Origin of the sequence: Bradyrhizobium septentrionale, assembly GCF_011516645.4 — a bacterium.
GTDB classification, from domain to species: domain Bacteria; phylum Pseudomonadota; class Alphaproteobacteria; order Rhizobiales; family Xanthobacteraceae; genus Bradyrhizobium; species Bradyrhizobium septentrionale.
This window is the reverse complement of sequence record NZ_CP088285.1, coordinates 6,774,863-6,831,758: the sequence shown is the minus strand read 5'-3', so window position 1 is coordinate 6,831,758 and position 56,896 is coordinate 6,774,863. Positions and strand designations below refer to the sequence as shown.

Genomic DNA, 56,896 nt, shown 5'->3' with positions numbered 1-56,896 from the left:
TAGCTGATCGTCATCAGCACCGGAGAGGCGATCAGCCACACCACCCAGTTCGACGGCGCGACCGGCGCCGAGCCCGTGCCGTTCAGCGCATCGATCGCCCATTTGAAGGTGAACGGCACCGACAGCGTCGCGAGCTTGGCGAACAGCAGCAGCACCACCGACCAGATCACGCGCGTCTTCAGATCGGCGCGATCGCCCGGCCAGATATAGGGCCAGAGATGAACGAGCGTGCCGAGCAGCGTCCCCTTCTCGACGGCCGGCGCCGCGGCCGCGGGCGGCGCAGCAGCGGTCACATTGGGTTGCGGCGGCACCATCAGGAGCCCGCCCGCGCCAGGAGGGTGATGAAGAGCACTGCCATGCCGGCGCGGCGGTCCGCTGCCACAGCTTTTCCACGATTTGCCATTGTGCCCGTCATATAGATCGTTTGAATGCGGCGTACAGGCTTATGACGAAAATTGTTCGCGATTCGCGGGAATTTACGGGATTTTTTGACCCTTAATCCCCATATGCGAGTCTTGACCCTGTTTACGCTGCAATGCCACAAGGAACGTATGAACCAAATCAAGACTGTCTGTGTCTATTGCGGCTCCGGCCCCGGTAACAATCCCCGCTTCATCGAAGCTGCCGTCGCGCTCGGCAAGAGCTTTGCCGACAACAACGTGCGCCTGGTCTATGGCGGCGGCTCGATCGGCCTGATGGGCGCGGTCGCAAAATCCACCCTCGATCATGGCGGCTCCGTCACCGGCATCATTCCCGAATTCCTGCGCGCGCGCGAGAACGCGCTGACCTCGGTTCAGGAGATGATCGTCACGCCCGACATGCATGAGCGCAAGCGCCTGATGTTCGAACGTTCGGATGCGTTCGTGGCGCTGCCCGGCGGCATCGGCACGCTGGAGGAGCTGGTCGAGCAATTGACCTGGCAGCAACTGGGCCGTCACCACAAACCGATCCTGCTCGCCAATATTGATGGCTTCTGGGAACCCCTGCTCTCGCTGCTGAGCCACATGCGCACGACCGAATTCATCCGCGCGACGCTGCCGATCAACGTCCTGATGGCCGACCGCGTCGACGACATCCTGCCGCGGCTGCGCTCGGCGGTGGCGCGCACGCCGGAAGCCGCGAAGGAACTCGCGCCGGAAGTGGCGCGGCGGCTGTAGGCGAGAACACTCCAGCGACCTCTTCGGCTCGCATCAGCCTCCTTCCCGTCATCCTGAGGAGCGCGCAGCGCGTCTCGAAGGATGCACGGCCCGGCTGGTGGCCGATTCATCCTTCGAGGCTCGCTCCGCTCGCACCTCAGGATGACGGGTTTGGAATCTTCGCCGCGTATCGAAGCCCTACTCGCTCGGAAACGTCACGGCCTCGATGCGATTGCCGTCGGGGTCGAGGACGAAGGCGGCGTAGTAGCGCACGCGGTCGTGCGGGCGCAGGCCGGGGGCACCATCGGATAAGCCGCCGGAGGCCAGCGCGGCGGCATGGAAGGCATCGACCTCCGCGGTGGTCTTGGCGCGCAGGCAGATATGGCTGCCGCTCTCATGCGCGACCTGCGCCATCGTGGCGCGCAGATTGATCCAGAATTCGGGATAGGCCTTGCCGAAGCCGATCGTTGCCGGCCGCGTGACCAGACGGGTCAAGCTGAGCGCGGCCAGCGTCGGTTCATAGAACTGCGCGGCGCGTTCGAGATCGCGGACGCCGACGGAGACGTGGTCGATCATGTGCCCTCCCTTCCAACCGTCATTGCGAGCGAAGCGAAGCAATCCATCGGGCCGCACGCTGAGAAATGGATTGCTTCGTCGCTATCGCTCCTCGCAATGACGATGCGATACACTTGCACGCCGGCCTACACCGGCGCGCCCGACTTCACCAGCTTGTAGACCAATGAATCCATCAGCGCCTGGAACGAGGCATCGATGATGTTGGGCGACACGCCGACCGTGATCCAGCTGTCGCCGGTCTCGTCCTCGCTCTCGATCAGCACGCGCGTGACCGCCTCGGAGCCGCCATTGAGGATTCGCACGCGGTAATCGATCAGCTTCAGCCCGTCGATATATTTCTGGTACTTGCCGAGATCCTTGCGCAGCGCGACGTCGAGCGCGTTGACCGGACCGTTGCCTTCGGCGGCCGAGATCAGCCGCTCACCGTCGACGTCGACCTTCACCACCGCGAGCGCCACCGTGACGCGCTGGCCGTTGGCGTTGTAGCGCTGCTCGACATTGACGTCGAACTGCTCGACCTTGAAATATTCCGGCACCTTGCCGAGCGTGCGCCGCGCCAACAGCTCGAACGAGGCGTTGGCGGATTCATAGGCGAACCCCGTAGCCTCGCGCTCCTTCAGCTCCTCGACCAGACGGGTCAGCCGCGGATCGCCCTTGTCATAGACGATGCCGGCGCGGTCGAGCTCGGCCATCACGTTGGAGCGGCCGGCCTGGTCTGACACCAGCACCTTGCGGTGATTGCCGACCAAATCCGGCAGCACGTGCTCGTAGGTCTGCGGATCCTTCATCACCGCGGAGGCATGGATGCCGGTCTTGGTGACGAAGGCGCTCTCGCCGACATAGGCCGCATGGCGATTGGGGGCGCGGTTCAGCATGTCGTCGAGCGTGCGCGACACCTTCATCAGCGTCGCCATTTTTTCCGTGGTGACGCCGATCTCGAACTTGTCGGCAAACTCCTGCTTCAGCTTCAAGGTCGGGATCAGCGAGCAGAGGTTGGCGTTGCCGCAGCGCTCGCCGAGGCCGTTGAGCGTGCCCTGGATCTGCCGCGCGCCGGCGCGCACAGCGGCGAGCGAATTGGCCACCGCCTGCTCGGTATCATTATGCGCATGGATGCCAAGGTTGGCGCCCGGCACATGCTTGATCACGTCGCCGACGATGGTCTCGACCTCATGCGGCATGGTGCCGCCATTGGTGTCGCACAGCACCACCCAGCGCGCGCCGGCCTCATAGGCCGCCTTGGCGCAGGCAAGCGCGTAGTCGCGGTTCTCCTTGTAGCCGTCGAAGAAATGCTCGCAGTCGACCATCACTTCGCGGCCGAGCGCCTTTGCGGCGGCGACGCTGTCTCGGATCGAAGCGAGATTCTCCTCGTTGGTGGTCTCGAGCGCGACGCGGACCTGGTAGGCGGAGGATTTTGCGACGAAGCAGATCGCATCCGCCCTGGCCTCGAGAATGGCGGCGAGCCCCGGATCGTTCGAGGCCGAGCGGCCCGGCCGCCGCGTCATGCCGAAGGCAGTGAAGCGCGCATGGTCGAAGGCGGGCTTCTTGCTGAAGAACTCGCTGTCGGTCGGATTGGCGCCGGGATAGCCGCCTTCGACATAGTCGATGCCGAGCTGGTCGAGCATCGCCGCGATCACCTGCTTGTCCTGCAGCGTGAAATCGACGCCATTGGTCTGCGCGCCGTCGCGCAGCGTGGTGTCGAACAGATAGAGGCGTTCGCGGCTCATGCGTGGCCTCCCGGGGTCGCGACACCGTCGAGCGTCTTCTGCATCGTGGTGTTGGCGAGCCATTCGTCGTTGACGGTGACTGTATTGCGCTGCTGCGCGACGTAGCCGCGCTTGCGGAAGAACTCCAGCGCGGTATCGCTGGCGTCGACCTTCAGGGCCTTGGTGCCGCGGGCGCTGGCGATCTTCTCCAGCGCGTCGCACAGCGCGCTGCCCGCACCCTGCCCCACCGCGCTCGGATGCACATAGAGCATGTCGATCGTGTCGGTCCCCTTCAGCGAGGCGAAGCCGACCGGCGCGCCCTGCAAGGTCGCGATCAGCGTCAGCTGCCCGGCGAGCTTTTTGCCGAAGGCCTCCTCGTCGTCGGCGGCCCCCGCCCAGGCTTCCTGCTGCGCCTCGCTGTAATCGTCGCCGGTCAGGTCCATGATCGAGGCCGCGAAGATCGCCGCCAGAAGCGGCGCGTCGTCAGGCAGATACGGGCGCAATGCGGGTGCGGAACGGCTCATCGCGCAACCTCCCAGGTGGTGCCGTCCTTGGAATCCTTGATCACCACGCCCATCGCGGCGAGCTGATCGCGGATCCGGTCGGACTCCTTGAAGTCCTTGCGCGCACGCGCCGCGGTGCGCTCGGCGATCAGCGCCTCGACGGCGGCAGCATCGACGCCACTTGCCTGCTGCTTGCGTCCCTCCCACGCGGCCGCGCTCTCCGACAGGAAGCCGAGCAGCCGGAGCGAACCGGCAAACTCCCTGCGGCTCTGCTCGCTGGCCGATGCGGCATTGCGGAGGCCGTGCAGCACGGCGATCGCCTGCGCCGTGTTGAGGTCGTCGTAAAGCGCCTCGACCATCGCCGGCGACGGCGCGCCGGGCTCGGCGTCGGCCGCGACCGCATACCAGTCGTCGAGCGTTCTCGCGGCCTCTTCCGCGCTTTTCAGCGTCCAGTCGAGCGGCGAACGGTAATGCGTCCGCAGCATGCTGAGCCGCAGCACTTCGCCCGGCCAATCGGCCAGGAGATCGCGGATCGTGAAGAAGTTGCCGAGCGACTTCGACATCTTCTCGCTTTCGATCTGCAGGAAGCCGTTGTGCATCCAGACATTGGCCATGCGGTCGGAGTTGAACGCGCAGCAGGTTTGCGCGAGCTCGTTCTCATGGTGCGGGAACACCAGGTCGATGCCGCCGCCATGGATGTCGAACTTCTCGCCGAGATGCTTCCAGGCCATCGCCGAGCACTCGATGTGCCAACCGGGCCGGCCCTCGACGGCGATGCCTGATGGCGACGGCCATGACGGCTCGCCCGGCTTCGACGGCTTCCACAGCACGAAGTCGGTGTTGTCGCGCTTGTAGGGCGCAACGTCGACGCGGGCGCCGGCGATCATCTCGTCGAGCGAGCGCTTCGACAGCGCGCCGTAGCGCGGCAGCTCCGAATTGGCCGCATTCATCGCCTGCGGCGAGAACAGCACGTGGTCCTCGGCGACATAGGCAAAGCCGCCGGCGACCAGCTTCTCGATGATCGCGCGCATCTCCGGGATGTGCTCGGTGGCGCGCGGCTGCACCGTGGGCGGCAAGCAGCCGAGCGCCGTGACGTCGTCCTGGTATTGCTGATAGGTCTGCTCGGTGACCTTGCGGATCGCCTCGTTCAGCGGCACGCCGGGATAATCCCGCGCGGCGCGGACGTTGATCTTGTCGTCGACGTCGGTGATGTTCCGGACATAGGTCACGTGGCCGGCGCCATAGCGATGGCGCAGCATGCGGAACAGCGCGTCGAAAACGACAGCGGCGCGGCCGTTGCCGATATGGGCGAAGTCATAGACCGTCGGTCCGCAGGCATACATGCGGACGTTATTGGCATCGAGCGGCACGAATGGCCGCTTCTCCCGGGTCAACGTATCGTAAAGGCGCAATTCCATGGATCACCTGTCCTCGCGGCCGGGCGTCCGATCATCTCAGGGTGATTGAGAAAAGACGGCCTCAGCCAGCGAATCGCTAGCTAATAATCTCGCGGCAAATGCTGCAGATGGCGAGGTGGCCGTTCATGGTTCCATCCTGTCTCATGCCCCTGCATGGCGTCAAGGGGCTGTTTTCGGGCGATTTGCAGCGCCCGGGGCGGGCCAAAATCACGCCAACGCCCTCATGGTTAATCATTATTAAGCATTTGGGCGTATCGGAAGGGCCAGCGGATTCCCCGCCATTTTCATTGGTGCGCCATGCGGCCCATTTCAGCATTGATTGCCTGCACGTTCGTCCTTGTCTCCTCGGCCGCATTGGCCGACAGCCGCGTCTTCATCATCGCCAACCAGGCCGACGGCTACGGCATCGACCAATGCCTGGCGCACGGCGACCGCTGCGGCGCATCTGCCGCCCGCGCCTACTGCCGGTCACGCGATTTTGCGCAGGCCACCAATTTCCGCCGCGTCGATCCGGACGAGATCACCGGCGCGGTTCCGCACGCCGCGAACGAGAAATGCTCGGGCAATGTCTGCGGCGAATACGTCGCCATCACCTGTCAGCGCTGAGGCCGCGGCAAGCCGCTGGTCAAGCGGGGTTATTGCCACACCGGCGCCCCGGAAACGACGTGACGCTGCCCCGAGAAACGGCTATTGCAGGCGACCTTCGCAGGTGACCTTGGCCGCGCGCTTTGGCGTTGATCGCCGCGCGGCGTCGTTTTAATGGCCGGATATGCCCAATAGCCCCTGTTCTCGCTTCTCCCGCTGGCTTCTGACCGGCGCCGTGCTGGCCGGCATCGCCCTATCAGCCACGGGCGCATTCGCGCAGGTGCCCCCGGGCCCGCCCGGCCCGGTGCCGCAGGGTGCACAGGCCAATCCGCAAGCCAATCCGATGTGCGGACGGCTCGAAGGCCAGCTGGCGGCGATCGATCGTGGCGGCGGCACCGGTGACCCGGCCAAGGACGAGCAGATCCGCCGCTATCAGGATGCGGCCACAAGGCAGCAGGGCGAGCTCGATCGGGTGACGGCGCAGGCCCGGCGCATGGGCTGCGACAGTTCCGGGTTCTTTTCGCTTTTCAATAACAACTCGGCGCAGTGCGGTCCGGTCAACACCCAGATCCAGCAGATGCGCGCCAATCTCGACCAGATCACCTCGAATCTGGAGCGGCTGCGCTCCGGCGGACTCGGCGGCGCCGACCGCGAGAACCAGCGCCGCTCGGTCTTGACCGCGCTCGCGCAGAACAATTGCGGCCCGCAATATGCCGCGGCGGCGCGCGGCCCCGGCAATTTCATCGAGAACCTGTTCGGCGGCGGCCAAAACAATCCCAATCCGCTGCCCCCGCCCGACGCGCAATATGGCGCGCAGTCCGGCACCTTCCGCACCGTCTGCGTCCGCACCTGCGACGGCGCCTATTTCCCGATCTCGTTCGCAACCTCGCAGGCCCGCTTCGCCGCCGACGAGCAAATCTGCAAGGCGCAGTGCCCGGCCGCAGAGGCCAGCCTGTTCACCTACCGGAATCCCGGCGAGGACATCAACCAGGCGGTCTCGATCAACGGCCAGTCCTACTCGGCGTTGCCGAACGCCTTCAAGTACCGCACGGAGTTCAACCCGTCCTGCTCCTGCAAGCCGGCCGGCCAGAGCTGGGCGGAGGCGCTGAAGGCCGTCGACGACAAGGCGTCCGCCGAGCAGCAGGGCGACATCATCGTCACCGAGGAGAGCGCGCGGAAGATGCAGCAGCGGGCTCAGACCAAGGCCGCCGCCGGCAAGAAGGGTACGCCGGCAGCGGCAGCGCCGCAGCAACCCGCCGCCGCTGAAGCCACGGCGCCGGCCGCGCCCGCGAGCGACGGCCAGATCCGCACCGTCGGACCGACCTTCATTCCGCAGAAGAAGCAGTAACGCTCACCCCTCGAACGCTTCGGCCGACGCGCGCGAGGTGCGGGTCACCAGCTTGTCGTCGGGCTGCGGCAAGGACTGGCCGAAATCGCGGAAGCGGTTGGTGATGGGATAGCGGCGGTCGCGGCCGAAATTCTTGCGCGTCACCTTCACGCCCGGTGCTGCCTGCCGCCGCTTGTATTCGGCGATGTTGAGCAGGCGATCGATGCGGGTCACCACGTCGCGGTCGAAGCCGGCGGCGATGATGGTCGCGAGCGGCTCCTCGCGCTCCACCAGCCGCTCGAGGATCGCATCCAGCACGTCGTAGGGCGGCAGCGAGTCCTGGTCGGTCTGGTTCTCGCGCAATTCCGCGGTCGGCGGCCGGATGATGATGTTGACCGGAATCACCTCGCCCGACGGTCCCAGTGCGCCGTCCGGCTTCCAGGCATTGCGCAGGCTCGACAGGCGGAACACCTCGGTCTTGTAGATGTCTTTGATCGGGTTGAAGCCGCCGTTCATGTCGCCGTAGAGCGTGGCGTAGCCGACCGACATTTCCGACTTGTTGCCTGTCGTCACCACCATGGCGCCGGTCTTGTTGGAGATCGCCATCAACAGCGTGCCGCGGGCGCGCGCCTGCAGATTCTCCTCGGTGATGTCGCGCTCCAGCCCCTTGAACACCGGCGCGAGAATCGCCTCGAACCCGTTCACGGCGTCGGCGATCGGCAGCACCTCGTAGCGGATTCCGAGCGCGGTCGCGAGCTTGGCGGCATCGTCGAGCGACACCTGCGCGGTGTAGCGGAACGGCAGCATCACGCCGCGCACCTTGTCGGCGCCGAGCGCATCGACCGCGATCGCCGCGCACAGCGCCGAATCGATGCCGCCGGAGACGCCGAGCAGCACGCCGGGGAAGCCGTTCTTGCGGACATAGTCGCGCAGCCCGAGCACACAGGCCGCATAATCCGCCTTGTCGCCCTCGGGCTGCGGCGTAATCGGCCCGTTGCAGCGCCAGCCGTCCGCTGTCTTGCGCCAGACGAGCGTCGTGATGTTCTCCTCGAACGCCGGCAGCTGTGCCGCCACGGAGAGATCGGCATTCAGCGCGAACGAGGCGCCGTCGAAGATCAATTCGTCCTGGCCGCCCATCTCGTTGAGATAGATCAGCGGCAGCCCGCTCTCGGTGACGCGCGCCACCACGATCGAGAGCCGCAGATCAGTCTTGTCGCGCGCATAGGGCGAGCCGTTCGGCACGATCAGGATCTCGGCGCCGGTTTCGGCGAGGCACTCGACGACGTTCTCGTATTCCTCCGACTCCTCGAGCCAGATGTCCTCACAGATCGGCACGCCGATGCGCACGCCGCGCACCGTCACCGGGCCCGATGCCGGGCCGCGCGCGAACAGCCGCTTCTCGTCGAACACGCCATAGTTAGGCAGATTGGCCTTGTAGCGCAGCGCGGCGATGCGGCCCTCGTCGAGCAGCGCGCAGGCATTGTAGAGCTTGCCGTCCTCGACCCAGGGCGTGCCGATCAGCATGGCCGGGCCGCCATCTTTGGTCTCGCGCGCCAGTTCCTCGATCGCGGCGCGGCAGGCCGACTGGAACGCCGGCTTGAGCACCAGATCCTCCGGCGGATAGCCGGCGACGAACAGCTCCGACAGCACCACAAGGTCGGCGCCGTCGGCTTTCGCCTTCTCGCGCGCGGCGCGCGCCTTCGTGGCGTTGCCGGTGACGTCACCGACCGTCGGATTGAGTTGCGCCAGGGTGATCTTGATCTGTTGTTCGCTCATAGTCTTATGTTGTCCCGCACAAGGGCAAACTTCAATGGTCGTCCGGTCATGGTGCGATTGCAGAAATCGCACCATGTCGGGGGCCAATCAGGGCGCAAGCTCGGCTCTGACCTCGCCGAGCAGCGCCATGCCGCCCAACCGGCCCAATTCGTCCGAACATTTCGCGCTCTTGCCGTAGCAGCAGAATGCGACCGTCACCCGTTCCGAAAGTGGTCCGATGCAGGGCAGGCCCGTGTCGCCAAACGTGGTCATGCAGGGCACGACGCGGCGCTCCTCGAATCTGAGGTCGCGGATGCGGTCGAGGATCTGCCCTTCCAGGTGATCAGCAACGGCAACCGATCCGCCCGATCGGAACCAGTCCTTGATGTCGGCCTCGCTTTGAAGCGGAAGATCGACCGGATCACCGCCGAGCTTCAGCCAGGTCTGGCCGTCCGGATAGAGGATGGGCGGCAGGATATAGGGATTGTCGCCCTTGGGCCCCAGACAGCGCATCGACGGCATTTTGGCGAGGCGCTCAACCTCCGCCGCGCCGAGCCGAAACAGCGCCGCGGTGCGCGCATAGACGGTGAAGCCCAGGGAGCGGCCGAGCAGCGACTGGGTATGCCCGCCTGCCGCGACGAGAACGCGCTCGGCTTCCACACTGCCCGATCGCGTCCGGATCGTCACGCCGGAGCCGTTCTCCGAAATCCCCAGCACAGCTTCGTCGATGATCCGTGCGCCTGCACGCTCCGCCGCGATCGTCTGTGCGCGGACCAGGCGGCGCGGCGAGATGTAGCCGGCGTTGCGCGGCTCGAAATAGCCCTGCATGCCCGCGGTTGATCTCAGGAACGGAAATCGCTCGGCGAGCGCCGCATCACGATATTCTTCGTAAAGAATCCCGTCCTCGGCGCAGACCGTGCCGACCGATGCGACATCGGTGGTTTCGCTGTTGCCGACGTGAAGCGCACCGGCTTCGCGGTAGAATTCAACGCCGCTTTCCGCCGAGATCTCGCCGTAGCGCGAAATCGCGGCGCGGTTCGCCTGCCGCCAGAACGCGCCGGGATCGTAGGTCCGCGTGATGCGGCCCTCGTCATAGTGGCTGCCGAACACGCCGCTGTGCTGCGAAAAATTCGCCGGCTCATTGGGCCCGATCAGTGCAACGTCGTGGCCCATCTTGGCCAGATGCCGCGCGGCCGCCGATCCGATCAGACCGCGTCCGATCACCGCAAGCTTGATCGCCTTGTTGGCGCTCACGATGACCTCCTACGCCTTGCTATTCCGGATCATGGTCAGGCTCAGAACGCCCCCATGCGCTCGGCGAGCGCGAACAGCCAGAACACCCCGGCCATCACGAGCGCAACGCCGACCGCAGCCGAGCCCATGTCCTTGACCCGACCGATCTGCGGATCGTGATCCATGGTCAGGCGGTCGGAGAGCTTCTCGATCGCGGTGTTGAGCAGCTCGATCACGAGCACCAGCACCACGGTCGCGACCAGTTCGACCCGGCGCATCACGGTGGCGCCGACCAGCCAGGCCAGCGGCAGCGACAGCACGAGCGCCACCACCTCCTCGCGAATCGCCTGCTCCGAGCGAATGGCGAATGCCAGCCCGTTGCGCGAGTTGATGGTGGCCCGCCAGAACCTCAGCAAGTCACTGTCCCCAAGTCACCTGCCCCAAATCACAACCCCGCAGCGGCCGGCATCGGTTTGACCTTGCCGGCGCGCTCCTGCTTCAGCAGTTCGGCGATCAGGAAGGCCATGTCGATCGACTGTTCGGCGTTGAGACGGGGATCGCAGACCGTGTGGTAGCGGTCGTTGAGATCCTCATCGGTGATGGCGCGCGCGCCGCCGATGCATTCGGTGACGTCCTGCCCGGTCATCTCCAGATGCACGCCGCCGGCATGGGTGCCTTCAGCGGCATGGGCCTGGAAGAACGACTTCACCTCCGACAGCACGCGGTCGAACGGCCGGGTCTTGTAGCCCGAGGTCGAGGTGATGGTGTTGCCGTGCATCGGATCGCACGACCAGACCACGACGCGCCCTTCCCGCTGCACGGCGCGGATCAGGCCGGGCAGATGTTCGCCGACCTTGTCGGCGCCGAAGCGGTTGATCAGCGTCAGCCGTCCCGGCTCGTTGTCGGGGTTGAGGATGTCGATCAGCTTCAACAGCTCGTCCGGCTTCAGCGACGGGCCGCATTTCAGGCCGATCGGGTTCCTGATGCCGCGGAAATATTCGACATGGCCGTGATCGAGCTGCCGGGTGCGGTCGCCGATCCAGATCATGTGGCCGGAGGTCGCGTACCAGTCGCCGGTGGTGGAATCGACCCGCGTCATCGCCTGCTCGTAACCGAGCAGCAGCGCCTCGTGGCTGGTGTAGAAATCGGTGGCGCGCAGCTCGGGATGGCTCTCGAGATCGAGGCCGCAGGCGCGCATGAAGTTCAGCGCATCCGAGATGCGATCGGCCAGCTCCTTGTAGCGGCGGGACTGCGGCGAATCCTTCAGGAAGCCGAGCATCCATTGATGCACGCTGCCGAGATTGGCGAAGCCGCCGGTCGCGAAGGCGCGCAGCAGGTTCAGCGTCGCGGCCGACTGCCGGTAGGCCATCAGCTGGCGCTGCGGATCGGGGATGCGCGCTTCCGGCGTGAAGGCGATGTCGTTGACGATGTCGCCGCGATAGCTCGGCAGCTCGACGTCGCCCTGCTTCTCGGTCGGCGACGAGCGCGGTTTTGCAAACTGACCGGCGATGCGGCCGACCTTCACCACCGGCAGCGCGCCGGCATAGGTCAGCACGACCGCCATCTGCAGCAGGACGCGGAAGAAGTCGCGGATGTTGTTGGCGCCGTGTTCGGCAAAACTCTCGGCGCAGTCGCCGCCCTGCAACAGAAAGGCCTCGCCGGCAGCGACCCGCCCCAGCGCCTTCTTCAGGCTGCGCGCCTCGCCGGCGAACACCAGCGGCGGAAAGGTCGCAAGCTGGGCCTCGACATCGGCCAATGCCTTGGCATCGGGATAATCGGGCACCTGCAGCACCTTCTTGGCGCGCCAGCTATCGGGTGTCCACCGCTCGGACATGAGGTCAACTCCTGAGCAAAAACCGCGACTTAATCGACGGGAAAGCCCGGCTTATACACAGCCGCCCGCCTCCCCGCTAGAAGGATTCCTGCAATCCCGTCAAACTCTTGCAGGAAAATGCGGATTCGCCTTTGCTGGACCATACCATGAATGTCAGGGAAATCGCCGTGGCCTCCGCCACGCTGGACGACGTTTTTAGCGACGACATCGTCGTGCCGGCCGCGGACGGCTATCCGCTCGCCGCGACGCTGTTCCTGCCGCGCGGCGCCAAGCGCCATGCCGTGCTGATCAATTCGGCGACCGCCGTGTCCAGAAAAATCTATCGCGGCTTTGCCGGCTATCTCGCCCGCCGCGGCGCGGCGGTGCTGACCTACGACTACCGCGGCACCGGCGATAGCAGGCCGATGGCGGCGACCGGCGCCAACAAGCCGAAGTCGCTCGCCGGCTTCAAGGCCACGATGGCGGACTGGGCCGCGCTCGATGCCACCGCCGCCGTGAGCTGGATGCGCGAGCGCTACCGCGGCCTGCCCTTCGCCTATGTCGGCCATTCCTTCGGCGGCCAGGCGCTCGGCCTCTTGCCGAACAATGCCGAAATCCCGCGCGCGCTGCTGGTCGCCTCGCAAGCCGCCACCTGGAAGCTGATGGCCTCCCCCGAGCGCTATCGCGTCATAGCCTTCATGAACGGCATCGGCCTGCCGCTGACGCGCACGCTCGGCTACCTGCCCGCCTGGGCCGGCCTTGGCATGGACCTGCCGCGGGGCGTGTTCGAGCAATGGACGCGCTGGGTGATGCGCGAGCGCTATCTGCTCGACGACACGACGTTGGCCGCGCGCGAGAATTTTCCAAACTTCAAGGGCAAGCTCCGCGCCATCAGCATGACCGACGACACCTGGGCAACACGTCCGGCGGTCGAGTTGCTGTGCTCCGCCTTCACCTCGACCACGCCGGAGATCATCTCGATCGGCCCTGCGGATGCCGGCGCGGAGACGATCGGCCATTTCGGCTTCTTCCGCAGCGAACACCGCGACGCACTGTGGCGCGGCGCCGCGGAATGGCTCGAGGCGGAGGGGTGAACGCAAATTTTCACCGCCGTCGTCCTGGCGAAAGCGAGGAGCCATAACCACCGCTTCGGATTGTGAACGGGCTCGCGGCCCCAGCGTCGCGCAGCAACGAACATTTGGGGTAATGGGTCCTGGCTTTCGCCAGGACGACGATGAGGATGGTGCTCGCGCGGTCGTCCGCAACGTCATTGCTTCGCTCGCATGACGGCTTGGCACCACTATCGATCCCGTCATCCTGAGGTGCGAGCTCTTGCGAGCCTCGAAGGATGCACGGCCCCGGCCGGCGGCCGTCGATCCTTCGAGGCTCGCCGAAGAGGCTCGCACCTCAGGATGACGGGGATAGATTTGCGCGCGCATCCGCATTCTCGCGACATGAATCGTCCGAGCTTTGCTCTTCGGTCCGCCCTCTCTCGATCAGAGGGCGCAGGGAAAGCCGGGTGCCGATTGCACCCATGGGTCCCGTGCAACAAAAAGCACGGGAGGTAGGGCCACAGGTGTAACCGAAACCTCCGGCTTTCCCTGCGCGATGGGTTACGGCTTATACGTGCTCTCCCCGGTGAGACTGGGCTTGCTTGTCACCGCCTTCACAAAGCGCTTTCGCGCTTTTGCGAGAGGACACCTGCCGCTAGGGCGTCAGGACCACACGATTTCGCCGTCCGCCTGACATGCATTTCGTCTCTCGCATGCTCGGCGTCCACCGCATCCCACCGCAACACTCGTGACGACCGCGACGCGCCCCTCAATCGGGTGAGACGGGTGGATTGAACATCTGAGTTGGGTCAAACGACAAGCGGAATATTTTCCGCTGACCGACTGGACACGGGTGATCGCTTTGATTGGACTTATGAATTTCGCGCTTTGGCGCAGAGCGACGCCCGAACAAGTTCTCTCAACGCTGAAACCCGCACTCACCTCGCTACGTAGCTGTCGTCACTCGGCGGATCGAACATGGGCGCTTACTTGGCGGCTCCAGCGCTGTCCGTCCCGGTCAAGTGCTGGAGCCCTTTTTTCGTCGCGGTGAACTGAAGGCCTCACACCACCTTCCGCGGCGCAGCCGTCTCGGCGTTGCCGGTGTTCGGCGTCCCCGTCGGCTCGATCAGCAGCAGATGCACCTCCTCCCGTGCGACGGGCCGATGCTCGACGCCCTTCGGCACGATGTACATCTGGCCCTCTCTCAGCGTCACGGTGCGGTCGCGCAGCTCGATGTCGAGGATGCCTTTCAGCACGAGGAAGAAGTCGTCGGTGTCGTCGTGCTTGTGCCAGACGAACTCGCCCTCGACCTTCACCACCATCACGTCGCAGGCGTTGAATTGCGCGACGGTGCGCGGCGACCAGTGGTCGGAGAAGGTCGACAGCTTCTCGGCAAGATCGATCGCGTTGCTCATGGATGCCTCCGGGCCTCGGATAAGACTGAGGGCGACACATGGCAGCCTGAAGGCGACAAATGAAAGAGGCCGCTTACTCCTGCGGCCTCCTTGATTACTTGTCTGTTGCGCTCGGCGGTTTCTGTGGCTGCCCTTGTCCCGTCGTCGAGGCTGAGCCCTGGGCGCTGCCGGAACCGCTCGAACTCTTGCTCGAACTCGCACTGCCGCTGGAGCTTGCGCTGCCGCTGGAGCTCGAGCTTGCTTGCGCGAAGGCAAGGGACGTCGAGGCGATGAGAACTGAAAGAGCAACGGCAATCGGTCGGATCATGGGCTTCCTCCGTCGTTTGGGACACCGATGTCAATGTCCGCGGCAGAGAGACGTTCCTACCGAAGTGCGTTGCCTCGCCGGCTTCGAGGTGATCTCGAACCGTATCGCCGGGAAGCGAGATGCGATCGCCGCGCCCAGTGGACGCGGCGATCGCATGCCGTTGATTGCATCAAGTTCGACCCGGCTCTCTACTGGACTGACGTTGGCTTGTGATGCCCGTTCATTCCACAGGGCGTCTCGCCGTTGGCGACCTTGCGCGCGAGCAATTCCTTTTCCGCCTTGTACCAGAGCTGATCCATGTTGCCGTGCGGTTCGCCGGCGTCCTTCCACAACTCGTAGGCTCGGGTCCTGATCTCCTGCTCGGTGGGACCTGTCATGAGCGGCTCCCTTGATCGCGAATATCAAATCGTTTGAAAGGGGAACTTCCAGTCCGGCGCAATGTTCCAAAACGCACGCGATATGGTGCGCCGCCATAGTCTGCGACGCGGCGCGGCCGGGAGCAATCAGATTGTGAGGTGCCGCCCGGCGGGTCGCGCGATTACCCACCACGCGCCGGCGGCGTGCGGGTAGCCACCTACTCCGCCGCCTGCCGCACGTGGCGCGCGGTTGGCGTCCGCATCGTCACCAGCTCTTCGGAGGCGGTCGGATGCAGCGCGACGGTGGCGTCGAAATCGGCCTTGGTCGCCTTCATCTTTACGGCGATCGCGACCGCCTGGGTGATCTCGGCGGCGCAGTCGCCGACGATGTGGCAGCCGAGCACGCGGTCGCTCACACCGTCGACCACGAGCTTCATCAGCACGCGGGTGTCGCGGCCGGACATCGTCGCCTTGATCGGGCGGAAATCGGTCTTGTAGATGTCGACGTGGGAAAACTGCGCCCGCGCCTCTTCTTCGGTGAGGCCGACGGTGCCGACCTCGGGCTGCGAGAACACCGCGGTCGGGATCGTGGCGTGGTCGACCGCGACCTGCCGCTTGCCGAACACGGTGTCGGCGAAGGCATGGCCCTCGCGGATCGCGACCGGGGTCAGATTGGTGCGGTGGGTGACGTCGCCGACCGCGTAGATGTTGTCGACCGAGGTCTTCGACCAGGCATCGACCTGGATGCCGCCATTGGCGGGATTGATGGCGACGCCGGCGGCTTCAAGCCCGAGACCGCTGACATTGGGATGGCGGCCGATCGCGAACATCACCTGGTCGGAGCCGATGCTCGATCCACCAGACAAATGCGTGGTGAAATCACGGCCGTGCTTGTCGACCTTGGTCACCGTGCAGCCGGTGATGATGGTGATGCCCTTCTTCTCCATCTCGGCGCGGACATGCTTGCGCACGTCCTCGTCGAAGCCGCGCAGGATATTGTCGCCGCGGTAGATCACGGTCACATCGGAGCCGTAGCCGTTGAAGATGCCGGCGAACTCCAGCGCGATGTAGCCGCCGCCCTGGATCACGATCCGCTTCGGCAGCTCCTTGAGGTGAAACGCCTCGTTCGAGGAGATCACGTGCTCGATGCCGGGTACGGCCGGCCCGTGATTGGGCGCGCCGCCGCTCGCGATCAGGATGTATTTCGCGGTCACCTTCTCGCCGGTGGCGAGGCGTAGCGTGTGGGCATCCTCCAGCACCGCACGGGTCTTGACGATCTTGGCGCCTGATTTCTCGACATTGGTGGTGTAGGCGGCCTCGAGGCGGGCGATCTCCTTGTCCTTGTTGGCGACGAGCGTGGCCCAGTCGAACGACACCTGGCCGATGCGCCAGCCGAAGCCGGCCGCGTCCTCGATCTCGTCGTGGACGTGGCTGCCGATCACGAACAGCTTCTTGGGCACGCAGCCGCGGATCACGCAGGTGCCGCCCATCCGGTACTCTTCGGCGACCATGACCCTGGCGCCATAATTGGCGGCAATGCGCGCGGCGCGAACCCCGCCCGAACCGCCACCGATGACAAACAGGTCGACGTCAAACTCGGCCATGGCAACCCTCTTAAGTTCTCCCTCGCCCCGCCCTTCGCGGGGAGAGGGTCGGGGTGAGGGGCTGTTTCCACGATTCCAACTCGCGGAGAGTCCCCCTCACCCCGGCGCTTCGCGCCGACCTCTCCCCGCAAGCGGGGCGAGGTAAGAAGCGCCTAGATATCCTTGCCGCGCTTCTTCATCTCGGCCTTGAACTGGGCGTTGACCTGCACGCCGAACTGCTGCGCCCACTGCTGCATATATTGCAGGGAGTCGTTGATCGCCTTGGGCTCCGAGGTCAAAAGTTTCTGACCGAGCGGCGTCTTGTAGAACGTCACGAGGTCCTTCAGCTCCTGCTCGGTGAACTCGGCGGCGTAGATCTGCGCCATGCCGTCGCCGATCTCCTTCTCGCGGCCGGCGTAGGCCTTGGCGACGATCACCGCGACCTCGTCGAGATCCTTCTGGTAGTTGAGGTACTGCTGCAGCAGACCGGTCTTGGTCTTCTCGATGATGCCGGGAACGGCGCCGGCATACATCACCTGCACGTTCTTCATCGTCAGGATTTCCTTGGCGTACCCAATCGCCGCAGGGGTCGACTGCTTGACGCTGGGCGGAGCGGGCGGCTGCTGCGCCATCGCCGGCGCGGCCGCGAACGCGAGGCCGGCCGACAGGGCCACAGCCGACAAAAGTCCCGAAAAACGCTTCATTCCAAGTCTCCTTGCTTGCGGCGTCATCGCCGTTCAACAACCCGAATTCCCTGTGCGCCGGCCAGAACGGCGACGCTGCCAAGCCCGATGAACAGGCCATGTTCAACCACGCCCGGAATCACGCTGAGCAAACCGGCCAGACGCGGCGGGTCGCCGATCCGGCCGAGATGGGCATCGATGATCCAGTGGCCGCCATCGGTGACAAAAGCGTGACCGTCCTTGCCCTTGCGGATGACCATTTGGCCGGACACGCCGGCATCAGTGAACGCCCGCGCCATCGCGGCCTGCGTCGCGGCGAGGCCAAACGGGATCACCTCGACCGGCAGCGGAAAGCGGCCGAGCACGTCGACCCATTTGCTGTCGTCGGCGATCACGATCATGCGATCACTGGCGGCCGCCACGATCTTCTCGCGCAACAGCGCGCCGCCGCCGCCCTTGATCAGATTGAGCGCGGGGTCGATCTCGTCGGCGCCGTCAATGGTGAGGTCGAGATGGTCGATCTCGTCCAGCGTGGTCAGCGGCACGCCGCAACGGATCGCGTCCGCGCGGGTCGCTTCCGACGTCGGCACGCCGATCACCTTCATGCCGGCGCGGACCTTGTCGCCGAGCAGCTCGACGAAGTGCTTGGCGGTCGACCCGGTGCCGAGTCCGAGCTTCATGCCGTCGCGCACCTCTTCGAGCGCGCGCGCCGCCGCCTGGCGTTTCAGTGCGTCCATGTCCACGTTGCCGCTAGCCCCCCGGTTTCCGCCGTCCCGGACGCGCCAATGGGCGGCCCGGCGGGCGCATATCTAGCCTCGATTCACGGGCAGGAATAGCGGCATCCGGGACCGTCTTCAGGCCGAAACGGCATCCATCGCGGCCAAAATCGCCGAAAAGCGCTCTTCGACCTCGGCCCGCATCCCGGGGTGTGTGAAAACATAGAACCGGTCGTCGTGAATCGCGCTCACGACGCGGTCCGCAACCGATGCCGGATCGAGACCGGCTTCCAGGCGGCGTACGATCTCGGCGATGATCGCCGCCGCGGGGCTGTCCGGAGCGAACTGGCGGGACGGGCCGTACTGCTCGGGGCGGTTGCGCCCGCTTTCGCCGATCCGGGTCCGCACATAGCTCGGACACAGCACGCTGACGCCGATTCCGAGCGGCCTGAGTTGCGCCGCGAGCCCCTCCGACATGCTGACGACGGCGAACTTGGTGGCCGAATAGGGGCTGAGACCGAGCCCGGCATTCATCCCGGCCATCGATGCCGTGTTGATGATATGGCCGCCCTCGCCGTGGCCACGGATATGCGGCAGGAAGCTCCTCAAGCCATGCACGACGCCCATCAGATTGACGTCGATCACCCAGCGCCAATCGTCGAGCGAGATCGGGTCGATGCCGCCGCCGCCCGCGACGCCGGCATTGTTGCAGAGGACGTGAATGTTGCCGAAGGCGAGGAATGAAGCCTGCGCTGCACCCTGGACGCTGTCGGGATCGGCGACGTCGCAGACCACACCTTGAACGTCAGCGCCGGTGGCGCGCAGCGCAGCGACCGCCTTGTCCAGCGCGCCGGTTTCAACATCGGCCAGCATCACCTTCATGCCCTCGCGGGCGAAGGCGGTTGCCATCGCCAATCCTATGCCGCTGGCCGCCCCGGTGACAAAAGCGGCTTTTCCGGCGAGTTCCCGCATCTCAAGCCCCCCAATTTCATGACGCGCGCACATCTACTCTTGCATCGCGGCGCACAGCCCGATAGCGAAAAGCGTGATGTCCGCCTCCTCTCCCCCCATCATCGTGTTCGATCTCGACGGCACGCTGGTCGACACCGCGCCTGATCTGATCAGCGCGCTGAACCATGTGCTCGCCCGCGAGGATCTGCCGCCGGTGCCGCTGGCTGCCGCCCGCAACATGATCGGCGCCGGGGCGCGCAAGTTGCTGGAACGCGGCCTCGAGGTGGACGGACGCGCGGTCAGCGTTGGCGAACTCGACCGTTTGACCAAGGTCTTCGTCGACTATTACGCCGAGCACATCGCCGACGGCTCGCGCCCGTTCGACGGGCTGGAGGCCGCGCTCGACCGGCTCGCGGCCAAGGGCCATCGCTTCGCGGTCTGCACCAACAAGCTGGAATGGCTGTCGAAGCTTTTGCTCGACCGGCTCGGCCTGACGCCGCGCTTTGCCGCGATCTGCGGCCAGGACACGTTCGGTGTCGCCAAGCCCGATCCGGCGTTCCTGCGCGAGACGGTGGCCCGTGCCGGTGGCCGGCTGCCCGGCGCCATCATGGTCGGCGATGCCGGCCCCGACGTCGGGGTTGCCAGGCGGGCCCAGGTCCCGGTGATCGGCGTCGATTTCGGCTATACCGACGTACCGATGACCGAGCTGAAGCCCGACCGGCTGATCAGCCATATGCGCGATCTGCCGGACGCCGTCGCCAACCTCAGCGCGGCATAAATCTTCCGCAACACATTGATATAACTTGGCAATGCTTTGCCATGCGATTTTGCTGTTAACCATCCTTTAACGAGCAGGCCTCCCCCGGTTGCGCCCCTGTTCCGACACTCCTATGGTCCGGCCGGGGATTGTGGCTGATTGCCGCAGTAGAGTGTGGATCATGCGTCGTATCATCGTCATTGCGGCCGCCGGGCTGAGCCTGGCCGGCTGCTCCTCCTTCTCATTGGATTCGTTCAAGTCGGCGCCGCCGCCAATACCGGTGCAGCTGGATTCGAACCCGCAGGGCGCGGACGCCGTGACCTCGCTCGGTCCGGGCTGCAAGACGCCCTGCACCGTGTCGATCCCGGCACCGGAGGCGAACTTCACCGTCACCTTCAACATGCCGAAGTTCCAGCCGGCGACAGTGCCGGTGACGGTGACCCGCACGCCGGGCGACTTCACGAGCCCGGCCACCACCGCGCTCGATCCGAGCCCGGTGTTCGCCGAGCTGCAACCCGCCGGCCCGCCGCCGCGTGCGGCACGCAAGCCGATGCGGCCGAAAAAGAAGAAGCCGAAGCCGGCCGCAGCTGCTCCTGCTGCTGCTCCGGACGCGGCGTTCCCCGCTCCCGCTGCGGCGCCGCCGCCGGCGGCGGCTCCGAAAAGCTAGCGCGCACGCGCGTCGAACATCGCAAACGATTGCACTGCACAAGAGCCAGGCCCAAAGCCGGGTTTTTGGTGTTTGTGGAGACACATCGGCGATTGCGATCATGCATCACGCGATATGGCTGACCTATCGCGCGCAATCAGCTTTGCATGTTGCGGATCATCCTTACGGACGCATTGTGACAACGTGCCAACATGCTTAGATTGTCGGTGCAGAGCCGATCACGGCGCGGCACGCAGGGAACGGGTCGAAAGACCTAGTTGAAGGCTTGGGTTGAATGAACGCATCCACGCAGGCGCTTTCTGACTCGCTGTTTCGTCCGATGATCGATCCGTTCGGCCGGACGATCCGCTATCTGCGCGTCTCCGTCACCGACCGCTGCGACCTGCGCTGCTTCTACTGCATGTCGGAGGACATGACCTTCCTGCCGAAGGCCGATCTCCTGACGCTGGAAGAGCTCGACCGGCTCTGCTCGGCGTTCGTCGCCAAGGGCGTGCGCAAGATCCGCCTCACCGGCGGCGAGCCGCTGGTCCGCCGCAACGTGATGAGCCTGGTGCGCTCGCTGTCGCGCCATCTGACGACGGGCGCGCTCGACGAATTGACGCTGACCACCAACGGCTCGCAGCTCGCCCGCTTCGCCCAGGAGCTGGCCGATTGCGGCGTGCGCCGCGTCAACGTCTCGCTCGACACGCTCGACCCCGTAAAATTCCGGGCCATCACCCGCTGGGGCGACATCGACAAGGTGCTGTCGGGCATCGAGGCGGCGCGATCGGCGGGGCTCGCGGTCAAGATCAACGCGGTCGCGCTGAAGAACATGAACGAGGACGAGATTCCCGCGCTGATGCAATGGGCACACGGCAAGGCAATGGGCCTGACCTTGATCGAGGTGATGCCGATGGGCGACATCGGCGAAGGCCGCATCGATCAGTACGTGCCGCTGTCGCTGCTGCGCGCCCGGCTCGAGAAGCACTACACGCTGACCGATCTCGCCGACGACACCGGCGGCCCGGCCCGCTATGTCCGGGTCGCCGAGACCGGCGGCAAGCTCGGCTTCATCACGCCGATGACCCATAATTTCTGCGAATCCTGCAACCGGGTGCGGATCACCTGCACCGGCACGCTGCACACCTGCCTCGGCCACGAGGACGCCTCCGACCTGCGCCGGCCGCTGCGCGCCTCCGACGACAACGAGCTGCTGTCGGCGGCGATCGACCGCGCCATCGGCCTGAAGCCGAAGGGGCACGATTTCATCATCGACCGTCGCCATAATCGTCCGAGCGTCAGCCGCCATATGAGCGTGACCGGCGGCTAGACTCCGCCCCTCCCCGACGCCTGTCCTGTCCACTGATTGCCAAGGCGGGACAACGATTTGCCCGCGCGTCAATTTGCCCATTTTCCGATTGACGGCGTTCCACGGCGCTGATTTGGTGCCTTAGCTTCCACGCTAGTCTGGCCAGGATAGGCCGCTGCCCTCTGTCGGCCACTGCCGACGATCCGGCAGCCAAGAACGGCTGAAGCGGATTTCGGGGGAGGACGAACGTTTGCAACTGCTCCTGAAAGTGAGCCGTGGCTCCGTGCGCATGCGCGCGGCGGCCAGATGATGGTTGAGAACGTATTCGGCGCGCAGAGGGCGCGACCGTGGAGATCGTGATGCGCCCATTGCTGGCACTCAGTACGGTTATCGATCAGCTTAATGAGAAATTGGGCGGTATCTGTAATTGGCTCGTGCTCGCCGCCTGCGTGGTGAGCGCCGCCAACGCGATGATCCGCTACGCGTTCGGCTACAGCTCCAACGCCTGGCTCGAATTGCAGTGGTACATGTTCGCCGTCTTCGTGATGTTCGGCGCCTCCTATACTTTCAAAAAGAACGAGCATGTTCGCGTCGAAATTCTCTATCTCATGCTGTCCGAGCGCGGCCAACTCTGGCTCGACATGATCGGAACGCTGTTCTTCCTGATCCCGTCGTGCCTGTTGCTCAGCTATCTGTCCTGGCCGTTCTTCTATCAAGCCTACGAAGTGGGTGAGATTTCGAGCAATGCCGGCGGGCTGGTTCGCTGGCCGATCAAGCTCGTTGTTCCCGTGGGCTTCGTTTTCCTGGCGCTGCAAGGCGTCTCCGAAGTGATCAAGCGCATCGCTGCACTGAAGGGTTACGTCGTGATCGATGCGAAGTATGAGAGGCCGACCCAATGATCACGCTGGAAATGATGCCGCCACTGATGTTCGGCGGCTTGATTCTGGCCATGTTGATCGGATTCCCGGTAGCCTTCACGCTGGCCGCGCTCGGGCTGTCGTTCGGCTTCCTGTCGATCTATCTCGGCTTCTTCGACATGAACTTCCTGCAGGCCATTCCGGGCCGCATTTTCGGCAGCGTGCTCTCCAACGAATTGCTGTTGGCGATTCCCTTCTTCACCTTCATGGGCGCGATATTGGAGCGATGCGGGCTGGCCGAGGACATGCTGGATTCGATGGGCCAGCTGTTCGGCCCGATCCGCGGCGGCCTCGGCTACTCCGTGATCATCGTCGGATTCATCCTCGGCGCAATCACCGGCACGGTGGCGGCGCAAGTCATCGCCATGGCGCTGATCTCGATGCCGGTGATGCTTCGTTACGGCTACAATGTGCGCTACATCACCGGCGTGCTGGCCGCCTCCGGCACCATCACCCAATTGGTGCCGCCCTCGCTGGTGCTGATCGTGATGGCCGATCAGCTCGGCAAGTCGGTCGGCGACATGTATCTCGGCGCCTGGGGACCGTCGGTGCTGCAGATCGCCCTGTTCGCCAGCTACACGTTCCTGCTCGGCATCTTCAAGCCAAGTCACGTCCCTGCGGTTCCAAAGGAAGCGCGGACGCTGACGGGCTGGCCGCTCTGGCGCAAATGCCTGATGGGCATCATTCCGTCGGCCGTGCTGATCTTCGTGGTGCTGGGCACCATGATGCTCGGCCTGGCGACGCCGACGGAAGCCGGTGCGATGGGTGCGATCGGCGCCATCGTTCTCGCCGCGATCCACCACAAGGATCTGAGCAACAAGGGCCACAAGATGCTGCTGATCGGCATCGCGGCCACCGGCATCGGCACGATCATCGGAATGCTCATCGGCGATGGAAAACTGTTCAAGTTGACTTTCGCGGTGGTCTATCTCGCCGTCGTCTGGCTCTGTCTTGAAGCCGTCCGCATCCCCGACCTGCGCGGCCTGATCAAGCAGGGCTACGAGTCGACCATGCGCCTCTCCACCATGGTGGTGTTCATCCTGATCGGCTCGACCTGCTTCTCGGTGGTGTTCCTCGGCGTCTCCGGCGGCGTCTGGCTCGAGCACCATCTGACCTCGCTGCCCGGCGGCGTCTGGGGCTTCCTGATCTTCATCAACCTCTTCATCTTCTTCCTGGCGTTCTTCCTCGACTTCTTCGAGATCGCTTTCATCATCCTGCCGATGATCGCGCCGATCGCGCAGAAGGTATTGGGGCCGGTCGTGGGACCTGATGCCGCGCTGATCTGGTTCGGCGTCATGCTTTGCGTCAACATGCAGACCTCGTTCCTGCATCCGCCGTTCGGCTTCGCGCTGTTCTATTTGCGCGGCGTGGCGCCGAAGGAAGTGAAGAGCTCCGACATCTATTGGGGCGCCCTGCCCTGGATCGGCCTGCAGGCGATCATGGTGGCGATCGTGATTGCTTTCCCGGTCGTGGTGACCGCCCTGCTCGACAAGCCGCTCGACGTCGATCTCAGCAAGATCAAGATCGAGGTGCCGCAGATCGAGCTGCCGCCGCTCGATTTCGGCCAGCCGAAGCAGTAGCGCGCCTCGCTTCTTCAGAAGGAATAACCCCGGGGCTTTCGCGCCGGGGTTTTCGCTTGTTTGGCGGTCGCGAGACAGGTCGGCCTTGATGCGATCGGAGCAACCACCGATCGGCTAGAGCACTTTCGGTTCTGATTGAATCAGAACCGACGCTCTAGCTTTTTGTTTGACGCGTTTTCTTCACGCGAACCGGCGTCCACTTCGCTCGAAAACGCTTAGGTGGCAGACAACAGCGCCCGGACCATCGGATGACGGTGATCGGCAAGACCATCAATGACATCGAAATGATGCCGGCCGGGTTCCTCGATGATGCAGGTCCGCGCCCCGAGGCCGGTCCAGATGTTGGCCAGCAGGGCATTCTGACGGATGAACTCCGGACGCTCCGCGCCGCCGACCCAGCAGGTCACCCGTGCCTCGGGCAATGGGTGCAGCAATGCCGGGCTTTCGGCCCATGCTTCCGCCTCATCAATCCTGAGATCGGCGGTCATGGCGGTCTTCATGAGCGGCCGCAAGTCATGAAGGCCGGAAATCGAGAGCGTGTGTTGTATGCGCGCCCGCACCTGATCCGGCAGCGGCGACGTCGCCGAGATCATGCGCGTGACCAGGTGGCCGCCCGCGGAGTGGCCTGTCAGAAATAGCGGCCCCTCGACCATCGAGGCGGCCCGCTCGACCGCGGCGCCGACCTCACGCGTGATGTCAGCGATGCGAACAGCAGGGCACAGCGTGTAGGACGGCATCGCCACCGCATAGCCGCTGTCGACGGAGCCGCGCGCCAGGTTCGACCAGTAGCTCTTGTCGAACGCGCGCCAGAAGCCACCATGGACAAACACGACCAGGCCCTGGGGCGAACGTTGCGGGAGGAACAAGTCAAGCCGGTTCCGTGCGTTCTCGCCATAGCTGATGTCGAGCCTGGCGCGGGCGGTGCCCTGGAGTTCATCACGATAGGCCTCAGCCGGCTGCACCCACGCCCCCGGCCAGCGTTCGCCGCCGGGGATGTTGGCGGCGTTGGCATAGGCATCATTCCAGTCGGAAACCTGATGGAAAATCATGGGCCGATGTCCGTTCGGGGACCTGCGGGTCAGCGCCGATAAATGCGACGCAGGTTGACGGAATCTAATAGCATGGACGCCCGAGGCACAGCGGGAATGTATTTCATGCCTATAAATTTTAGGCTTGAAGTAAATGGCTTGCATGGCAGAATTTGCCGTTGCGCGTGAGGAAAACGGATGACCGATTTCAAACGAACGCAATCGCTGTTCAACCTGCCGGATGGCGTGATCTACCTGGACGGCAATTCGCTCGGCCCGTTGCCCGTTGCGGTCTCGGAACGCGTCCACCGCATGATATCGGAGGAATGGGGAAAGCAACTGATCGGAGGCTGGAACAGCGCCGGCTGGATGGTCCAGCCGCGCCGGATCGGCGACCGCATCGGCCGCCTGATTGGCGCGCCGGGGGGCACGGTGGTCGTCGGCGACACGCTCTCGATCAAGGTATACCAGGCGCTGGCCTCGGCGCTCGAGCTCAACCCGTCGCGGCGCATGGTGTTGACCGACAACGGAAACTTTCCGTCCGATCTCTACATCGCCGAAGGTCTGCTCAGGACGCTCGACCGAGGATATACGCTCAGGGTCGTCGCGCCTGACGACGTCGAAGCCGCCATCGACGACACGATCGCTGCGACGATGCTGACCGAGGTCGACTACCGCACCGGTCGGCTTCACGACATGGCCGCGCTGACGCAGAAGGCGCACAGCGCCGGCGCCATCACGATCTGGGATCTGGCACATTCCGCGGGCGCGATCCCGGTTGACGTGCTGGGCGCGAAAGCGGATTTCGCGGTTGGCTGCACCTACAAATATCTCAATGCCGGCCCCGGCGCGCCGGCCTTCATCTACGTGGCGCCTCAGCATGCCGAGAACGCACGGCCGGCGCTGTCGGGATGGATGGGACATCAGTCGCCGTTTGCATTCGATCTCGACTACCGGCCCGGCTCGGGGATCGAGCGGATGCGGGTCGGAACGCCGCCGGTGATTGCGATGGCCGCGCTGGACGCCGCGCTCGATGTTTGGGACGGCGTCAGCATGAACGACGTGCGTCAGGCGTCGATCGCGCTCGCCGAGCTGTTCATCCGCGAAGTGGAGGCGCGCTGCCAGGAGCTGAAGCTGGCCTCACCGCGCGACGGGAGCAAACGCGGCAGCCAGGTCTCGTTCCGTCACGACAATGGGTACGCGATCATGCAGGCACTGATCGCGCGCGGCGTGATCGGCGATTTCCGGGCGCCGGACGCGATACGGTTCGGCTTCACGCCGCTTTACATCGGGGAAACGGAGGTTCGCGCCGCGGTCGACGTGATCGCTGACGTCATCGCCAACCGACGGTGGGACACCGCCGAATATCGCAAAAGGGCCCTGGTGACATGACCGACAAACCCTACGACCCCTCCCAGGAAGGCGCCCAGATGTCGTTTGCGGGACGCATGTCTTACAGCGACTATCTGAATCTGGAACTTGTGCTGGGAGCCCAGAAGCCGCTCTCGGGCGCGCATGACGAATTGCTGTTCATCATCCAGCACCAAACGTCCGAGCTCTGGATGAAGCTTGCGATACACGAAATCTGCTCGGCGATCACAGCCATTCGCCAGGATCAGCTTCAGTCCGCCTTCAAGATGCTATCGCGCATGGCGCGGATCTTCGAGCAACTCAACAATGCCTGGGACGTGTTGCGGACGATGACGCCGAGCGAATACACCAAGTTTCGCGACCGGCTCGGACAGTCCTCCGGCTTCCAGTCATACCAGTACCGTGCGATCGAATTCCTGGCCGGCAACCGCAACCTGGCGATGCTGCACCCGCACGATCATCGCGGCGACATCGTCGCGAGGCTGGAGGAGATTCTTGCCGCACCCAGCCTCTACGACGAGGCCTTGCTTCTGCTCGGACGCAATGGCTTCGATATCGGCGAGGACGCGCATCGCACCGATTGGCGCGCGACGCGGAGCGAAAATGACAAGGTTCTGGCCGCCTGGAAGACGATCTACGCTTCTCCCGGAACCTACTGGATGTTCTACGAACTGGCGGAGAAACTGGTCGATTTCGAGGATTATTTCCGCCGCTGGCGCTTCAACCACGTCACCACGGTCGAGCGCATCATCGGCCTGAAGCAAGGTACCGGCGGCACCTCCGGCGTCTCCTATCTGCGCAGGATGCTCGAGATCGTGCTGTTCCCGGAGCTCTGGAAGGTGAGAACAGAGCTGTAGGATTCCGGCCCAGCCGAAGCAGTCGCGGGCTTCAGCGCTTTCGGCGTGCCTCGCGGCAGCACGGCACGCCGCGCCTGTTGACGGCGGTCGTGAGGCCTGTGAAGACACCGGACACCGATCGTCCCCGAACTCACAGACCCCACCCATGCCCCAATCGCGTTCCGCCCGCTCGTTCGTTCGCCCGCTGATGCTATCGCTCGGCCTGGCCGTTGCCGCGCCCGTGGCGCATGCGGCGCCGGAGGCCGACCTTCGCGCGCTGGCGCAGCAGGAGCAGCAGCCGCTGCTCGACACCCTGCGCGACCTCGTGCAGATCGAATCCGGCAGCAAGGACATCGAGGGCCTGAACCAGATCGCCGAGCGCATCGCCGGACAGCTCAAGCAGATCGGCGGCGCGGTCGAGATCCTGCAAACCACCGACATCTATCGGCTGGACGACACGCCCGAGAAGATCGGCCCCGCCGTGCAGGCCGTTTTCAAGGGCACCGGCAGCGCGAAGATCTTGCTGATCGCGCACATGGACACGGTGTATCTCAAGGGCATGCTGAAGGACCAACCCTTCCGCGTCGATGGCGACAAAGCCTATGGGCTCGGCATTGCCGACGACAAGCAGGGCATCGCCACCATCATCCATGCCGTCGCGCTGCTGCAGAAGCTCAACTTCAAGGACTACGGCACCCTCACCGTGCTGATCAACGGCGACGAGGAAATCAGTTCGCCCGGCTGGCGCAGCACCATCACCCGCGTCGCCGCGGAGCAGGATGCCGTGTTCTCGTTCGAAGGCAGCGACGCCAGCGGCACGCTCCGCCTCGCCACCAGCGGCATCGGCTCGGCCTATCTCACGGTGCAGGGCAAGTCGTCGCATGCCGGCGCCAGGCCCGAAGGCGGCGTCAATGCGCTCTATGAGCTGTCGCACCAGGTGCTGCAGATGAAGGACCTGTCCAAGCCCGAGCAGGGCCTGAAGCTGAACTGGACGGTTTCCAAGTCCGGCACCAACCGCAACGTGATCCCCGCCGAGGCCACCGCCCAAGCCGATGCGCGCGCGCTCAAGGTTGCGGATTTCGACGAGCTCGAGAAGGCCCTGCAGGACAAGATCAAGAACCGCCTGCTACCCGACACCAAGGTGAACGTGAAATTCGAGGTGCGTCGCCCGCCGCTCGAAGCCAACGACGCTTCGCGCCGCGTGGCAAGCCACGGCAAGACGATCTATCAGGACCTGGGCATGTCGCTGAACGTGGCCGAGATAGCCACCGGCGGCGGCACCGACGCGGCATTCGCCGCCCTCAAGACCAAGGGAGCCGTGGTGGAAGGCATGGGCCTGTCCGGCTTCGGCGCCCACTCCAACGATGCGGAATACGTGCAGATCAACAGCATCGTGCCGCGCCTGTACCTGACCACCCGCATGATCATGGACCTGTCCGACGGCAAGGTGAAATAGACCCGCAGGCTTACTGCACGGCCTTTGCGCACGGCCCGAAATGGCAGCCGCAGTGATTGCGGCGACTGCGCACTGTCCCTAAGCTGGCGCACCGCAAACCGCTCCTGGGGAGGTCGGTGTGATGTACAAGCACCTGATCGGACTGCTTTGCTCGATCCTGCTCTCGGTCGTCCTGGCGACCCCGGGGTCGGCGCTCGATCTCGGACGTCGCGGACTGCTCGGCATTACGGCCACGCCGCTGCCGGCAGGAACCGGCTCGATTGGGCCTGGCGTGCTGGCCGCGCGCGTCATCGCCGGCTCGCCGGCCGCTCAAGCCGGCGTCGTCTCCGGTGATGTCGTGGTGTCGGTGGACGGCACGCGGCTCGCCGCAGTTGACGACTTCTTGCGCGAGGTGCGGCTGCACCGCGCCGGCGACACCATCCGCGTCGAGCTGCGCCGCGCCGGCCAACCCCTCACACTGGCCATCACGCTCGGCGCTGTACCGTTCGAGACTGCCTCCGGCGTCGATTTCACCTATGACGCCGTCACAACGCCGACCGGACTTCGGCGCACGATCATGACCACGCCGCAGGCGCCTGCTGCCGGTCGGCGACCGGCGGTGCTGCTGATCGGCGGCATCGGCAGCTACAGCGTCGACTATTCCTTCGATCCCGATCACGACGTCGCCGAGCCCTACCGGCGCCTGCTCACCGCCCTCACGCGCCGCGGCTTCGTCACTCTCAGGGTTGAGAAGAGCGGCGTCGGCGACAGCGAAGGGCCGCCGGCCAAGGAAGTGGATCTCGAAGGCGAGCTCGCCGGTTACGTCGCCGGCCTGCGGATGCTCAAGCAGCGGCCGGAGGTCGATCCCGAGCGGGTCTTCATTCTGGGCCACAGCATCGGCAGCGTGGAAGCGCCGATGGCCGCGGCACGCGACCCGGTGCGTGGCATCGTCGTCATGCAAGGCGTGGGCACGACGTGGTTCGAGTACGAGCTCGTCAATGTGCGCCGGCAATTGCAACTGGAAGGGCTGGCGCCTGCCGCGGTCGCCGACCGCATGGCGCTCAAGGAATGGGCGATGCATCGCCTCCTGATCGAGGGCCAGCCACGCGCGGCGCTGCTGGCTGAACGGCCGGCCGCTGCAGCGATGATCAAGTATCCGGCTTCGGACGCTTACCTGCGCCAGGTCGCCGCTCTCAACCTGCCGGCGTTGTGGGCGCCGCTCGACCTGCCCGTGCTGGTGGTTTACGGAAACGCGGATTTTATCACCGGTGAAGCCGACAGCCGGGCGATTCTGCAGAACGTCAACAGCGCCCACCCCGGCCGCGGCGAGCTCAGGATCATCGACCACATGGACCACTACCTGACTGATGCCGCCGACCAGGCAACGAGCTTCAAGGCTCCGCGGGCGTGGGATCTGACGCCGGCGCGGCATCCGGCCTACCAAACAGCGATCGAGTCGGTCGTCGGCGATTGGCTGGTGGCCCAAGCTGGCCACAGCGGTTGAAGGCTACAGCTTGAAGCGTGAGACGTCCGCTTTCGGGTGCATCACCATCTCGCCCAAAACGCTCTGTTCGGCCGCAGGCCGTCTCACGACGCCGGCTCCGCCTCGGCAAGGCGGAAGCGCAGCGTGAACTGGGCACCGCCGGCCGGCAGGTTCTCCACCCTCACCGTCGCATCGTGATCGTCGACGACGCCGCGCACGATCGAGAGCCCGAGCCCCGCGCCGTCCGTGCACTGCCGATCGCCGCGCCAGAAGCGCTGGAAGATCAGGCCCTGCTCGGCGGGCGCAATCCCCGGCCCGCAGTCGCGCACCTGCACCGAGCCATCTTCGTGCACCTCGACATCGACCGAGGTCGCATCGGCGGTGTACTTGATGGCGTTCTCCGCCAGATTGAAGATCGCCCGCTGCAGCATCTCGGCATTGCCCCTGACCCGGACCGCACTGTCGGTGCCGCGAAGCGCGATGTCCTTCTGCTGCGCCAGCGCATAGGGCGCGATCGAGCCGACCACCTCGGCGCACACCGCGCGCAGGTCCGCGGTCTCGCCGGGATCCAGCACCAGCGTATCGAGCTCCGCGATCTCGAGCAGCTGGTTGACGATGCGGCTCATGCTCTCGATGTCGGCATGCAGCTCGCTGGTCCCCTTGGCCGCGTTCAGCGTCTCGATCCGGGTCCTGAGGATCGCGAGCGGGGTGCGAAGCTGATGCGCGGCGTCGGCGGTGAACTGGCGCTGTACGTGAAAGCCGTCCTCCAGCCGGTCGAACGCCTGGTTGACGGCGGTCACCAGCGGCAGGATCTCGGTCGGAATCCCCTCGGTCGGCAGACGGATGTCGGTCCTGGCCGGTCCGATGCTTCTGGCTTCCTCCGAGGCGCGCAACAACGGGACAATTGCGCGGCGGAAGATCAGGATATCGGCGGCAAGCAGGATCAGCAGGATCGGGATCGTGATCCAGCCCACCCGCCGGAAGAAGTTGGTGACGATGTCATCGATGATGACGTCGCGATGCGACAGGTCCTCGGCGACCTGGATGCGCAGCGTCTGGTCGCCGAGCAGCCTGGTGACGCTGGCACCGGAGATCCGGTCGACCGAGGCCGGCAGTGGCGGCGCCTCGCGATGCGACGAAAACAGCACGCGGCCGTCCGCATCGTAGATGTCGTAGCGGTAGCGGCCATAGGCGTCGGAATAGAGCCCCCTCAGGCTGTCAGGCAGATTGAGCGATACCTTGCCGCTGGAACCGACCGAGAGGTTCTGGCCGAGATCGGCGGCCTGATCGCGCATCGCCTCGCGATGCAGATGGTCGATCTCGGTATTCAACAGCCACAGCAGCAAGAGCGGCAGGAAGATCGCAGCGACCGCAACCGCCACGATGTGCAGGAACACGATCCGCGAGGTCAGCGACTTGAAGCGGAACACCGCTACTTCTCCTCCGCCATCAGATAGCCGACGCCGCGAATGGTGTGGATGATGATCTTGGCGTGGTGCTCGGCGAGCAGCTTGCGCAGGCGCGACACATAGACCTCGACTGCGTTCGAGGCGACCTCGCCCGACAGCCCGAAGATGTGGTCCTCGACGTTCTTCTTCGGCACCACCCGCCCCTGCCGCCGCAGCAGGATCTCCAGCACCGACGTCTCGCGCGCCGAGAACACGTGCGGCGCACCGTCGACGAACACCTGCTTGCTCTCGGTGTCGTAGACCAGATTAGCGAGCTTCAGCGACGAGCCGAGCAGCTGGCCGGGTCGGCGCAGGATGGCTTCGAGCCGCGCCACCAGCTCTTCCAGCGCGAACGGCTTCGCCAGATAGTCGTCCGCGCCGCTGCGCAGGCCGTTGACCCGATCCTGCAGGCCGTTGCGCGCGGTCAGCACCAGCACCGGCAGCGGGTCGGTCTTGCGGCGAAGCTCCGACAGCACCGACAGGCCGTCGCCGTCGGGCAGCCCGAGATCGAGGATCATGGCGGCATAGGTGACGCTGCGCAGCGCATCACGCGCCTCGGCAACGCTGTTGACGACATCGGATTCATACCCCGCCGCCATCAGCCCGCTGGCGAGAAGTCTCGAGAGCTCGACATTGTCCTCGACGATCAAAAGGCGCATCGCAGCAGTCCTGTCTTCATTCCATGTCTTCCGTATTCCATGTCTTCCGTTTGCACACCTTGTCGCGATGCGCCAGCCACGAGACGATGCGCGACGGATCGCGCCTTGGTCAATCGCCTTGGGCAATCACCTTGGGCAATCACGATGTGCAAACGACACGCATTTGGGCACAACGCCTCGATTGCGCGACCCGCGCTATGTTTTCGCTATGGCCGGCCGCACCGGCCATTACTTGAAAATAGATAAACGCCTACCGGCTGCAATCAAAATCGGCGCACCCCCCGCATGAATGGGCCGGCCAGCGTAAGGCTGGCGTCAGCAAGCCCTGATAACAGATTGCTCGTTCTCGCCGAGAGCTCGACGACTGCCCAATATGCGGCAAGACCTCGATCCTCGCGCGAGGCTTTCATGCAGGATTGGCCGGGCGGGCGATGTCATTTCGAATGAAGCATATGGGCTTTGCGGCGATGCCGGTGTTGGCCGTGCTCCTCGCCGGCGCGTGGCTGATGACGCGCGCCGACGGCGTCGTGAGCGCCAAGGCCGCGCAGAGTTCGGCCGCGCAGGAGACCGCGCCGCAGGATGTCAACGTCGAGCAGCAATACGTCGCGCTGAGCGACAAGCAGGCGGCCTCGCTCAAGGTCATGGCGGCGGAGCAACGTTCGTTCCGGACACTGAAGAACGCGGTCGGCTCGATCGACTTCAACCAGAACATGCTGGTGCAGGCGTTCACGCCGAACCCCGGCAGGATCGTCGACACGCCGCTCAATGTCGGTGACGAGGTTGCCAGGGGCGACACGCTGTTCACGATCGACAGCCCCGACCTGCTGCAGGCGGAATCGTCGCTGCTCGCCTCGTCCGGCGTGCTCGAACTGCAGATCAGGACGCTGGCGCGGGTCAGGCAGCTGCTGAAGACCGGCGGCGGCGCGCAGAAGGACGTCGACCAGGCGACGTCGGATCAGCAGACCGCCGAAGGCAATTACAAGGCCGCCCGCGACGCGGTGCGCATCTTCGGCAAGACCGACGCCGAGATCGACCGCATCGTCGCCGACCGCAAGGTCGATTCCATCCTGGTGGTGCCGAGCCCGATCTCGGGCCGGATCATCGCGCGCAACGCCGCGCCGGGGCTCTACGTGCAGCCCGGCAATGCACCTGCGCCCTACTCGCTGGCCGACATCTCGACAATGTGGATGGTCGCCAATGTGATCGAGACCGATGCTCCCTCGTACCGGATCGGCCAACCGGTCGAGGTCCGCCTGCCCGCCTATCCGAACGAGGTGTTTCGCGGCCGCGTGACGACGCTCGGCCTCAACATCGATCCGACCTCGCACCGTCAGCTGGTGCGCTCGGTGATCGACGATCCCCAGCACAAGCTGCGCGCCGGCATGCTGGCGAGCTTCACCATCGAAACCGAGCCGCCGAAACTGTCGGTCAGCGTGCCCTCGGACGCGATCGTGCGCGAGGGCGACGGAACGATGACGGTGTGGGTCACGACCGACGGCCGCAAATTCGACCGCCGCACGGTGACGATCGGCATGGAGCAGGACGGCTGGCGGCAGATCCTCTCGGGCCTCGGCGCCGGTGAAAAGGTCGCCTCTAGGAGCCCGTCCAGATATGTTTTCGTGACGGGCATTTGTTGTAGAGTAGCAGGCTCAGGCTGCGTTTGCGAGGTTGAACAGCTTGAGGAGGTTATGGACGGTGCAGATCATTGTCCACTCGGCGCGCACTTTCTCGATGCCCCGCAACAGGAACTGGCGGAAGCCTCTTGCCTGTTTGATCTGCCCGAACACCGGCTCCACCACTTGCTTTCGCAATCGGTAGGGTGTTTCGAAGCCGCCATCGTCGATCTTCTTTCGCATGGCCTGTGTCAGCGGGCCGCCGACTTTTCCGTTCGCTACTGTCGGGTGTTTGGCGCGTCCGGGCGCGACATAGCCATCGATGCTGCGTGTGTCGAGCGCTTCGAGATTGGCTTCGCTGCAGTAGCCGGAATCCGCTGAGGCCTGCCGCGGCTTGCGGCCAAGATTGCTCTCGATGGCCTCGATCAGGGGCACCAACTGGCCCTGATCGCTGCCGTGCTGGGTCAGTTCTTGCGCGACAATGATCTGGGCATGTGCATCGACGGCCGCCTGGGCATTATAGGCCTGAACGAAGCCATCCTTCGACTTCATGATGCGGCTTTCCGGATCGGTGAAGTTGCGTTGCGCCTTGGGATTGGGTTCCTCCGATGGCAGCGCCGCCGGTTTGCCCGGCTTCTTGCGGCCTTCGGCCTGGCGCTGCTGTTCCTTTTCGGCCTCGATGCGGCGCTCTTCCTCCGCCGCCAGTTTGGCGTCCGCTTCCAGCGCCGCCATCGCTTGCTGGATCTTCGCCAGCCGTTTCTGCTTGTCGACGGTCCAGTCCGGCAGTTCGTCGCTGTTGCCGAAAGTCTCATCCTCCGAGGCATCCGCCGCCTCGGCGGCCGCCAGCATGCGAGCGACCTCGGCCTTCAATTCCGCCTCGCGCTTCTTCATGCGCTCATAACTCATCGCCTTGTGTTTCGACGCGTTCGCCTTGATCTTCGTACCATCCAGCGCGACATGACCGAGCTTGACCAGCCCGGCCGTCTCGCACAACTTCAGAACCTGCACGAATAGCGCGCCGAGCGCCTTCAAATGTCGCTTGCGAAAGTCGCTGATCGTCCGAAAATCCGGCGCATCCAGCGCCACGATCATCACAAAATCGTTCCGCTCCCGGCAGGCCTTGGCAATCCGACGCGACGAATACAGCCCACTCGCATAGCTATGCAGCAGCAGCGCCACCATCATCCGCGGATCAAACGGCGGCTGCCCAAGCCCGCTCACATAGCTGCCCATGATCTCCCTGAGATCGAGGCTCTCCCGCACCAGATCAACCATAAACCGCGAGACATGGCCTTTCGGCACGAAGTCCTGCACATTCGGCGGCAGAAGCAGCGTCTGATCGATGTTCCAAGGCCGAAAATACTTGCTCATCGCCCAATGTTGAATCAGACCCGACCAGATTTGAACAGCGACTATCCAGACAAGCTCCTAGCGGCGCGATCTTCCTCAGTAACAAGTTCGCCAATGCGGCCACCGGATAGCACGCCGGATGCGACGCTGACCGCGCGCTCGTCACCCCAAGAGGAAGTGCAGCACCTTGATCAAGAGCCTCCTCCAGTTCGGCCTGACCCGAAGCGCCGTCATCGTGCTTGGCCTCATCGTGTTCTGCGCCGCCGGGTTCACGGCGTTCGCCAAGCTGAACATCGAGGCCTATCCGAACCCGGCGCCTGTGATCATCGAGATCACGGCGCAGGCCGCCGGGCTGTCCGCCGAGGAAATGGAGAAGTACTACACGATCCCGATGGAGGTCGGGCTGTACTCGACGCCCGGCGTCGTCAACATCCGCTCGACCTCGTTCTACGGCCTGTCCTTCGTGCGGGTCACCTTCAAATATGGCGTCGACTATTATTTCGCGTTGACCCAGGCCACCAACAGCCTCACGCAGAACGTCCAGCTGCCCGGCAATCAGGTCCCGCAGATCCAGCAATCGAGCCTGGTTGGCGAGATCTACCGTTACCAGCTCGTCGGTCCGCCGAATTTCGGCCTGACCAATTTGCGGACCTTGCAGGACTATGTCGTTGCCCGCCGGCTGATGACGCTTCCGGGTGTGGTGCAGATCAACTCCTGGGGCGGCACCACCAAGCAGTTCAACGTCGACGCCGACCTCGCCAAGCTCGAGGCCTACAACATCACCGTGCCGCAGCTGATCAGCGCGCTCGGCAATTCCAATGTCAATGTCGGCGGCCGCGAGATCGCGATCGGCCAGCAATCCGTCAATATCCGCGGCATCGGCCTGATCAATTCCGGCGGCGATGACGACATCACCAAGGGCTACAGGGTCCAGGACATCGAGAACATCGTCCTGACCCAGTCGAACGGGCTGCCGATCCAGATCAAGGACGTCGCCAAGGTGTCGATCGGCTATGTGCCGCGGCTCGGCATCGCCGGCAAGGACGGCCATGACGACGTCGCCGCCGCGATCGTGGTGATGGGCCGCACCCAGCACACCAACGACATCATCCCCAGGGTCGAGGAAGAGGTCGCCAGCATCAACGGCGACGGCACCCTGCCCCCGGGCGTCAAGATCGTGCCCTATTACGATCGCTCTTCGCTGGTCAGCGTGACGACCCACACGGTGCTGCACAATCTGCTGTTCGGCTGTCTCCTGGTGTTCGTCATCCAGTGGGTCTTCCTCGGCGACCTCAGAAGCGCGCTGATCGTCAGCGCCAACATCCCGTTCGCGCTGTTCTTCGCCATCATCATCCTGGTGCTGCAGGGCGAGGACGCCAATCTGCTGTCGCTTGGCGCGGTCGATTTCGGCATCATCGTCGATTCCGCCGTCATCATGATGGAGAACATCTTCCGCAACTTCCAGTCCAGTCCCGAGAACCGGCTGCGCGTGCTGCAGAACCTCGCCGAGGGCTATTGGGGGAGCGACCCGACGACGCAGCACGGCGGACCCGCGCCGGGCTGGACCGAGCGGCTGCGCATGATCTTCGTCAGCGCGCTGCAGGTCGACAAGGCGGTGTTCTTCACCGCGGCCATCACGGTGACCGCCTTCGTGCCGCTGTTCACCATGCAGGGCGTCGAGGGCCAGATCTTCGGCCCGATGGCGCGCACCTATGGCTATGCGCTGGCCGGCGCGCTGCTGGCGACCTTCACGGTGACGCCGGTGCTGGCGTCGCTGCTGCTGCCGCGGCATATCGAGGAAACCGAAACCGTCATCGTGCGCTGGCTGCGCAAGAGCTACACGCCGGTGCTGCGCTGGTCGCAAGCCAATCTGAAGATCGCGGTTGCATCCGGCATTGTGTTCCTCGGCCTTAGCGCGCTGGCGGCGAGCCGGCTCGGCAGCGAATTCCTGCCCGCGCTCGAGGAAGGCAATTTCTGGATCCGCGCCTCGATGCCGCCGACGATCTCGCTCGAGGCCGGCACCGATCCGACCCGCAAGATGCGCGAGATCCTGCTGCGCCACCCCGAGATCATCACGGTAGTGTCGCAGCACGGCCGCCCCGACAATGGCAGCGACGCCTCGGCCTTCTCCAATGTCGAGCTGTTCGCGCCGATCAAGCCGTTCGACCAGTGGCCGCCGGGTCTGACCAAGGAGAAGCTCACCGAGGAGCTGCAGAAGGAATTCGACGAGGAGATGCCCGGCGTCACCTTCAACTTCTCGCAGTACATCCAGGACAACATCGAGGAGGCGCTCTCCGGGGTGAAGGGCGCGAACTCGATCAAGATCATCGGCCCCAATCTCGACGTGCTCGAAGGGCTCGCGACCAAGGTCGCGCAGGAGATGGCGAAAATTCGCGGCGTCGCCGATCTCGGCATCTTCCATCTGGTTGGCCAGCCCAATCTCAACATCCGGGTCAACCGGGAAAAGACCGCGCGCTACGGCCTCAACACCGGCGACGTCACCACCGTGGTGCAGGCCGCGCTCGGCGGCACCAATGCGACGACGGTGCTGGAGGGCGACCGGCAGTTCGGCGTGGTGGTGCGGCTCGACCCGAAATTCCGCCAGAGTATCGACGCGGTGCGCGACATCAAGGTCGCCTATGCCACCCCGTCGGGCACCAACGCCTATATCCCCCTGAGCGAGCTTGCCGACATCTCGCTCGATACCGGCGCCCTGTTCATATATCGCGAGCGCAGCCAGCGCTACATCCCGATCAAGTTCAGCGTCCGCGGCCGCGATCTCGGCAGCACGGTGGCGGAGGCGCAGGCCAGGATCGCGCAAGCCGTGCCGTTGCCCACCGGCTACCGGATGATCTGGTCCGGTGAGTTCGACAATCTCGAAGCCGCCAAGGCACGGCTGATGATCGTGGTGCCGGTGACGTTGCTGTTGATCTTCGTGCTGCTCTACAGCCTGTTCAATTCGCTGCGCGACAGCCTGCTGGCGCTGGCCGGCATTCCCTTCGCGGTCGGCGGCGGCCTGATCGCGCTCTACCTCGCCGGGCTCGACTTCTCGATCTCGGCCGCGATCGGCTTCATCTCGCTGTTCGGCGTCGCGGTGATGGACGGCATTCTCAACATCACCTATTTCCGCGAGCTGCGCGCGTCGGGCCAGAGCATTGCGGAGGCGGTGTTCAACGGCGCCGAGCAGCGCATGCGCCCGATGCTGATGACCGCGCTGTCCGCGGGCGTTGGCCTGTTCCCGGCCGCGCTGTCGCATGGCATTGGCAGCCAGGTGCAGCGGCCGCTCGCAACCGTGGTGGTCGGCGGCATGTTCATCGGCCCGCTGCTGCTCCTGATCGTAGCACCCGCGCTGCGCAAGATCTTCCTGTCGCGCGAACGCGCCGCCGCGCCCAGCGAGACGCCTGCCGCGGCGCCGCCCGAAGCCGCGCATTAGGGGGCGTGCCATGGACGATTTCAGCATCAGCACGCCACGTCATGCCGCTGCCGCGATGCGCGGGCTGGCCGCGGCCGCCGGCGCCCTCATGCTCGCAGGCTGCGCGGTCGGCCCCAATTTCTCGTCGCCGCCCGCCCCCACCGTCGCCGGCTACACGCCGGAGAAGCTGCAATCGCCGCCATCCGATCCGGCCGGACCGCGCGTGTCCGGGCAACGCTTCGTCAACGGCGCCGACATCCCGACACGCTGGTGGGCCGCATTCCGCTCCGCGCCGCTCAACCAGCTGATCCGCCTGTCGGTCGAGCGCAATCCGTCGCTGCAGGCGGCGGAGGCCGCGATCAGGCTGGCGAACTTCAACGCACTGGCACAGCGCGGCCTGTACTTTCCGCAAGTCGGTGCAAACTTCACCCCGTCCGACCAGCTCGTCTCCAACGCCGTGTCGGGGCCCGGCAACACGGCGCAGGCCCGCTACACGCTGTACACCGCGCAGCTCAATATCAGCTTCGTGCCCGACGTGTGGGGCGAGAACATGCGTAACGTCGAGAGCCTCGACGCGCTCACCGAGCAGGCTCAATTCCAGCTCGAGGCAGCCTATCTGACGCTCACCTCCAATGTGGTGACGGCGGCGATCCAGGAGGCCTCGCTGCGCGGCCAGATCGCCGCCACCGAGCACATCATCAAGGTCGAGCGCGACATCCTCGGCATTCTGCAGAACCAGTTCAATGCCGGCCAGGCGGCGCAGGTCGACGTGCTGGCGCAGCAGGCGGCGCTCGCGCAGTCCGAGGAGACCTTGCCGCCGCTGCAGAAGCAGCTCGCGATCCAGCGCGATTTGCTCACGGCGCTGGCCGGGCAATTCTCCGCCGATGAGATCCTGCAGAAATTCGACCTGCAGCGGCTCGCGCTGCCGGCCAATCTGCCGGTGAGCCTGCCGAGCACGCTGGTGGCGCAGCGCCCCGACGTGCGGGCGGCCGAGGCCAATCTGCATTCGGCAAGCGCGCTGGTCGGTGCCGCGATCGCAGCAAGGCTGCCGAGCTTCACCATCTCTGCCAACCCCGGCTCGACCGCCTTCAACGCCGCCCAGCTGTTCACGCCGGGGACGCTGTTCTACACGGTTGCCGGCAGCGCGACCCAGACCGTGTTCGACGGATTGACGCTTTACCACAAGCAAAAGGCAGCGGAGGCCGCGCTCGAGCAGGCCAACGCGCAGTACCGCCAGGCCGTCATCACGGCGTTCCAGAACGTCGCCGACGCGCTGCGCAGCCTGCAGGCCGACGCCCGTGCCGTGCAGGCCGCGATCAAGGCGGAGGACGCCGCCAAGGCCAGCCTCGACATCGTGCAGAAGCAGCTCGGGCTCGGCCAAGTCAATCAGGTCAATGTGCTGAACGCGCAGCAGGTCTATTTGAATGCCGCGATCACCCGCGTGCAGGCGGTGGCGACGCGGCTGTCCGACACCGCGGCGCTGTTCATGGCGCTCGGCGGCGGCTGGCCGACCGATTGCGCGACCAGCGACTGGCGCTCCTGCGTGTTCGAAAGCCGCGTCGCGTCGAGGAACTGATGGTTCCGGGCGGAGCTCTCTTCTCCCTCTCCCCGTTCTTACGGGGAGAGGGTTGGGGTGAGGGGCCGCTTCCACGAGTCCGGAACGCTGTGAGACCTGTACCCCTCACCCGGATCGCATCTGCTGATGCGATCCGACCTCTCCCCCAAGCGGGGCGAGGTTAAGACTAAGAGCCGCGATCACACCTGCGAGTGGCGCGCCATGAAATTGTCGTAGCCGACTTCGGCGACCTGGAACCATTGATAGCCGTTGTTGGAGAACGACGTCAGCGAATCGTAGACCTTCTTGAAGTTGGCGTTGGTCGCCGAGACCTCGGAATGCAGCTCCTTGGCGGCCTTGAAGGAGGCTTCCATCACCGTAGCCGGGAACGGGCGCAGCTTGGTGCCGACCGCGAGCAGCTTCTTCAGCGCGATCGGGTTGGCCTGGTCGTAACGCGCCATCATCCAGTTGTTGGCGAGATGGCCGGCCTGCTCGAGCACGAACTGATAGTGCTTCGGCAGCGCATTCCATTTGTCGAGGTTGATCATCGCCACCAGCATCGGGCCGCCTTCCCACCAGCCGGGGAAGTAATAGTTCGGCGCGACCTTGTGGAAGCCGAGCTTCTCGTCGTCGTAGGGACCGACCCACTCGGCTGCATCGATGGTGCCTTTTTCCAGCGCCGGATAGATGTCGCCGCCGGCAAGCTGCTGCGGCACCGCGCCGAGCTTCTGCATCACCTTTCCGGCAAAGCCGCCGATGCGGAATTTGAGGCCCTTGAGATCGTCGACGCTGGTGATCTCCTTGCGGAACCAGCCGCCCATCTGGCAGCCGGTGTTGCCGGCAAGCAGCGAGGTGACGTTGTAGCTCTTGTAGAACTCGTTGAGCAGCTCCTTGCCGCCGCCGATCATGTACCAGGCCTGGTTGAGGCGCATGTTGGGTCCGAACGGCACCGAGGAGCCGAAGGTGAAGGTCGCGTCCTTGCCGTAATAATAATAGGGCGCGGTGTGCCCCATCTCGACGGTGCCGTTCTGCACGGCGTCGAGCACCTGCAGGCCCGGCACGATCTCGCCGGCGGCAAAGGTCTGGATCTGGAATTTGTTGTCGGTGGCTTCACCCACCGCCTTTGCCATCAGCTCGGCGCCGCCGTGCAGCGTGTCGAGCGACTTCGGCCAGCTCGTCGTCAGCCGCCACTTGAGCTCCGGCATCGACTGCGCGATGGCCGGCGCCGCGACGGTTGCGGCACCAGCGACGCCCAGACCCGTGACCTTGATGAAATCCCTGCGCTTCATTTGAATGAATCCTGCCCTGTATGATTGTGTTGTCCGAGCGTCGACTGCTTGCGATCGTCGCGCCCCTTTTCTTTTTTGCCGTCATGACCGGAGACCGATCATGCGCCGCCTTCGTGCCGAGGCTTCGGGCGCGAGCATGGAGCATCCCCATCCCGAATGCCAGACGCAAAAAACCCGGCCTCCTCGCGGAGGCCGGGCTACTTAAGTCGAAGCTTGGCGCGGGCTTCAGTCCTGGAAGCGAAGCCCCTGCTTGTTGTCTTGCGGCGTTCTCCTCGCGCGAACGCTGCGCCGATCAGCCGCGGGTGCGCGAGCGGATCATGAAGCTGTCGAAGGTGTATTCGGCGACCTGCCACCACAGATACTGGTCCGAACGGTACGCCTGCATGGCGTCGATCGACTTCTTGAAGTCGGCGTTCTTGGCCGAAATCTCGCCCCACAGCTCGTTGGTCGCCTTGAGGCAGGCCTCGAGCACCTCGTTGGTGAACGGACGCAGCTGCGTGCCGCCGGCCACCAGCCGCTTCAGCGCCGAGGGGTTCTGCATGTCGTAGCGCGCATTCATCCAGCTGTTGGCATTGGCGCACGCATTGGTCAGGATCGCCTGGTAGTTCTTCGGCAACGCGTTCCACTTCTCCAGGTTGATGAAGGAGTGCACGCACGGACCACCTTCCCAGAAGCCCGGATAGTAGTAGTACTTGGCGACCTTCTGGAAGCCGAGCTTCTCGTCGTCATAGGGACCGACCCACTCGGCGGCGTCGATGGTACCCTTTTCGAGCGCCGGATAGATGTCGCCGCCGGCGAGCTGCTGCGGCACCACGCCGACCTTCTGCAGCACCTGACCTGCGATGCCGCCGATGCGGAATTTGAGGCCGGAGAGATCGGCGACCGTCTTGATCTCCTTGCGGAACCAGCCGCCCATCTGGGTGCCGGTATTGCCGGTCGGGAAACCGATCACGCCGAACTTCTTGAAGAACTCGTTGCCGAGCGCCTCGCCGCCGCCCTGGTACCACCAGGAGTTCTGCATGCGTGCGTTGAGGCCGAACGGCACCGACGCGTAGATCGCAAAGGTCGGGTCCTTGCCGACATAGTAGTACGAGACGGTGTGGCACATCTCGACCGTGCCGTTGGAGGTCGCGTCCAGCGCCTGCAGGCCGGGGACGACTTCACCCGCCGCGAACACCTGGATCTGGAACTTGTTGTCGGTCATTTCGGCGACGTATTTCGAAACCTCGACGGCACCGCCATAGATGGTGTCCAACGACTTCGGGAAGCTCGAGGTCAGGCGCCACTTGATTTCAGGCGAGGACTGCGCGATCGCCGGCGCCGCAACCGCCGTCGCGGCAGCACCGGCCGCAGAAACTTTCAAAAAATCACGACGCTTCATCGTAAGGCTTCTCCTTGAGGGGCGTTTCCCAGTGACCGCAAGCAGTTCTCCGGCGGGACGCTTGCACAGCCCGCCGAGGCGCTCTGGCCGGCCCTTTAACACGGAAGGCGGCCCCACGGAAACGCGACAATGGCATGACCGCGCCAATTAAACGAAAGTCTGATGACGCGGGAATCGGCCGAAAAATCCAAGCCCGGGCCGCGGCGATGTCGCCTTGCAGTTGCTTGCGGATCGGGCCTTCGATCGCGCGGTAAATCGCCGCGTGCGGGCCGTCCGGCCCGCGCTCAACCACCGGGCTACCGGGGCAATCAGCGCCGCGTCGTTTCCCGCGCTTTCTTGGCCTGGTCGGCCAAATGCCGCCCGCGCCGGATCCAGCTTTGTGCGGTCGTGTGGCTCACGCCATACGTCTTCGAGATCGCCGCCGCGGCCTCCTTGATCGAGTCGGATTTCTTCGCAATGTTGAATGCCATCCGGGAAGCCTCTTCGCGCTTCTCCCGCGTCAGATGTTTGCGGCGTGCTTTCTTTGCTGGTGCTGCCATGTTGATCGTGGCCTCACGGCCTTTCCCGCGGTTACGGCCTGGCGATGGACTCGTTCAAGCTGACGGACAGACTGGTACGATTCGGCTATCTCTTCACAACCATACAGGCCGAAAGCGGTCCAGCAACCGTTCAGCGCGACAGTTCTGTGAAGAACCGCCGCCGAGGCCGACGCCTTTAGAGCCCGGCCCGCGACGACGGAAAGGCAACCTCAGGCTGCGGCGATGACGTCCTGCAGCTGCTCACGGACCTTGCCGCCGATCGCGCGGTAAATCGCCGCGTGCGGGCCGTCCGGCTCGCTCTCGACCACCGGGGTGCCGGAATCGGACGCGGTCCGGATGGCGATGTGCAGGGGAATTTCGCCGAGGAACGGCACCCCGAGCTTCTCGGCCTCGTGGCGGGCGCCGCCATGGCCAAAGATGTCCGAGCGCGTGCCGCAATGCGGACACTGGAAATAGCTCATGTTCTCGACGATGCCGAGCACGGGCACGTTGACCTTCTTGAACATCGCGAGTCCGCGCCGGGCGTCGATCAGCGAGAGGTCCTGCGGGGTCGAGATGATGACGGCGCCCTTGAGCGGGACGTTCTGCGCGAGCGTCAGCTGGGCGTCGCCGGTGCCGGGCGGCATGTCGACCACCAGCACGTCGAGGGTGCCCCAGGCGACGTCGCGCAGCATCTGGGTGATCGCGGACATCACCATCGGCCCGCGCCAGATCATCGCGGTGTCCTCCTCGACCAGGAAGCCGATCGACATGATCGACAGGCCGAAGCGCTGCAGCGGGATCATCTTCTTGTCGTCGTTGAGCTGCGGCTTTTCGCGGATACCGGTCAGCCGCGGCACCGACGGGCCGTAGATGTCGGCGTCGAGCAGCCCGACACGCAGGCCGAGGTCGCGCAGGCCGAGCGCGAGGTTGAGCGCCGTGGTCGACTTGCCGACCCCGCCCTTGCCGGAGGCAACGGCGATGACGGCGGAGATGCCGGGAATCTCGGCCTGCCGAGCCATCGGCGATTGCGCGCCGGGCGGATGCGGATGCCGGTGTGCGGACGCCGGCGGGACGCCGCCAGCCGGGCGCGGTGCAGGCGCCGCAGCGCCCGCCTTGCGCTCCGCGGTCAGCGCGATCATCGCCACGCTGACGCCGGGAATGGCGCGCACGGCGTTCTCGGCCTGCGCACGCACGCTTTCCCAGGCGCGGGCTTCCGCCGCATCGACGTTGATCGAGAAGAACACCTTGCCGTCGGTGACCGTGATCGCCGACAGCACATTGGCGTTGGTCAAGGCTGTGCCGCGCGGCGACATCACCTTGGCAAGGCAATCGAGAACCTGTTGCTGCGTCACGCTCACCGCGCATCTCCTGAAAAGTTCAAGCGACGACCCATAGAGCGTTGCAGCGCAAAAGGCTACCTCGCTCCGACGTCGTCCCGCCGCTCGGCCGGCGCTGCCGCGCCGCCTTCCTTGGCGGCCTCGTAGTTCAGCTCGATCATGACCCCGTTGGGGTCGTTGACGAAGATCTGCCAAAGGTCGCCGCCGGGAACCTGGCGCGAGTCGAATTCCATGCCCTTGGACTGAAGCCGCTGCCTCATCCCGTCAAAGCCCTGGCTGGCAAAGGCGACGTGGTGGACGACGCCGGAATCCGGCTTTTGCGCCTCGCTGGTCTGCGAAATATCGACCAGATGCACGACCGCCTTGCCCTCGCTGTACATCCATGCGCCGGGGAACGCGAAGTTCGGCCGAGCGCCCTTTTCCAGGCCCAGAATGTCCTCATAGAACCGCACCGTGGCGGCGAGATTCCGGGTCCGGATATTGAAATGATCGAGCACACCCACGCTCATGCCCATGCGAGACACTCCCATTTTTGTGAAGTTCTTTGGTGGGGCGATCCTAGCACAAAACCGGGGTCTGCCATCCAACGAAGGCGTTGCCCTCCGCTGCGCAGGGGGTATGGTGCGGCTCCTTCCATGGACGGAATGCCCTGCCCGCCGCGACGTTTTCCGGAGGTCTCAAGGGGGCGGTCACCACGGCAAATCACAAGGTAACAGATATGGCTAAAGTCGCTTTTCTCGGTCTCGGCGTGATGGGTTTCCCGATGGCGGGACACCTCGTGAAAAAGGGCGGCCATGAGGTCACCGTTTACAACCGGACTGCGGCGAAGGCGAAGGAATGGGCCGACAAGTTCGGCGGCAAGACGGCGCCGACGCCGAAGGCCGCCGCCGAAGGCCAGGATTTCGTGATGTGCTGCGTCGGCAATGACAACGACCTGCGCGCGGTCACGATCGGCGCCGACGGCGCCTTCGCCGGGATGAAGAAGGGCGCGACCTTCGTCGATCACACCACCGCCTCCGCCGAAGTCGCCCGGGAGCTCGACGCCGCCGCCACCAAGGCCGGCTTCAAGTTCGTCGACGCGCCGGTGTCCGGCGGCCAGGCCGGCGCCGAGAACGGCGTGCTGACGGTGATGTGCGGCGGCAGCGCGGACGCCTATGCCGGCGCCGAGCCGATCATCACCGGCGCCTATGCGCGGATGTGCAAATTGCTCGGACCGGCAGGCGCCGGCCAGCTGACCAAGATGGTCAACCAGATCTGCATCGCCGGCCTCGTGCAGGGCCTCTCCGAGGGCATCCACTTCGCCAAGAAGAGCGGCCTCGACGTCGCGGCCGTGATCGAGACCATCTCCAAGGGCGCGGCGCAGTCCTGGCAGATGGAGAACCGCTACAAGACCATGAACGAGGGCAAGTACGATTTCGGCTTCGCGGTCGAGTGGATGCGCAAGGACCTGTCGATCGCGCTGGCGGAAGCCCGCCGCAACGGCGCGACGCTGCCGGCGACCGCGCTGGTCGACCAGTTCTATGCCGAGGTCGAGAAGATGGGCGGCAAGCGCTGGGATACGTCGAGCCTGCTCGCCCGTTTGCAGCGCTAGCTGCTTGCGTTGGCACGGTGACCCACGTCGGTGGGTCACCAGCCATGCGGCGTCGTCTCGCGAAGGAGAATTCCCCTTTGAAAGTGCGCGCCGCCAAAATATCGAAAACAAGCCCATGCAAAGTAGCTGACCGGCCCCCGGCAGTCGATTGGTCAACTTGACATGTCGGGCAAATCAGGGGCACACTTCCATTATTCCGAAATTGTAGCTTCTAGTTGGCGGTTTAGTGCACTGTCACCGCAATCCCACAAAAGACGATGTGTAGACAAAGACTTAGGCGACCTTTGGAACCAACCCTTTTATCTTGCCATCACTAAAACCGGCCCAAAACCCGGCCAACCCTCAGCTTTTCAGTTGAGCAAACCGCGCTGGGTTTCGGCTCTTTGGCGCACCATTGAAACTATATTCTCGGGCCATGGCGGCTCCTGCATCGTGCTCAGGAATGCGACGTCCTCTTCCTCCGTCCGCGCTTCCTTCTGCACAAGCGGGTGCGCCTTCACATAGTCCTCGACAGCGCGATTAAAGACGGTCGCCCCCATCTCATTGGTCGCGTTAGCGTCCAGCGAATCGCGCGCGTAACCAATTGCCTCAACGATACGGCTGTCGTGGCCATCCTCGATAAACCCAGCAATATCTGCGGCAACGAGAGCCGCATTCAACGCGAATGACGCCGCCAGAGTGCCAAAATCTTCGCTGTCAGGTGTTGCGCTAAGGACGTCTTCCCTGAACTGCCCCCAAGAGATCGACGAATCGTCGCCCATTAACCATTGCCAAAATTCCTTACGTGCTTTTTGAAAGACAGAAAAATCACGGCCCTCAGTGAGGCAAAAAGAACATAGCTCCGGAATCATCCTCTCGTACAGAAGCACTAAGAAAGCGATCTTCTTTCCCGCCGAAAACGACAAAAGGTGTGCGGTGGTCTCTTCGGACATAAGCTTCAGCATCTACCCATCACCTCAATGGAGTTAGCGGGGTGATCCCTTGCCCGCTGAGATAATCTGCGCAAGGACCGCAAATCCCACGACTTGCGGCAACTCCAGTTGGTGTGAGCCCAAGGGCACGCGCGCCTTCAACTCCAGTCACCTCAGCATGTCCGACGCCGTTAACTCCTATCTCACCCTCCCGGAGCAGCGCGCGAATTGATGGCTGCAACAATTTGCAACAATTACGGTGACAGTGCACTAAATTGACTTGTTGCCTGCCCGATGCAACATACCACATGGCTCGCCTCGCCCGTGTCGTCATCCCCGGTCATCCCCACCATGTCACCCAGCGCGGCAATGGCCGGGCGCGGACCTTCTTCGGCGACAGCGACTATGCGCTCTATCGCGACCTGCTCGCCGAGAATTGCCGCGCGGCCGATGTCGAGGTCTGGGCCTGGTGCCTAATGCCGAACCACGTGCACCTGATCCTGGTGCCATCCGATCCGGACGGGCTTCGCCGCGCGCTGGCGCGGGTCCATCGCGCCTATGCCGGCATCATCCAGGCGCGGCGCAACAAGAGCGGGCATTTCTGGCAGGGCCGGTTCGGCGCCGTCGCCATGGACGAGCCACATCTCGCCGCTGCCCTGCGGTATGTCGCACTCAACCCGGTGCGGGCGCGGCTGGTGCAACGCGCGCAGGACTGGCGCTGGTCGAGCACGCGCGCGCATGTGCGCGGCAAGGACGACGGCAGTCCGGGAGCGCTTCCCCGACTTCGCCGAACTGCTGGCCAGCGCGCCGGAGCCCGATCTGTTCGACCGCCTGCGCGCCGCCGAGAGCATCGGCCGGCCGCTCGGCGACGATCGCTTTCTCGCCCGCCTGCAGCGCCTGACCGGACGCGTCCTCAAGCCAGCCAAACGCGGGCCGAAGCCGTCCGAACCGGAAGAGGGTTGAGTATGGTCATGGCTGGGAGAATTGAGTGCACTGTCACCGTAATCGCCTACTTTCGAGAGATAAGTCTCCGGCCGACGTGAGCAAAACGCCCACCGTCTTACCACCTTGCACACAGGCTGGGGGTTCCGGTATCGCGCTCTCTGCGGCTTAAATTTCCTCCCACTCCACGCTCGACGATCGCTCGCCAGTTTCCAAGAAAGCGACCGCAATCTCAGCTACCTTCTCCATTGGAAGACAATAGCGCCGCGGCATTGGTGTCGATGTATCGCCCATCAAGAACTCTTGCGTACCCCCTCCTTCGTGCTCAATTGTCCCCACCGCCATCAAGTAAGGCGGAGCCCCATCAGTTGAACTAAACTGTACGCAACCATCCCCAGATCCGAGGCCTAAGAGCAGCTTGCGATCGTTTGTGCCAACAAGCTCCGACAAAAATGGTTGCCTCTGCCGTGTGTCGTTAATGATCCTTCGCAACGCTGGCGACCCGTCAACTACTGTCTCATTCAGAGGATTCGTGGCGTCCTGTCTGTCGAAAAACTGGGCTCTCATGGATGCACCCCAACGAACACTGTCGAGCCATTCGGAGTTATAACGTTAAGCTGCGCGCCTGATGGTAGCATGCGTGGAAGAAGGTTTGTGCAACTTGAGCAGACGCCCGCGCAGAAGTTAATTTAACTCCCCGTTAACGAGTTTCTTTAGCTCTTTAAGTCATCGCTTAATGATTTGGCGTCACAGATAGACAATGCAAAAAGTCCGCGCGGTTCGCGGGCAGGATTTGTGTTGTTTATGAGTAATCCCGCAGAAAAGCCTGAAGTTGTACAGCTTCCGGCAGGCCCTCAGGTGGCGTCGCCGGTGAATAGCCGGCGTGCCGCCGCGCAGCGGGTGCGTGAGGCGCGGGATCGGTTAACGTCAACCAGTGGAACCCGCCCGGCGTTCGACGCCGAACTGCTCCGGCAATACGCCCAGACCCGGATGTCGGCGTCCTACGTCGTGATGCTGCTCGTGGTGGCGACCGGCGTGCTGTTTGGCCTCTGGATGCAGCCGATCGTGGCCGGCGCCTGGACCGTCGGCATCCTCGCCGTCCATCTCGCGATCATCCGCAGCTGCGCCCGCTTCCTCGCCGAGCCGACCTCGGTCGCGGTGACCCGCAAATGGCGGACGCGCTTCGTGCTGCTCGACCTGCTCTACGGCCTGTGCTGGACCGCGATCCTGATCCACCCCGCCGGGCGCGATCTGGCCTCCAACACGCTGATGATGTTCCTGATGCTGCTGGTGATCGCAGTCTCCAGCATGCTGGCGGCGAGCCTGCCGATCGCGGCACTCGCGGCGACCGTTCCAGTGACGGTCGGCATCGCACTCGACCTGGTGCTCAATGGGGCGTTCGACAATTACGTGCTGGCGCTGCTCGCGCTTGCCGCCGAGGGCTATTTCGCGCTGCTGGCGCACCGCCTGCATTCGACCACGCTGGCGACGCTGGAAGCCCGCGCCGAAAAGGACGCGCTGATCGGCGAACTGGAACAGGCCAAGGCGATCTCCGATGAGGCGCGGCACCGCGCCGAATCCGCCAACGTCGCCAAGTCGCGCTTCCTGGCCCAGATGAGCCACGAACTGCGCACGCCGCTCAACGCCATCCTCGGCTTCTCCGAGGTGATGAAGAGCGAGATTTTTGGCGCGCACGCCGTGCCGGTCTACAAGGAATATTCTGCCGATATCCATAATTCCGGCGTGCACCTGCTCAACCTCATCAACGAGATCCTCGACCTGTCACGCATCGAGGCCGGCCGCTACGAGCTGAATGAAGAAGCCGTGGCACTGGTGCATGTCGTCGCCGACTGCCACCATCTCTTGAAGCTGCGCGCGTCCAGCCGCGGCATCACGATCCACGAAGTGTTCGAGCATGGCATGCCCAGGATTTGGGGCGACGAACGCGCCATCCGCCAGGTCGTGCTCAACCTGCTCTCCAATTCGATCAAGTTCACGCCGCAGGGCGGCGAGATCTGGTTGAAGGTCGGCTGGACCGCGTCGGGCGGGCAATATCTGAGCGTCAAGGATACCGGAAGCGGCATCGCCGAGGACGAGATCCCGGTCGTGCTGGCCTCGTTCGGCCAGGGCTCCAACTCGATCAAGTCGGCGGAACAGGGCGCAGGCCTTGGCCTGCCGATCGCGAAAAGCCTGATCGACATGCATGGCGGCACCTTCACGCTGAAGTCCAAGCTGCGCATCGGCACCGAGGTGATCGTGACCTTGCCGCCGGAACGGGTGATGAGCGCGCTGGCGCCGATGGCGGAAGAATCGCCGCCGATGCAGCCGGAGCCCGCGGAGCCCACGATGGGCGCCGACCGCACACGTGTGCGCCGCAGGGCGATCATGAGTGCCGGCACCGGATTGTAGCAGCATGGCGCGGGAGACCATGCTCACGACAAAAAGCTGAGGCGTGATGACAGCATCGCGCTTCGGCCGGCTTGCACCAGCGGCTGAAACCGTTCAACACTGGAAGAATGAGCTCAGAAACGCCGTGTATCGCAGTCTGCATGATGGACCCCAAAACGAAGCTCTGCTTCGGCTGCGGCCGCACGCTTCCGGAGATCGCGCACTGGCACAAGATGGACCGCACGGAGCGGCTGACGGTGATGGCGAATTTGCCGGCGCGCATGGCGGACGCCGGGCTCGAGCGCATGGAGCCGCATCCGAAGCGCGCCTGATCGGCGCGGCCGCCGGAGACGCACCGTGACCCGCATCCTCCTCGTCATCCTGCTGCTGATGACGACCGCCGGCGCTGTCGTGACCTATGGCGATCCCGACCAGATCGCGCGCGCAAGGGAAAACCTCAACCAGATCCTCGGCCGCAGCACCACCACCGCTGCGCTGACCCCCGCCTCAGCCCCCGCAGTTCAGATCACCCGTGGCCAGGGCGGTGAGTTTGCGTTCCGCGCCAAGATCAACGGCGTCAGCGCGCCGATGGTGATCGACACCGGCGCGACCTCGGTCGTGCTGACCTGGGAAACCGCCAAGGCAATCGGGCTGCCGACCGACATGCTCGAATACAATGTCGACCTCGAGACCGCCGGCGGTCACACCAAGGCGGCGCGGCTGACGCTCGATCGGCTCGCGGTCGGCAAGCTGGTCGAGAAATCGGTACCGGCACTGGTGATGCAGCGCGGGCAGATGAAGACCAACCTGCTCGGCATGAGCTTCCTCGACCGGCTCGAGAGCTGGGGCGTCCGCTCCGACACACTGTCGCTGACCGGATACCCCGACGTCACCGGAAGCGTCTCCCCCGCAAGCCGTCACCGGCGCCCGCGCACCGCCGTCGACTAAAGCATGATCCGGAAAAGTGCGAAGCGGTTTTCCGGAAAGATCATGCTCAAACAAACGCCGGATCAACTCCCGCATCTTGCAAGAATGATCCGCAGCCGCAGCGTCGAAAAACGAAGATTGTACGTCGCATAAAAAATGGCTCTACTGAGCCTTACGCGCTGCTTCAGCATGTCGGCACATGATGTCTTCGATAGCAGCACGCTCAGAGGCCAGGACTTCCAATCTCGCACACCAAGCGACAAGGAATTTTCCGAAACCAACGAAAAAATAGCATCAAGCCACTGTTCGGCTGGGGCGGGCAACGATGAACGTTCGATCTGGCTTCCTAGAATCCATTGGCAACACGCCACTGATCAGGTTGCGTGCGGCATCGGAGATCACGGGCTGCGACATTTACGGCAAGGCCGAATTTCTCAATCCGGGCGGCTCGATCAAGGATCGTGCGGCCCTCGCCATCATCAACGACGCCGAGCAGCGCGGTCAGCTCAAGCCGGGCGGCATCATCGTGGAAGGCACTGCCGGTAACGTCGGCATCGGCATTGCGCTCGTGGCCAATGCGCGCGGTTATCGTTCCGTGATCGTGATGCCCGACACGCAAAGCCAGGAAAAGCAGGATATGCTGCGGCTGTGCGGCGCCGATCTGCGCCTGATGCCCGCGGTGCCATCTTCCGACCCCGGCCACTATGCCCGCTATTCCGGTCGCCTCGCTGACGAACTGGGCGCATTCTGGGCAAACCAGTTCGACAATGTCGCGAACCGTGACGGCCACTATCGGACGACCGGCCCCGAAATCTGGCAACAGACGGGCGGAACGGTCGACGGCTTCACGTGTGCCGTCGGCAGTGGCGGAACGCTGGGTGGAATCGCGCGCGCCCTCAAGGAGCGCAATCCCGACGTGAAGATTGCGCTCAGCGATCCAATGGGCGCCGCTCTCTATAATTGGTTCACAAAGGGCGAGCTGACGACAGAAGGAGACTCGATCACGGAAGGCATCGGCCAGGTCCGTGTGACGAAGAACCTTGAAGGCACGCCGATCGACATCGCCTACCAGATCACTGATGAGGAGGCGCTGCCCGTCCTGTTCGACCTGGTCGCGCACGAGGGGTTGGTTCTTGGCGGTTCAAGCGCGATCAACGTCGTGGGAGCCATGCGGCTTGCACGCGACCTCGGTCCAGGCAAGACCATCGTCACCATCCTCGCGGACGGTGGCCAGCGCTACCAGTCCAAGCTCTTCAATCCGGACTTCCTGCGCAAGAAAAATCTCCCAGTGCCGCCCTGGATGGCGTGAACCGGGAGCGACACCAATCCGCCGCTACCGGTCGTCGTCGTGGATCGACGACGGATGCCGGCACAGTGGCGTGACGCGGATCTCCATGAATGGAAACAGCGGCAGGCTGGACAGCATGTCGTGCAATTCCTGCGGGCCTGACACGTCGAGGACGCTGACATTGGCGTAGCGTCCGGCCACCCGCCACAAATGGCGCCAGACGCCCGTGCGCTGCAGCTCCATGGCGCGGATGCGTTCCGCCTGCTTCAGCGCGTCGGTTCGCTCAGTCGGCAGATCGTGCGGAATCCGCACCTCCATTTCGACGTGGAACAGCATGACGGTGAACTCCCTCTGCAAGGATGAAGTGGCGCGAAAAACGGAACGGAGCCGCCGTGCGATCGCGGCGGCTCCGATATTCTGTCTACCAGATCGTCAGCCCTGTCGTCAGCCTTGCACCAGACCGCGGCTGACGAGGTTGATGTCATCGGGATTGATGAGGTCCTTCGCCGTCCAGCCGGAGACGTCGTAGTCGCTCATGCAGTTGCGCACAAAATCCTGCATCGCGCCGAGGTCGCCGGTGGCGCTCGCGGCCATCAGGGTCTCGACACGCAGGTTCTCGTAATTGCCCGCATAGTTGCGCTCGTAGAGCTCATGCCGGCCGCCGAACTCGGAGCCGACGGCATCCCAGAGCAGCTTGAGCAGCTTGATCCGGTCGATCGCGGCATAGCCGTTGGAGCCGCGCACAAAGCGGTCGAGATAGGGCCGGATGGCTTCGCTTTCCAGATCGGCCGAGCTCGACGGCAGATAGATCAGGCCGCTCGCGACGTGGCGCTCGATCAATTCCTTGATCCGCGGATAGGCCATCGGCGCAAACACGCGATAGGCCAGCCCGTAATTCAGGTTGGGCAAATTGTAGCCCTCGGTCCCTTGCCAGGCGATCGGCGACTTCACCATCGCATCGGAAATGCCGTGGAACAGATTGCGCCAGGCGATCACCTCGCCGACTGCCGTCTGCACGCCGCGGAAATCCTTCGACCCGGTCGCCTCGACCGCCATCGAGAACAGGCCGGCAATGAAGTCGAGCTTGACGGCAAGCCGCGTCACACCGTGCAGCGTGAACCGCGGGACGAAACCCGACGCCGGGAAGAACTGGTTGATCTTGTCGATGTCGCCATAGATGAAGACGTTCTCCCACGGTATCAGCACGTTGTCGAAGACCAGGATGGAGTCGTTCTCATCGAAGCGGCTCGACAACGGATAGTCGAACGGCGAGCCGGTCGCAGCCGCCGTGAATTCATAGGACGAGCGGGCGATAAGCTTGACGCCCTTGGCATCCATCGGGGCCGTGAAGATCAGCGCGAACGACTTGTCCTTGATCGGGATGCCGTAATGCGCGATGAAATTGTAGTGCGTCAGCGCCGAGCCGGTCGCGACCACCTTTGCGCCTGACACGATCAGGCCCGCATCGGTCTCCTTCTCGACATGCATGAAGACGTCGCGCACATCCTCGATCGCGCGGTCGCGATCGATCGGCGGATTGACGATGGCGTGATTCCAGAAGTCGAGCCGCTCCTGGGTCCGGGCATACCACTTCCGGGCGTTGCCGGCATACTCGCCATAGAAACCCGAATTCGCACCGAGGGTGCCGAGGAATGCCGCCTTGTAGTCCGGCGAGCGGCCCATCCAGCCGAACGCAACCTTCTGCAATTCGGCGATCGCATCGCGCCCCCTGATCAGATCGTCTGCCGTTCGCGACCCCAGGAAGAACGGATGGGTCAACTGTCCCGAACCAGTGTCGGTCAGGACGCCGATCTGATCCTTCTTCTCATGAAAGCGGTCGTACCAGCGCGCCACCATCCGCGCCGAATTGCGGAAGGCGGGATGCGCCGTGACGTTCTTGACGCGCTCGCCGTAGATGTAGATTTCGCGGCCGTCCTGGATGCTGTCCAGGAATTCCGCGCCGGTATAGACGCTGGTGGTTGACGCAGGCGCATCAGCCCGCAGGGCAGCTGCAGTAGTCATGGACGTTTCTCCTCCGCTTCTGTGGTGGGACCGGCGGCGTTGCCAAGCCGGCCCGGGACCATCTCGTCACGCTCTTGGTCGGCGTGACATCGGAGGAAACGCTACGCGCTGAGCGGGAGCGGGCGAAAGGTATCACACCATACCGCGCGGACCGGCCCAGGCCGGGCTATGACTCGGGTGGCACGGACCAGACGGCAATGACCGTCCGGCCGATGCAACGCCGCAGCTGATGCAGCAATTGCACAGCACGGCAAGGGAGCGAAACCGGAGCGAACCATGGGCCAAGGTTTGGGCAAGGTTTTTGACAGCACAGCTGTCGCTTTCCATCGCGATGGAGAATTGGCCCTCGACTCGAGCGTCGTGACGATCGGCGCATTTGACGGCGTCCACCGCGGCCATCAGGAACTGCTCCGGCAGACGATCGCGACGGCGCGACGCCGCGGCGTTCCCGCCGTGGTCTACACCTTCGATCCGGCGCCAAAGGTGTATTTCGGCCAGGCCGAGCCGCTGATATCGTTGCGCGAAAAGCTCGAGCGCATCGCAACATTCGCGCCGGACCACATCGTCGTCGCCGGCTTCGACCAGCTCTACGTCCGCCGCACCGCGGCCGATTTCCTCGCCGAGTTGCAACGTCTGCAGCCTCGCGAGGTGATCGTCGGCGAGGATTTTCGCTTCGGGTCCTGCAAGGGTGGCACCGCGCTGTTGCTGCGGCAGCACTTCCACACCCGCATTCTGCCACCTGTGCGCTGCGGCAACGGCGAGATCGTGTCGAGCAGCCGCATCCGAAGCTTGCGGCGATCCGGCCTTGCAGCCGCCGCCGCGGCGCTGGAAAACTGGAGGGACATCGTGACTGCGCCACCGGCCAATCGATCCGCTCACGCCCAATTCGAGGTCGCAAGCCAATGACCGCCATCGATCCGCGAGAACTGCGCAATGCCTGCGGCCAATTCGGCACCGGCGTCACCATCATCACGACCCATTGCGAGGGACGCGACCATGGCATGACGGCCAACGCCTTCATGTCGGTGTCGCTCGAGCCGCCGCTGGTCGCGATCTCGATCGCAAAAAGCGCGAAGATGCTTGGCAACATCCAGAAGACCGGCCGCTTTGCGGTCAGCGTCCTTGCCGAGGGGATGGAAGATCTCGCCTGGCATTTCGCCGGCAAGCCCAGGCTCGACCTCTGCGATGTCTTCGAACGCCGCAACGAGCTGCCTGTGATCGCCAATGCGGCGGCGTACTTCGTGACCGATCTTGCCGATGAGATCATCGCCGGAGATCACACCATCTTCCTTGGTCATGTCCGCGAGATTGCGCTCGAGCAAAGCAAGAAGCCGCTGCTGTTCTTCCGCGGCCGTTTCGGCGGGCTTGCCGATCCGCACCCCGCTCCCGCGATGCTGGAGAATGGTGATTACGAATTCGTCTGGTGAGGCCACCAACCGAGATTCCCGAAACGGGGATGCAAGTTCGATCAAACTGCAAGAAAAGGAGGAAACGACCATGCTGAACGTCAACAAGGACACCATCACCGACCACGTGATCGCCGCGCTCGCGAAGGACATTCCGGATCGCAACCGTCAGATCATGACCAGCCTGATCCGGCACATGCACGATTTCTGCAAGGAGGTCGACCTGACCTTCGCCGAATGGTTCGCCGCCTGCGAATTTCTGCGCCGCGCCGGCGACATCTCGGACGAGAAGCGCAACGAGTTCATCCTGATCGCGGATATTCTCGGCGTCGAGGTGCTGGTCGACATGCTCGATCACCGCGTCACCGACGGCGAGAGCGAG

General features: G+C 64.3%; 52 protein-coding genes and 1 pseudogene (2 of these 53 cut by a window edge). 25 read left to right on the top strand and 28 right to left on the bottom strand.

Going from position 1 to position 56,896, the window contains the following annotated elements; genetic code table 11:
• Positions 1–314: the 5' end (the start) of an ABCB family ABC transporter ATP-binding protein/permease gene (locus tag HAP48_RS34085; protein ID WP_166204203.1), read on the bottom strand. 1,675 nt of this gene lie to the left of the window's left edge; only the first 314 of its 1,989 coding nucleotides appear in the window; its start codon is at positions 312–314; its stop codon lies beyond the left edge, outside the window.
• Positions 315–551: 237 nt separating this feature from the next.
• On the opposite strand from HAP48_RS34085, the gene HAP48_RS34080 reads away from it, so the two are divergent.
• Positions 552–1,157 (top strand): LOG family protein, encoded by a 606-nt coding sequence (locus HAP48_RS34080; protein ID WP_166204202.1) that lies wholly within the window; start codon positions 552–554, stop codon positions 1,155–1,157.
• Between the two features lie 177 nt (positions 1,158–1,334).
• On the opposite strand, the gene HAP48_RS34075 is transcribed toward HAP48_RS34080, so the two are convergent.
• The 4 genes from HAP48_RS34075 to cysS all read right to left on the bottom strand — a co-directional run bounded on the left by HAP48_RS34075 (position 1,335) and on the right by cysS (position 5,336).
• Positions 1,335–1,712: a VOC family protein gene (locus HAP48_RS34075; RefSeq protein WP_166204201.1), complete on the bottom strand. Its 378-nt coding sequence runs from the start codon at positions 1,710–1,712 to the stop codon at positions 1,335–1,337.
• A 125-nt stretch (positions 1,713–1,837) separates the two neighbouring features.
• On the bottom strand, positions 1,838–3,436 hold the full coding sequence (gene cimA / locus HAP48_RS34070; RefSeq protein WP_166204200.1) for a citramalate synthase: 1,599 nt from the start codon (positions 3,434–3,436) through the stop codon (positions 1,838–1,840).
• Positions 3,433–3,939, bottom strand: coding sequence for a GNAT family N-acetyltransferase (locus HAP48_RS34065; RefSeq protein WP_166204199.1), 507 nt, complete (start codon positions 3,937–3,939; stop codon positions 3,433–3,435). Before HAP48_RS34065 ends, cimA begins: the two co-directional genes overlap by 4 nt.
• Positions 3,936–5,336, bottom strand: coding sequence for a cysteine--tRNA ligase (cysS, locus tag HAP48_RS34060; protein WP_166204198.1), 1,401 nt, complete (start codon positions 5,334–5,336; stop codon positions 3,936–3,938). Before cysS ends, HAP48_RS34065 begins: the two co-directional genes overlap by 4 nt.
• A gap of 297 nt (positions 5,337–5,633) precedes the next feature.
• On the opposite strand from cysS, the gene HAP48_RS34055 reads away from it, so the two are divergent.
• Positions 5,634–5,942: a hypothetical protein gene (locus HAP48_RS34055; protein WP_166204197.1), complete on the top strand. Its 309-nt coding sequence runs from the start codon at positions 5,634–5,636 to the stop codon at positions 5,940–5,942.
• A 163-nt stretch (positions 5,943–6,105) separates the two neighbouring features.
• Complete coding sequence (locus tag HAP48_RS34050; RefSeq protein ID WP_210292717.1) at positions 6,106–7,269, top strand: DUF2865 domain-containing protein; 1,164 nt, start codon at positions 6,106–6,108, stop codon at positions 7,267–7,269.
• A 3-nt stretch (positions 7,270–7,272) separates the two neighbouring features.
• Here the strand turns inward: HAP48_RS34050 and HAP48_RS34045 are convergent, their stop codons facing one another.
• The 4 genes from HAP48_RS34045 to HAP48_RS34030 all read right to left on the bottom strand — a co-directional run bounded on the left by HAP48_RS34045 (position 7,273) and on the right by HAP48_RS34030 (position 12,070).
• On the bottom strand, positions 7,273–9,024 hold the full coding sequence (locus HAP48_RS34045) for an NAD+ synthase (RefSeq protein ID WP_166204196.1): 1,752 nt from the start codon (positions 9,022–9,024) through the stop codon (positions 7,273–7,275).
• Between the two features lie 87 nt (positions 9,025–9,111).
• Positions 9,112–10,257, bottom strand: a complete 1,146-nt coding sequence (locus HAP48_RS34040) for an NAD(P)/FAD-dependent oxidoreductase (protein WP_210292716.1) — start codon at positions 10,255–10,257, stop codon at positions 9,112–9,114.
• Between the two features lie 41 nt (positions 10,258–10,298).
• Positions 10,299–10,652, bottom strand: coding sequence for a diacylglycerol kinase (locus HAP48_RS34035; RefSeq protein ID WP_165123196.1), 354 nt, complete (start codon positions 10,650–10,652; stop codon positions 10,299–10,301).
• A gap of 29 nt (positions 10,653–10,681) precedes the next feature.
• Positions 10,682–12,070 carry a class II 3-deoxy-7-phosphoheptulonate synthase gene (locus HAP48_RS34030; RefSeq protein WP_166204195.1) on the bottom strand — a complete coding sequence of 463 codons (1,389 nt, stop codon included), beginning with the start codon at positions 12,068–12,070 and terminating at the stop codon, positions 10,682–10,684.
• A gap of 146 nt (positions 12,071–12,216) precedes the next feature.
• On the opposite strand from HAP48_RS34030, the gene HAP48_RS34025 reads away from it, so the two are divergent.
• Complete coding sequence (locus HAP48_RS34025; RefSeq protein WP_166204194.1) at positions 12,217–13,143, top strand: alpha/beta hydrolase family protein; 927 nt, start codon at positions 12,217–12,219, stop codon at positions 13,141–13,143.
• A 1,019-nt stretch (positions 13,144–14,162) separates the two neighbouring features.
• Here HAP48_RS34025 and HAP48_RS34020 read toward each other — a convergent pair.
• The 6 genes from HAP48_RS34020 to HAP48_RS33995 all read right to left on the bottom strand — a co-directional run bounded on the left by HAP48_RS34020 (position 14,163) and on the right by HAP48_RS33995 (position 19,070).
• A complete protein-coding gene (locus HAP48_RS34020) occupies positions 14,163–14,516 on the bottom strand; it encodes a cupin domain-containing protein (RefSeq protein ID WP_166204193.1) in 354 nt (117 codons plus the stop codon).
• Positions 14,517–15,011: 495 nt separating this feature from the next.
• Positions 15,012–15,200: a DUF2934 domain-containing protein gene (locus tag HAP48_RS34015; RefSeq protein ID WP_166204192.1), complete on the bottom strand. Its 189-nt coding sequence runs from the start codon at positions 15,198–15,200 to the stop codon at positions 15,012–15,014.
• A 197-nt stretch (positions 15,201–15,397) separates the two neighbouring features.
• Positions 15,398–16,783, bottom strand: coding sequence for a glutathione-disulfide reductase (gene gor / locus HAP48_RS34010; protein ID WP_166204191.1), 1,386 nt, complete (start codon positions 16,781–16,783; stop codon positions 15,398–15,400).
• A 152-nt stretch (positions 16,784–16,935) separates the two neighbouring features.
• Complete coding sequence (locus HAP48_RS34005; protein WP_166204190.1) at positions 16,936–17,466, bottom strand: DUF2059 domain-containing protein; 531 nt, start codon at positions 17,464–17,466, stop codon at positions 16,936–16,938.
• A gap of 23 nt (positions 17,467–17,489) precedes the next feature.
• Positions 17,490–18,188, bottom strand: coding sequence for a ribose-5-phosphate isomerase RpiA (gene rpiA / locus HAP48_RS34000; RefSeq protein WP_029078542.1), 699 nt, complete (start codon positions 18,186–18,188; stop codon positions 17,490–17,492).
• A gap of 111 nt (positions 18,189–18,299) precedes the next feature.
• Positions 18,300–19,070: an SDR family NAD(P)-dependent oxidoreductase gene (locus HAP48_RS33995; RefSeq protein WP_234583568.1), complete on the bottom strand. Its 771-nt coding sequence runs from the start codon at positions 19,068–19,070 to the stop codon at positions 18,300–18,302.
• Positions 19,071–19,209: 139 nt separating this feature from the next.
• On the opposite strand from HAP48_RS33995, the gene HAP48_RS33990 reads away from it, so the two are divergent.
• The 5 genes from HAP48_RS33990 (at position 19,210) to HAP48_RS33970 (ending at position 24,321) form a co-directional block, all read left to right on the top strand.
• A complete protein-coding gene (locus HAP48_RS33990) occupies positions 19,210–19,890 on the top strand; it encodes an HAD hydrolase-like protein (RefSeq protein ID WP_166204188.1) in 681 nt (226 codons plus the stop codon).
• Between the two features lie 160 nt (positions 19,891–20,050).
• The gene (locus tag HAP48_RS33985; RefSeq protein WP_166204187.1) at positions 20,051–20,536 is read left to right on the top strand and encodes a hypothetical protein; all 486 of its coding nucleotides are present in this window, start codon (positions 20,051–20,053) and stop codon (positions 20,534–20,536) included.
• 274 nt (positions 20,537–20,810) lie between these two features.
• Positions 20,811–21,845, top strand: coding sequence for a GTP 3',8-cyclase MoaA (gene moaA / locus HAP48_RS33980; protein ID WP_166204186.1), 1,035 nt, complete (start codon positions 20,811–20,813; stop codon positions 21,843–21,845).
• 338 nt (positions 21,846–22,183) lie between these two features.
• Positions 22,184–22,723, top strand: coding sequence for a TRAP transporter small permease subunit (locus tag HAP48_RS33975; RefSeq protein ID WP_166215424.1), 540 nt, complete (start codon positions 22,184–22,186; stop codon positions 22,721–22,723).
• Positions 22,720–24,321 (top strand): TRAP transporter large permease, encoded by a 1,602-nt coding sequence (locus HAP48_RS33970; protein WP_166204185.1) that lies wholly within the window; start codon positions 22,720–22,722, stop codon positions 24,319–24,321. The genes HAP48_RS33975 and HAP48_RS33970 overlap by 4 nt, the downstream gene beginning before the upstream one ends.
• 215 nt (positions 24,322–24,536) lie before the next feature.
• On the opposite strand, the gene HAP48_RS33965 is transcribed toward HAP48_RS33970, so the two are convergent.
• The gene (locus HAP48_RS33965) at positions 24,537–25,370 is read right to left on the bottom strand and encodes an alpha/beta hydrolase (protein ID WP_166215422.1); all 834 of its coding nucleotides are present in this window, start codon (positions 25,368–25,370) and stop codon (positions 24,537–24,539) included.
• A gap of 177 nt (positions 25,371–25,547) precedes the next feature.
• Here HAP48_RS33965 and kynU point away from each other — a divergent pair, with 177 nt between their 5' ends.
• The 4 genes from kynU (at position 25,548) to HAP48_RS33945 (ending at position 30,495) form a co-directional block, all read left to right on the top strand.
• Complete coding sequence (gene kynU, locus HAP48_RS33960) at positions 25,548–26,741, top strand: kynureninase (protein WP_166204184.1); 1,194 nt, start codon at positions 25,548–25,550, stop codon at positions 26,739–26,741.
• On the top strand, positions 26,738–27,577 hold the full coding sequence (gene kynA, locus HAP48_RS33955; protein WP_166204183.1) for a tryptophan 2,3-dioxygenase: 840 nt from the start codon (positions 26,738–26,740) through the stop codon (positions 27,575–27,577). Before kynU ends, kynA begins: the two co-directional genes overlap by 4 nt.
• A 145-nt stretch (positions 27,578–27,722) precedes the next feature.
• Positions 27,723–29,012, top strand: a complete 1,290-nt coding sequence (locus HAP48_RS33950) for a M20/M25/M40 family metallo-hydrolase (RefSeq protein WP_166204182.1) — start codon at positions 27,723–27,725, stop codon at positions 29,010–29,012.
• A 121-nt stretch (positions 29,013–29,133) separates the two neighbouring features.
• Positions 29,134–30,495, top strand: a complete 1,362-nt coding sequence (locus tag HAP48_RS33945; RefSeq protein ID WP_166204181.1) for a PDZ domain-containing protein — start codon at positions 29,134–29,136, stop codon at positions 30,493–30,495.
• Between the two features lie 83 nt (positions 30,496–30,578).
• Here HAP48_RS33945 and HAP48_RS33940 read toward each other — a convergent pair whose 3' ends face one another.
• Positions 30,579–31,904: a sensor histidine kinase gene (locus HAP48_RS33940; RefSeq protein WP_166204180.1), complete on the bottom strand. Its 1,326-nt coding sequence runs from the start codon at positions 31,902–31,904 to the stop codon at positions 30,579–30,581.
• Between the two features lie 2 nt (positions 31,905–31,906).
• A complete protein-coding gene (locus tag HAP48_RS33935) occupies positions 31,907–32,581 on the bottom strand; it encodes a response regulator transcription factor (protein WP_166204179.1) in 675 nt (224 codons plus the stop codon).
• A 431-nt stretch (positions 32,582–33,012) separates the two neighbouring features.
• Between HAP48_RS33935 and HAP48_RS33930 the strand changes: the two are divergent.
• A pseudogene (locus tag HAP48_RS33930) lies at positions 33,013–34,167 on the top strand (efflux RND transporter periplasmic adaptor subunit); the annotation flags it as partial.
• A 63-nt stretch (positions 34,168–34,230) separates the two neighbouring features.
• Here the strand turns inward: HAP48_RS33930 and HAP48_RS33925 are convergent.
• On the bottom strand, positions 34,231–35,565 hold the full coding sequence (locus HAP48_RS33925) for an IS1182 family transposase (protein ID WP_166202952.1): 1,335 nt from the start codon (positions 35,563–35,565) through the stop codon (positions 34,231–34,233).
• 166 nt (positions 35,566–35,731) lie between these two features.
• On the opposite strand from HAP48_RS33925, the gene HAP48_RS33920 reads away from it, so the two are divergent.
• Together HAP48_RS33920 and HAP48_RS33915 are read left to right on the top strand one after the other, a co-directional pair.
• A complete protein-coding gene (locus HAP48_RS33920) occupies positions 35,732–38,977 on the top strand; it encodes an efflux RND transporter permease subunit (RefSeq protein WP_166204178.1) in 3,246 nt (1,081 codons plus the stop codon).
• Positions 38,978–38,987: 10 nt separating this feature from the next.
• A complete protein-coding gene (locus HAP48_RS33915) occupies positions 38,988–40,532 on the top strand; it encodes an efflux transporter outer membrane subunit (RefSeq protein ID WP_166204177.1) in 1,545 nt (514 codons plus the stop codon).
• 179 nt (positions 40,533–40,711) lie between these two features.
• Here the strand turns inward: HAP48_RS33915 and HAP48_RS33910 are convergent, their stop codons facing one another.
• The 5 genes from HAP48_RS33910 to HAP48_RS33890 all read right to left on the bottom strand — a co-directional run bounded on the left by HAP48_RS33910 (position 40,712) and on the right by HAP48_RS33890 (position 45,554).
• Positions 40,712–41,800, bottom strand: a complete 1,089-nt coding sequence (locus HAP48_RS33910; RefSeq protein WP_166204176.1) for a TRAP transporter substrate-binding protein — start codon at positions 41,798–41,800, stop codon at positions 40,712–40,714.
• Positions 41,801–42,092: 292 nt separating this feature from the next.
• Positions 42,093–43,181 (bottom strand): TRAP transporter substrate-binding protein, encoded by a 1,089-nt coding sequence (locus HAP48_RS33905; protein WP_166204175.1) that lies wholly within the window; start codon positions 43,179–43,181, stop codon positions 42,093–42,095.
• A 308-nt stretch (positions 43,182–43,489) separates the two neighbouring features.
• Positions 43,490–43,651 carry a hypothetical protein gene (locus HAP48_RS33900; protein WP_224496729.1) on the bottom strand — a complete coding sequence of 54 codons (162 nt, stop codon included), beginning with the start codon at positions 43,649–43,651 and terminating at the stop codon, positions 43,490–43,492.
• A 278-nt stretch (positions 43,652–43,929) separates the two neighbouring features.
• The gene (locus HAP48_RS33895; RefSeq protein WP_029078523.1) at positions 43,930–45,060 is read right to left on the bottom strand and encodes an Mrp/NBP35 family ATP-binding protein; all 1,131 of its coding nucleotides are present in this window, start codon (positions 45,058–45,060) and stop codon (positions 43,930–43,932) included.
• A 56-nt stretch (positions 45,061–45,116) separates the two neighbouring features.
• Entirely contained in the window at positions 45,117–45,554 is a 438-nt protein-coding gene (locus HAP48_RS33890) for a VOC family protein (RefSeq protein ID WP_420869833.1), read from the bottom strand.
• A gap of 203 nt (positions 45,555–45,757) precedes the next feature.
• On the opposite strand from HAP48_RS33890, the gene HAP48_RS33885 reads away from it, so the two are divergent.
• Complete coding sequence (locus HAP48_RS33885; RefSeq protein WP_029078521.1) at positions 45,758–46,630, top strand: NAD(P)-dependent oxidoreductase; 873 nt, start codon at positions 45,758–45,760, stop codon at positions 46,628–46,630.
• A gap of 350 nt (positions 46,631–46,980) precedes the next feature.
• Here the strand turns inward: HAP48_RS33885 and HAP48_RS33880 are convergent, their stop codons facing one another.
• Positions 46,981–47,574 (bottom strand): DUF416 family protein, encoded by a 594-nt coding sequence (locus HAP48_RS33880; RefSeq protein ID WP_166204172.1) that lies wholly within the window; start codon positions 47,572–47,574, stop codon positions 46,981–46,983.
• Positions 47,575–47,849: 275 nt separating this feature from the next.
• Between HAP48_RS33880 and HAP48_RS33875 the strand changes: the two genes are divergently transcribed.
• On the top strand, positions 47,850–48,584 hold the full coding sequence (locus tag HAP48_RS33875; RefSeq protein ID WP_224496728.1) for a transposase: 735 nt from the start codon (positions 47,850–47,852) through the stop codon (positions 48,582–48,584).
• Positions 48,585–48,651: 67 nt separating this feature from the next.
• Here the strand turns inward: HAP48_RS33875 and HAP48_RS50980 are convergent, their stop codons facing one another.
• On the bottom strand, positions 48,652–49,050 hold the full coding sequence (locus HAP48_RS50980; RefSeq protein WP_166204171.1) for an Imm1 family immunity protein: 399 nt from the start codon (positions 49,048–49,050) through the stop codon (positions 48,652–48,654).
• Between the two features lie 237 nt (positions 49,051–49,287).
• On the opposite strand from HAP48_RS50980, the gene HAP48_RS33870 reads away from it, so the two are divergent.
• The 4 genes from HAP48_RS33870 to HAP48_RS33855 all read left to right on the top strand — a co-directional run bounded on the left by HAP48_RS33870 (position 49,288) and on the right by HAP48_RS33855 (position 53,107).
• Complete coding sequence (locus HAP48_RS33870; RefSeq protein ID WP_166204170.1) at positions 49,288–50,892, top strand: sensor histidine kinase; 1,605 nt, start codon at positions 49,288–49,290, stop codon at positions 50,890–50,892.
• Positions 50,893–50,999: 107 nt separating this feature from the next.
• The gene (locus HAP48_RS33865; protein WP_166204169.1) at positions 51,000–51,203 is read left to right on the top strand and encodes a DUF1289 domain-containing protein; all 204 of its coding nucleotides are present in this window, start codon (positions 51,000–51,002) and stop codon (positions 51,201–51,203) included.
• A gap of 25 nt (positions 51,204–51,228) precedes the next feature.
• Entirely contained in the window at positions 51,229–51,819 is a 591-nt protein-coding gene (locus HAP48_RS33860; RefSeq protein WP_166204168.1) for a TIGR02281 family clan AA aspartic protease, read from the top strand.
• Positions 51,820–52,123: 304 nt separating this feature from the next.
• Entirely contained in the window at positions 52,124–53,107 is a 984-nt protein-coding gene (locus HAP48_RS33855) for a cysteine synthase A (protein WP_166204167.1), read from the top strand.
• A 24-nt stretch (positions 53,108–53,131) separates the two neighbouring features.
• Here HAP48_RS33855 and catC read toward each other — a convergent pair whose 3' ends face one another.
• Together catC and HAP48_RS33845 are read right to left on the bottom strand one after the other, a co-directional pair.
• Positions 53,132–53,422 carry a muconolactone Delta-isomerase gene (gene catC, locus HAP48_RS33850; RefSeq protein WP_166204166.1) on the bottom strand — a complete coding sequence of 97 codons (291 nt, stop codon included), beginning with the start codon at positions 53,420–53,422 and terminating at the stop codon, positions 53,132–53,134.
• 108 nt (positions 53,423–53,530) lie between these two features.
• Complete coding sequence (locus HAP48_RS33845; protein ID WP_166204165.1) at positions 53,531–55,108, bottom strand: 4-hydroxyphenylacetate 3-hydroxylase N-terminal domain-containing protein; 1,578 nt, start codon at positions 55,106–55,108, stop codon at positions 53,531–53,533.
• A 339-nt stretch (positions 55,109–55,447) separates the two neighbouring features.
• Between HAP48_RS33845 and HAP48_RS33840 the strand changes: the two genes are divergently transcribed.
• The 3 genes from HAP48_RS33840 to HAP48_RS33830 all read left to right on the top strand — a co-directional run.
• Positions 55,448–56,014, top strand: coding sequence for a nucleotidyl transferase family protein (locus HAP48_RS33840; protein ID WP_166204164.1), 567 nt, complete (start codon positions 55,448–55,450; stop codon positions 56,012–56,014).
• Entirely contained in the window at positions 56,011–56,535 is a 525-nt protein-coding gene (locus tag HAP48_RS33835; RefSeq protein ID WP_166204163.1) for a flavin reductase family protein, read from the top strand. Before HAP48_RS33840 ends, HAP48_RS33835 begins: the two co-directional genes overlap by 4 nt.
• Before the next feature lie 70 nt (positions 56,536–56,605).
• Positions 56,606–56,896, top strand: partial view of an intradiol ring-cleavage dioxygenase gene (locus HAP48_RS33830; protein WP_166204162.1) — the start only. Its footprint extends 579 nt past the window's final position; the window shows 291 of its 870 coding nt (coding positions 1–291); the start codon lies at positions 56,606–56,608; its stop codon lies beyond the right edge, outside the window.

Excerpts from the sequence above, each read along its gene's own strand:
- HAP48_RS33845 (WP_166204165.1), bottom strand. The coding sequence starts at position 55,108 with ATGACTACTGCAGCTGCCCTGCGGGCTGATGCGCCTGCGTCAACCACC.
- moaA (WP_166204186.1), top strand. The coding sequence starts at position 20,811 with ATGAACGCATCCACGCAGGCGCTTTCTGACTCGCTGTTTCGTCCGATG.
- HAP48_RS34050 (WP_210292717.1), top strand. The coding sequence starts at position 6,106 with ATGCCCAATAGCCCCTGTTCTCGCTTCTCCCGCTGGCTTCTGACCGGC.
- cimA (WP_166204200.1), bottom strand. The coding sequence starts at position 3,436 with ATGAGCCGCGAACGCCTCTATCTGTTCGACACCACGCTGCGCGACGGC.
- HAP48_RS33945 (WP_166204181.1), top strand. The coding sequence starts at position 29,134 with ATGTACAAGCACCTGATCGGACTGCTTTGCTCGATCCTGCTCTCGGTC.
- HAP48_RS34065 (WP_166204199.1), bottom strand. The coding sequence starts at position 3,939 with ATGAGCCGTTCCGCACCCGCATTGCGCCCGTATCTGCCTGACGACGCG.
- HAP48_RS33905 (WP_166204175.1), bottom strand. The coding sequence starts at position 43,181 with ATGAAGCGTCGTGATTTTTTGAAAGTTTCTGCGGCCGGTGCTGCCGCG.
- kynU (WP_166204184.1), top strand. The coding sequence starts at position 25,548 with ATGACCGATTTCAAACGAACGCAATCGCTGTTCAACCTGCCGGATGGC.
- HAP48_RS34020 (WP_166204193.1), bottom strand. The coding sequence starts at position 14,516 with ATGAGCAACGCGATCGATCTTGCCGAGAAGCTGTCGACCTTCTCCGAC.
- HAP48_RS33970 (WP_166204185.1), top strand. The coding sequence starts at position 22,720 with ATGATCACGCTGGAAATGATGCCGCCACTGATGTTCGGCGGCTTGATT.
- HAP48_RS34055 (WP_166204197.1), top strand. The coding sequence starts at position 5,634 with ATGCGGCCCATTTCAGCATTGATTGCCTGCACGTTCGTCCTTGTCTCC.
- HAP48_RS34045 (WP_166204196.1), bottom strand. The coding sequence starts at position 9,024 with ATGAGCGAACAACAGATCAAGATCACCCTGGCGCAACTCAATCCGACG.
- HAP48_RS33835 (WP_166204163.1), top strand. The coding sequence starts at position 56,011 with ATGACCGCCATCGATCCGCGAGAACTGCGCAATGCCTGCGGCCAATTC.
- HAP48_RS33915 (WP_166204177.1), top strand. The coding sequence starts at position 38,988 with ATGGACGATTTCAGCATCAGCACGCCACGTCATGCCGCTGCCGCGATG.
- HAP48_RS33870 (WP_166204170.1), top strand. The coding sequence starts at position 49,288 with ATGAGTAATCCCGCAGAAAAGCCTGAAGTTGTACAGCTTCCGGCAGGC.
- HAP48_RS33910 (WP_166204176.1), bottom strand. The coding sequence starts at position 41,800 with ATGAAGCGCAGGGATTTCATCAAGGTCACGGGTCTGGGCGTCGCTGGT.
- HAP48_RS33950 (WP_166204182.1), top strand. The coding sequence starts at position 27,723 with ATGCCCCAATCGCGTTCCGCCCGCTCGTTCGTTCGCCCGCTGATGCTA.
- HAP48_RS34080 (WP_166204202.1), top strand. The coding sequence starts at position 552 with ATGAACCAAATCAAGACTGTCTGTGTCTATTGCGGCTCCGGCCCCGGT.
- HAP48_RS33975 (WP_166215424.1), top strand. The coding sequence starts at position 22,184 with ATGCGCCCATTGCTGGCACTCAGTACGGTTATCGATCAGCTTAATGAG.
- gor (WP_166204191.1), bottom strand. The coding sequence starts at position 16,783 with ATGGCCGAGTTTGACGTCGACCTGTTTGTCATCGGTGGCGGTTCGGGC.
- HAP48_RS33875 (WP_224496728.1), top strand. The coding sequence starts at position 47,850 with ATGGCTCGCCTCGCCCGTGTCGTCATCCCCGGTCATCCCCACCATGTC.
- HAP48_RS33865 (WP_166204169.1), top strand. The coding sequence starts at position 51,000 with ATGAGCTCAGAAACGCCGTGTATCGCAGTCTGCATGATGGACCCCAAA.
- kynA (WP_166204183.1), top strand. The coding sequence starts at position 26,738 with ATGACCGACAAACCCTACGACCCCTCCCAGGAAGGCGCCCAGATGTCG.
- HAP48_RS33965 (WP_166215422.1), bottom strand. The coding sequence starts at position 25,370 with ATGATTTTCCATCAGGTTTCCGACTGGAATGATGCCTATGCCAACGCC.
- HAP48_RS33900 (WP_224496729.1), bottom strand. The coding sequence starts at position 43,651 with ATGGCATTCAACATTGCGAAGAAATCCGACTCGATCAAGGAGGCCGCG.
- HAP48_RS33985 (WP_166204187.1), top strand. The coding sequence starts at position 20,051 with ATGCGTCGTATCATCGTCATTGCGGCCGCCGGGCTGAGCCTGGCCGGC.
- HAP48_RS34015 (WP_166204192.1), bottom strand. The coding sequence starts at position 15,200 with ATGACAGGTCCCACCGAGCAGGAGATCAGGACCCGAGCCTACGAGTTG.
- HAP48_RS33995 (WP_234583568.1), bottom strand. The coding sequence starts at position 19,070 with ATGGCAACCGCCTTCGCCCGCGAGGGCATGAAGGTGATGCTGGCCGAT.
- HAP48_RS50980 (WP_166204171.1), bottom strand. The coding sequence starts at position 49,050 with ATGAGAGCCCAGTTTTTCGACAGACAGGACGCCACGAATCCTCTGAAT.
- HAP48_RS33890 (WP_420869833.1), bottom strand. The coding sequence starts at position 45,554 with ATGGGCATGAGCGTGGGTGTGCTCGATCATTTCAATATCCGGACCCGG.
- HAP48_RS33880 (WP_166204172.1), bottom strand. The coding sequence starts at position 47,574 with ATGCTGAAGCTTATGTCCGAAGAGACCACCGCACACCTTTTGTCGTTT.
- HAP48_RS33925 (WP_166202952.1), bottom strand. The coding sequence starts at position 35,565 with ATGAGCAAGTATTTTCGGCCTTGGAACATCGATCAGACGCTGCTTCTG.
- HAP48_RS34025 (WP_166204194.1), top strand. The coding sequence starts at position 12,217 with ATGAATGTCAGGGAAATCGCCGTGGCCTCCGCCACGCTGGACGACGTT.
- HAP48_RS33935 (WP_166204179.1), bottom strand. The coding sequence starts at position 32,581 with ATGCGCCTTTTGATCGTCGAGGACAATGTCGAGCTCTCGAGACTTCTC.
- HAP48_RS34075 (WP_166204201.1), bottom strand. The coding sequence starts at position 1,712 with ATGATCGACCACGTCTCCGTCGGCGTCCGCGATCTCGAACGCGCCGCG.
- cysS (WP_166204198.1), bottom strand. The coding sequence starts at position 5,336 with ATGGAATTGCGCCTTTACGATACGTTGACCCGGGAGAAGCGGCCATTC.
- HAP48_RS33855 (WP_166204167.1), top strand. The coding sequence starts at position 52,124 with ATGAACGTTCGATCTGGCTTCCTAGAATCCATTGGCAACACGCCACTG.
- catC (WP_166204166.1), bottom strand. The coding sequence starts at position 53,422 with ATGCTGTTCCACGTCGAAATGGAGGTGCGGATTCCGCACGATCTGCCG.
- HAP48_RS33885 (WP_029078521.1), top strand. The coding sequence starts at position 45,758 with ATGGCTAAAGTCGCTTTTCTCGGTCTCGGCGTGATGGGTTTCCCGATG.
- HAP48_RS33990 (WP_166204188.1), top strand. The coding sequence starts at position 19,210 with ATGTCCGCCTCCTCTCCCCCCATCATCGTGTTCGATCTCGACGGCACG.
- HAP48_RS34030 (WP_166204195.1), bottom strand. The coding sequence starts at position 12,070 with ATGTCCGAGCGGTGGACACCCGATAGCTGGCGCGCCAAGAAGGTGCTG.
- HAP48_RS34005 (WP_166204190.1), bottom strand. The coding sequence starts at position 17,466 with ATGAAGCGTTTTTCGGGACTTTTGTCGGCTGTGGCCCTGTCGGCCGGC.